Below are 48,099 nucleotides of genomic sequence, written 5' to 3'. Positions count from 1 at the left end.
TTAGTTAGATATTTACTGAATATCCCTACTTAATGTTTTGGCTTTAAATGGGAATGCACACATTGTTAATGAGGACTACAAATCACTATTTGCCAATATGATACGAGATGGACTGCAACCAAATAACGATACCTTTACCGTTGCAGATTTATCTATAATGTTAGAAAAGAATGAACAAATATCAAAATTACCTTCTGACAAAGTTATAGAAATAGCCCATCAAATCCATCAAGAAAGATTACTCGGTTTCTCCGACGACCAAATTACAATGAATATGACTCGCAGTATTCAAGGTGCAAAAATTGAGATAGTAGAGGATTTGTCTAAAACAAAGCAAGAGTTATCAGCTGAAAGAAAAGAGAAAGAACATTTTAAGTCTTCTGCCGATAAAAGAGAACAAGCATTGCGATTGCAAATCGAAAAAGAAGTTCGTAAAGAATTTAGAGCTAATTGTATTAGATTATGGACTAAAAGAATATTCCAATTTATTTTAATATGTGTTGCATTGATAATTGCTGTTTTAATTCTTGGTAGAATTGACTTTATAAAGCAGATTTCCTTTTGGATTTTCACTTTAGTATGTGCTGCCATTCCAATAGGACAAGGAAGCAACAAATATTTCAAGCAAAAGAAAACAAAAGAAAGCCACATAAAAGAGGAAGTAGAGCGACGTCTCAATAGTTATCTTTACTCGTAATTTTTATAAAATTGAATGCGATTTTCTTTTGCTTCTTTTCTTTGGTCGCCTGTTTGTTCAAAGAAAGAGAGAAGAAGCCACGCAAGTTTTCAGTTTGCGTGGCTCTTAGTTTTATTCAAGGTGGTGTTTCTACACTTTCGTTATTCTGCCTATCCATTTATTCGGATGAATGTCAAACATCCTGTTTATTCATCATCAGGCAAAGCGCTATGAATGCTTCCACTCATCACCAACCCACAATCTTCAGAACCTTTTGCCGTGCTTCTTCCTTGTTCTCTGCAACCACATCAAACACTCCTTTAAAGATGTATTGCTTCTGTACTCTGTAAACTTATTTCTTCATAATCTTAAAATTCAACCTTTAATCATCAGTATTCCTTTGGCTCTCCATTGGATAATCTGCGGTGTTTGAGCCAAAAATGATGCGCACCATAGCCATAGGCAAAGAACTTATCAAGCTCCGTTTCTTTTGCTATTTTGTTGATAGCCGACCTTAATTCCTCTTTGTTGTCGGATAGTGTTATCGCATTTCTCGAGCAAAGCTTTCAACAACACGTAACAACCCTAATATGAGCAAGTGGAATGAAAGTCGGTTTCCAATTCTTTTGGTTCACCCGATACGGGCATTCGAGTCTTATATGTGCGGTTTCGAACAGGTCAAGTTGAACGTCAGCTCCTATATATCCTTTGTCCCCGTAGATGCTGCAGTCATGATAAGACAATTTCACATCCTTCATGTAGTCGAGGTCAGGTATGCTTGCCTTGGACAGGTCATATGAGTGGATAACACCTGTTAACTCACAGAGGGCATGCAGTTTATATCCTAAATAATATGTGTTTTGTGACACGCAGTAACCGAAGTCCGGAGCTTGTGCAAAGTCCCCAGTCCGTCCCATCTTGCAACGTGTCCCCCTTGCCACCCGACACACCGCTATTTTATATGGCAACTAGGGATTGGCGTATATGTATGGTAGTGGAACGATGGGGTTTGGGAAGATATTTCTCCATTTCGGCCGAATAAAATCGGCAAAACATTTGGTGCTTATCGAAAAAACAACTACCTTTGCACCGCATTTGAGACAATGCCCCATTAGCAATAAGCAGGGAAAGGCCGATATGGCTCAGTTGGTAGAGCAATTCATTCGTAATGAATAGGTCCCCGGTTCGAGTCCGGGTATCGGCTCAAATGCGGTAATAGCTCAGTTGGTAGAGCACTAGCTTCCCAAGCTGGGGGTCGCGAGTTCGAGCCTCGTTTACCGCTCATGGCGTCTAGCCAACTTATTCAGGATTATTTTGATAGTTATATATAAGGCAGAAGAAACGTTAAGGCGTTTCTTTTTTCCGTTTACAGGTATTTCTTGCGGCCAAATTCTGTGCGCACGAAATATTTTATTGTGCGCAGCAACATTTCCTTTACAACGCTTTCTACTTCTCAAAAAAAGAATTAAATTTGCAGTATAATATAATTCCGCGAGGGGTTATAAAAAGTTTTCTTATTAATTAATTTTTGTAATCACTATGCAAAAAAGATTGTTTTTTCTGTTCGCCATTGTGATGTTCCTCACATCCCCCCTCATGGCTCAGGTTACAACATCGGGTATCAACGGAAAGGTTGTTGCTGGCGGTGAAGAGGTTATTGGGGCCACTGTGGTGGCTGTACACAACCCCTCAGGAACTCGCTACAACGGCATAACCAACGAGAAAGGCCGCTACTCCATTCAGGGTATGCGCGTGGGTGGCCCCTACACCATCACCATCTCGTACGTGGGATACAAAGACGAAGTGGTCGAGAACATTCATTTGGCTCTCGGCGAAGCAAGCGTATTTAACGCCGACTTGAAAGAAGACGCTAAGTTACTGGGCGAAGTAACTGTTACGGGCAAGGCCGGCGTTGGCACAACAGGTGCTTCGACACAATTCTCGAAGACACAAATAGACAACACGCCCACCGTTAACCGCAACATTTACGATGTGGCAACGCTGTCGCCACTGGTGAAAGCCAACAAGAAAGGCGGTATCACCATTGCAGGAGCGAACAACCGCTATAACTCGTTCCAAATAGACGGTATGGTGAGCAACGACGTGTTCGGCTTGTCGAGCGGCGGAACAATTGGCAACCAAACCAACGCCAACCCCATTGCCCTAGACGCCGTTGAGCAGATACAGGTGGTGGCCTCGCCTTTCGACATTCGTCAAAGCGGATTTACAGGCGGTGCAATCAACGCCATTACCAAATCGGGAACCAACGTGTTTAAAGCCACGGCCTACACCTACTACACGGATGAGAACCTCTATGGCCAATGGAACCAAAACACAGGCCTTAAAGAGAAATACCAAAACGAGTCTACCAAGACTTTTGGTGCAACCTTTGGCGGCCCCATCGTGAAAGACAAACTTTTCTTCTTTGCAAGTGCCGAGTATAAGAAAAACACTTATCCTGCAACGTACTACGCTGGTGCCCCAGGCTATTTTATGACCTTGGACATGGCCAAGGCCATAGCCGACAGATACGAAACGATAACGGGAATAAGGGAAGATTATGGCCGCCCCGACATCACTTCGGGCGCATTCTCGCTAATGAGCCGCATCGACTGGAACATCAACAGCAACAACAAGTTCTCGTTGCGCTACCAGTTTAACGACTCGTATAAAGATGAAATCAGCTCGAGCTACAACACTTACAACTTCGTAAACAGCGGTTATAAGCGCATAAACAACATGCACTCTTTCGTGGCCGAACTTAACTCGCACCTTAGCCGTTCGCTTTATAACGAGTTGCGCGTGGGATTGACGATAGTACGCGACCGCCGCGACATACCTTACCGCGCTCCCGGCGTTTATATAAGCAAGGCAGGCGCATACGACCCTGTAACGGGTGTTCAAGCGGCAGGAGACAATAACATCAATATCGGAACAGAATATTCTTCGGGATTGAACGCCCTAGAACAGAATATCTGGGTGTTTGAAGACAACCTTTCTTGGTATCTGGGCAACCACAACATCACCTTTGGTACGCATAACGAGCTGTACGACATGAAGAACTCGTTTATGCAGGCCTTTACAGGACGATATTCGTACGGCAGCAAAGATATAGGCGGCATCACGGCCTTTATGACCGATAAGGCTAGCGAGTTTACTTGGAACTACGCAGATACGAACATTACAGGCACAAGAGAATGGAAAACGCCCTTTAAAAGCGGGCAAGTAGGCTTTTATGTTCAAGACAAATGGGACTTGAACACGCTGCTGCAATTTACTTATGGCGTGCGTCTCGACATCCCATACTACGTCAACAGCCCATCTACAAACAAGGAATTTAATGCCAGCGATTTCTCTACGAAGCACGATGCAGTTGTGGGCCGTAAGCCAAATTCGGTGCTGATGTTCTCGCCTCGTTTCGGTTTCCGTTGGTACACAGACGAGACTCATAAGACGATGTTACGTGGTGGACTAGGTGTGTTTAATGGACGTGCACCCTTCGTTTGGATTGAAAACGCTTGGGCCAACACGGGTATAGAACAGAAAGGCGTGTCTATTCGTGCAAACTCAAAAACGGGTGCTCTTGCTCCTTCATTCGAAACATTTAAGAATGATGCAGAAGGGGCAGCACATGCCCCTGGGCTTAATGCCGTTCCTGTGAAACCTAATATTGCAACGGTGGCTCGCGATTTCAAGTTCCCACAGGTGTTCCGTGCCAACTTGGCTTGGGAACAACAACTGCCTTGGGACATGAAGTTTACCCTGGAAGGACTTTACTCGCGAAACCTCAACAATGTTTGGTTTGAGAACCTGGCACTTGTAAACGAAGGCAAGCGCGTATACGCGGTAGAAGGTGCAGAAAAATCGTCTACTATTTTCTACACTAGCAAGCCAGGCAGTTATAGCAGTATTGTTAACATGAAGAATACGAACAAGGGTTATAGTTATTCGGTAAGTGCCCAGGTTGAGAAATCGTTTAAGTTCGGTCTCGACCTCATGGCGAACTATACGTTTGGTCGTTCGTATTCGGTAAATGATGGAACGTCGTCTATCGCTCTTTCAAACTGGGGCTTTTATTATAGTGTAGACCCTAACGAACCTGTATTGGCAACTTCGATGTTCGACATACCCCATCGCCTTGTTATTACGGCCAATTATAACAGCAAACGCTATGGAAATGGACGTTGGCAAACGCATGTTGGGCTTACTTACAACGGGTCGAGCGGACAACGTTATAGCTTGACCATGAGCGACAGCCAAAACGAATCGTTTAATGGCGACTATCGCAAAGGTAACACCTTGTTGTATATCCCAACAAAAGACGAACTGGCTAACATGAAGTTCGTCGACAAAAAAGATAAGAACAAGAATGTTGTGGCAACAGCAGATGAGCAAAAGGCGCAGTTTGAAAAATGGATTGAAGGCGACAGCTATGCAAGCAAGCATCGCGGACAATATGCTGAGCGCAACTCGCATCTTACACCTTGGGAAAACCGCTTCGACCTGCACATCTCGCAAGACTTCTATTATTTGAAGGAACGTGGCAGCAAGATTGAGTTGGTGTTCGACATTCTTAACGTGGCTAACTTGCTTAACAAGAACTGGGGCACAACTTATGGCTCGGTTTACAACATCAACAAGTTGCAGGTTCAGGGCGTTGAAGATGGTGGCGCACCCGACACGAAGGTGGCATCGTTCCAGTACTTCGACAATACGCCATTTGTTAGCGATGTGGCCAGCCGTTGGCACGCACAGATTGGTTTGCGCGTTACGTTCTAAGCCGGTAGCTTTGATGCAAGCTGTGGCATTAGGCCGATAATGCCCGCTTAACAGGGCATGTATTATATAAAAGAGGACACCACCTATAAGGGAGTGTCCTCTTTTTTTGCTATCTTTGCACGACACAAACAAAGAAAAGGTTATGCACATCGACTTGAATAATTTGGAAGAAACCAAGATAGTTGGTTTTAAGGGTGGACATGGAGAAATGTTCATGCGCGCCTTTGTAGACGACAAGTGCCGCATTATGCGCAACGTATTGAAGCCGGGAGCAGCAAGCGGACTGCACAAGCACGAAGAAAATTGTGAGGTGGTGTTTGCGTTGAGCGGTGAAGGAACGTTTTATTGCGACGGCGAAAAAGAAACGCTCTTGCCCGGACAGGTGCATTATTGCCCTATGGGACATGCCCATTATTTTGAAAACAACGGCACGGAAGACTTTGTTTTCTTCGCCATCGTACCCGAACACCACTAATAACAACTTTGCCGTGACATGCTAATACCCTCGCATGCCTATAATGTAAACCCCGTATTCGCCCAAAAAACAAGAATGTGAACACCTTCTTTCGCCTATCCTTCATCATGCTGATGGTTGTTGGCCTAGTGGCTTGCAACCATAAGAAACAAAACCAACCCGTGGAAACCCCATGGGGAACGACGCTTGGTGCCGATAGTGCGACTACGGCCGGAAGCGGATTTTCGCTCAACGACATCATCCATAACGGCGAACTCATCATGCTCACCCTTACTGGGCCAGAGAATTACTACGACTATCGCGGTCGTGGGATGGGCTTGCAGTACCTGCTTTGCGAGCGTTTTGCTAAGGCATTAGGTGTTTCGCTTAGGGTGGAAGTGTGCAAAGATACGACCGACATGGTGGCGCGATTGAAAAATGGCGATGGCGATTTGGTGGCTTTCTTCTTGCCCAAGAAGGTTGGGGGGGTGGACTTTTGCGGGGCGTCGTCGGAATCGGGCGACGGGCAGTGGGCGGTCCAGGAGGGAAACGAGGCCTTGGCCGACACCCTGAACAGGTGGTTTAAGCCTGCATTGCTAGCAAAGATTAAGGCCGAAGAGCGGTTCGCGCTTTCGTCGCGCAGCATAACGCGCCATGTTTATTCACCCATGCTGGACCGAAAGGCGGGCGTTATATCACAATACGACCATCTTTTCCAAAAGTATGCGCCAACCGCCCGTTGGGATTGGCGGTTGTTAGCAGCACAATGTTATCAGGAATCTACGTTCGACCCGCAGGCTCATTCGTGGGCAGGTGCAAGGGGATTGATGCAGATAATGCCCGGCACGGCTGCTCATTTAGGGCTGCCTACCAGTCAAGTGCACGAACCTGAACCCAATGTCGCGGCAGCTACAAGGCTTATCAGGGAGCTTGATGGGAAGTTCAACGACATTGGCGACCGCATGGAGCGCATACGCTTTGTGTTGGCCAGTTATAATGGTGGTGCTGGTCATGTGCGCGATGCAATGGCTTTGGCGCGCAAGTACGGACAAAACCCACAACGATGGGAAGATGTGGCACCTTTCGTTTTACGCCTAAGCACTCCACAATTCTATAACGACCCAGTTGTTAAAAACGGCTATATGCGTGGCAGCGAAACCGTAGATTATGTGGAACGAATCGGTAAGCGGTGGCAACAATATTCGGGAATGGCTCCTGGCGGAATATCGGGCAGCTATGGCTCGATGGTTCCACAGCGCGCCACGAAGAAGTATCGGTTTCATCTCTAAGCCATCTCTACCGCATCACTACGCCATCTCTACGCCACTTTAAGCCATCTCTACCCCTTTCTCTAACCCACTTTAAGACATCTCTAACCCATTCTCGTACCCGCTTTAAGACATCTCTAACCCATTCTCATACCCGCTTTAACCCATCTCTAAGCCACTTTAAGCCATCTTTAACCCATCTATCCCCCATTAAGTGGTGCCTTCTAAGGTATATTTTTTAATATTTCGGTAACTTTGTTTATAAAACTTCGAACATCGTTTGCCAAATCAAAAAAAAATGTTACCTTTGCACCGCCTTACCACGAAGGCCATTTATATTAAGGAGAGATGGTAGAGTGGTCGATTACAGCGGTCTTGAAAACCGCCGTACCGAGAGGTACCGGGGGTTCGAATCCCTCTCTCTCCGCTAATAGGCTTCAAAAGGACTTCACAAGGGTTGTCAATTTAGCCTTCAAAAATTAGCTAATCGTTGTAAAATCAAGGTTTTACAACGATTTTTCTTTGTATATACCTCCATAGCCTGACGGCATAACCCTATATTTTGACAGTCATCTTTCGGTCAATTTCTGCTACACTTACTGCTACACAAAAATTGCAGTAGCAAAAAATGTAGCAGTGACGGGATTTTGAATACCATATTGACGGCATCAACTCTTTCTTTTTCAATGTATTAAGTATTAACTTTGCAGCCGAGTGCTACACAAAAGAATGATGCATTATGAGAACAAATTTCAAGGTGTCCTTCTACCTACGTTCAAACTATGAGAACAAAGAAGGAAAGTCGCCTGTAATGCTCCGAGTATTCCTTAACGGAGAGATGGCTAATTTCGGATCTACGAAAATATTCGTGGACAAGTCGCTGTGGAATAACACTACCAGCAGGCTCAAAGGTCGGACGGCAGAAGCCTTATCCGCTAATGCCGCATTGGACTCCATTTCCACAATGCTGAATAACATTTACCACAAATTCGAGGATGATGAATCCTTGTCATTGGATAAAATCCGCTCATTCTTTGTCGGGAAAGACAGGGAGTACACGACCTTTCTCCCTATATTCGACAAGTTCAACGAAGATGTCAGACAGCGTGTCGGACATACCATCAGCAAGGACAGCCTGCAAAAGTACAGCGTTTTAAGAAGGCATTTCGCAGAATTCCTTATCTATAAGTATGGGAAGAAAGATATTGGACTGGCAGAGTTCACGCCATCCGTAGTACAGGACTTTGAGCTGTACCTGAGTACGGCGGCTGGGTGTGCCTATAACACATCAGTCAAGAAATTGAAGGCACTGAAAACCGTGACCATCTATGCGCAAAAGCGTGGCTATCTTCTTCACGACCCATTCCTCAATCATCGTTTCCACTTGGAGCCGGTAAACCGTGGTTTTCTCACGGATGAGGAAATTATGAAGATAGCCAACAAGGATTTTGCTATTCAACGCTTGGAGTTAGTAAGGGATGTTTTCATCTTTTCATGTTTCACAGGTCTGGCATATATTGATGTTTCCAATCTCACACCGGACAATATCGTAACACTTGATGATAAGCAGTGGATTATGACCAAGAGACAGAAAACAAGTGTGGAGACAAATGTTTTATTGCTTGACATTCCCAAGAGTATCATTGCCAAGTACAGTCATAAGACCTATCGGGACGGCAAACTATTTCCCATCCTAACGAATCAGAAAACCAACGCATATTTAAAAGAAATTGCCGACCTTTGCGGTGTCAAGAAGAATCTGACCTTCCATCTTGCCCGGCATACATTTGCGACCATGTCGCTCAGCAAGGGCGTTCCTATGGAAAGTGTGTCGAAGATGTTGGGACATACCAACATTAAAACGACACAAATTTATGCCCGTATAACCAATAAGAAGATAGAACACGATATGGAACAGTTGGCGGGCAAGTTAGATAAGTTCAATGTTGCTATGGGCATCAACTCAAAATAATGTACAACCCTAAACCAAGAAGATTATGACAACAACAAAGAAAGAGCTTTCTTACTTCCGTTTGAAGTTGGAAGCGTATCTCGGAGAGCATTATCCAGAGAGAGTGAATGAAAATACGTTTGTAACTGCTCGCGCAGACGAAGCATTGACAGCTTACTGCGATGCTGTAGCACAAGGTTTTTCTCACCCGGAGGCGGAGGTAATGGCAAGCGAAGTTCTGTATCAAGGACTGCATTTCTCCAAGTACGACACGCTTGTGTCTGTCTTAGAGGATGAGTTCGAGAAAGAACTTCCTTCTCCTCTTCCTGAAAGACTAGCACCAATGCTTCTGAAGAATAAGGCTGTGCAAAGCGTTTTCGACAAGTATGAACTGACAGACGACTTTGGGGCGAGTCCTGAGTACGATAAACTCTACACCGAACTGACAGGAACAATCGTTCTGATCATCGAGGTTAATGGTCTGCCAACTGTCGATAGTGAGAACATGACTTGATGTAACACCATCGGGAGCTTTTGTAGTGTCAAGAGCCAAGATAAACGCTCCACTCCACACGCCAAGAGTTTGTACAAACACTTGTCTTTGTGTAGCCAGAGCATCTTGTTATTGCTCTTGAACTATTTAACTCGCTCTAAATTGGACTTTGATTGAAAATCAAGAAGTTGGGCGTTTGCCTATATTATATAGGTAACAATATGGAAACGAGCGGACTTCTGCTCGTTTCTGTATTTTGCAATATGCAAAGAACGCCTCAATTCGGGGACAAAGATACGATATTTTTCTAAATATCCCATGACTATCTAGGAGAAATTTATGGAATTTAGAACTTTTGCGTAAAATTCTCTACCTGATAAGCTGGTTTCTTAGAAAATATTTGGAGAAGGCGAATTAAAGCCACATTTTTATAGCTATAAATCCCACCACTCCTCTCAACGATGTGTACTAAGATGAGGCTTTACTTTTTATTTGGATATATGAGCTACGACAAACAACTGATATATATTGAACAATTAGTCTTACTACAAAATAGGAGATTGATAATTGAAGATGTTGCATTGCACCCGACACACATTCGCAACTCTTACCATTACGGCTGGTGCTGACATCTTCACTACAAGTAAGTTGCTTGGTCACACCAACGTTCACACAACTGAGATCTATGCAGATGTGGTGATGAACACAAAGGTCGATGCAGTCAACCTTGTTAGTGGTTTCTTTGGTTGATGGTTTGTGTTCAAATTAAGTTTGTGTTCAAAAAAGTCTTGAACAGATAACTGAACACTGGTAAATCGGTGTTCAATCAAGTCTTTGATTAAAATGAGAACTAAAACGGTAGTCATATACGCTCGCGTCAGCAGTATCGGTGACAGACAGAGCACAGATCGTCAGGTCAAGGACTTGACGGACTATGCTGTATATCAAAAGATGGAAGTCCGCAAGGTATTCGAGGAACACATCTCTGGTGCGAAAAAGAATGATGAGCGACCTGTATTGTGTGAGGCGATTAAGTATTGCAAGGAAAATCGTATTGATGTCCTTCTCGTCAGCGAATTGTCGAGATTGGGCAGGAATGCGTTTGAGGTTCTTGCCTCTGTCAAGGATTTGCTTGACTGTGGCATCCACCTTTATATCCAAAAGGAGCAGTTCATGCTTCTTGACAAGGAAGCAAACCATCTTTGTTTGCTCCTGTCATGATAGCGACCCTTTCCACCTGTGCTCAGTTGGAACGTGATAATATCTCATTCCGGCTGAACTCTGGTAGAAAGCAGTATGTCGAGAAAGGTGGAAAACTCGGCAGACCTACAGGTTCCACCAAGTCCCAGGATAAAAAGAGGGAAGAATATAGAGAGGTCATCAACCTTCTGAACAAGGGGTATGCCATCCGTGATGTTGCAAAACTCACGGGAAAAGGTATAAGCACTGTCCAGGGAGTTAAGAAGGAATTTGTGGCTTAAAGTTTGGTACCAATACAACACTTTTGTATGGACCTGCGAAACACCGCCTCATGAAAATGAGTTAAGTGTATAGTGATTTGCTATACCTTTTTGTAATAAACCAGGGTGGCGTTTTACCCCTGTGGTTTAACCAGATTCGTGAAACGCTAGTTTAGTTTCTTAACCTGATTGGTGAAGTAACAATGAGGTTTCCAAACTAGGCTATTACCCTATGGCATTATATTAACATAATGATTATATGCTGCTTACACTTGTTTATTATATTTTATAGTAACATATAAGTAACATTTTAAAAGGACAGTATGTGTAATTTGATATGTTGATGAATGCGGTCTGATTATATTTGATATTTGATGAGTGTTTGTTCTCCTTCTTGCAAATTCACAACTGTTAGTCAAAAAACATGACAATTAATAAGATTGGCAATAATTAGAATAAATTGTCAATTGTTTTTATTTGCCGTGATAAAAGATACGGAATGTTAAATATTCGCAAAAAATACGAAAGTAAATTTGGCGGTTTGAAATATTGTTCGTAATTTTGCGACCAGAAAATTAAACAAACGCTTATTATGGCAGAAAAGAAATACTGTATAAAGACGGAAACACTGGCAGGATTTGCCAAGGCTCTCGGACATCCGGCTCGCATTGCTATCATGAAGTTTCTAGCAAAGCAAAACACTTGCTACTTTGGAGACATTCATGAGGAGTTGCCTATTGCTAAGGCTACTGTAAGTCAGCATTTGTCAGCATTGAAGGATGCAGGATTAATACAGGGTGAGATTGAAACGCCTAAAGTGAAGTATTGCATGAACCGTGAGAACTGGGCGTATGCTCAGCAGCTCTTCTCTGAGTTCTTTAACATGGAATTGTGCGAGAAGAAGGAGGATTGCTGCAAGTAAATCACTTTATCCTCAAACACACTCTTTGATCCAATTGTACCCTCGTCATTAGTTTCGAGTTTTTTTAAAAACCTATACGTTCGTTGTTTTGCGAATTGTAAACATTATTAATAATACAACCCAAGCCTTGTTACGGTTCTCATCCCTCGGGGAGAGTTAAGAGGAGGCACAAAAATTATGAAACAGATCAAAATGTTGGTAAGCGCATGCGCTTGCAACCAGAAGTTTGCTTCGCTTGTCAAGGCTGTAGTGAAGAACAGTTCAACCGCATCGTGGCCATTCTCTTCATCGGCGTCGGCATCTATTATTCAATCATCATCAATAATTAAGGACACAATTTAATGAGACATTTTATAATACTAATATTCTTATGGATAATATCTCTGTCACAGACAGCAGCCGCGCTTAACACATTTAAGGCAAAAATCATAGACGGAGACAGCGGCGAACCGCTAATAGGAGCGTCCGCAACTGTGGAGGGGACACAACTGGGAAATGTAGCCGACAAGGACGGTTTCGTGGAAATCACAGGTATCCCCGATGGTCCACAAACCATCAGGTTCAGCTATCTTGGATATGAGACAGAGGAAAAGAGTTATGTGTTTCCTTTGTCTGATGGCGAACCCTATGTAACAATTACACTTGAAGAGGGCGAAGACAACAAGCTGAAAGAGGTTGTTATCTCTGCAACCCGAGGCACCCGCACTTTCAGGAATATTCCGACGCGTGTGGAATTTATCGGTTCAGAGGAACTTGAAGAGAAAAATGTCATGAAGCCCGGTGATATAAGAATGCTGCTCAGCGAAAGCACTGGCATACAGACACAGCAGACTTCGGCCATCTCCGGCAACGCCATGATAAAAATACAGGGTCTTGACGGTAAATACACCCAAATTCTCCGTGACGGTTTTCCCGTTTTTTCCGGAGCTGCTGCCGGTCTCGGAATGTTACAGACTCCGCCCCTTGACCTGAGACAGGTCGAGATTATAAAAGGATCCTCAAGTACCCTCTATGGCGGTGGCGCCATCGCAGGTCTTGTCAATCTTGTAACCAAGACCCCCACAGAAAAGCGTGATTTTCAGATACAGCTTAACGGGACAACCGCAAAAGGGCTGGATGTCAACACTTTCTTCGGACAGCGTTTTGGCAAAGTCGGCACCACAGTCTTCGCATCCTACAATCGGAACTGGGCTTATGATCCCTCGCATGTGGGATTCACTGCCATACCTCAATTTGATAGGTTTACTGTAAATCCCACTCTTTTCCTGTACTTTACAGAGAGCACCAACCTTAATATAGGACTGGAGTCAATGGTCGAGAACCGTCTTGGAGGCGATATGGAATACATACGCCACGGATATTCAGAGGGACATCCATATTTTGAGCGGAACAAATCACAGCGTTATTCCTCGCGAATCTCATTCAAGCACAGATTTGATGATCAGAGCAGCCTTAACGTAAAGAACAGCGCGACACTCTACAAACGAGACATCACCATTCCTACATATAATTTTAATGGAGACCAGTGGTCAACATTCAGTGAAATCTCATACGTTAATTCGGGAGAAATCTCTGAATGGATTGTCGGTGGTAATGTATGGACCGAACGGTTCAACGAAAAGAGAATCACAAACAATCTTGACCGAGACTATTCACTCGACACCTATGGCATATTTGTGAACAACACCACAAACGTATCTGACCGGGTGATTCTTGAAGCCGGACTCCGTGGCGATTATGTCAAAGACTATGGATTTATAGTTCTTCCACGCATATCGGCACTTTTCAAACTGTCAGACAAATTCTCGACCCGTATTGGTGGAGGATTCGGCTATAAGCCACCCACAATATTCTCTGAGGAAAGCGAACGTCTTCAATTCGCAAACATTCTCCCTGTGGACAAAGATGTCAATAGCATAGAGCGAAGCTATGGGGCTCAGGCCGATGTGAATTACCGCACAAGCATCGCGGACGGCAGAGTCATTTTTACAGCTAACCAGCTCTTCTTCTTCACTTATCTGAGACACCCGCTTGAACTGAGACCCCTGCACAACGGGCTTTACCAGTTCTTCAATATCAACGGAAACATGCGCAGCCTTGGCGCAGAGACAAATCTGAAAGTCAAGTATTCAGACTTCAGCCTGTTTCTCGGGTATACATTCAACCATGCCCGTGTAAGAGAGGACGGTCACACCTACGATAAGACGCTGACGCCTAAACACCGTCTCAATTCAGTGCTTATGTATGAGGTTGAGGATTCATGGCGTATAGGCTACGAACTTTACTATACCAGCCGTCAGCGACTCACCGATGGAATGTATGGCAAAGGATATGTGACAATGGGCCTTATGGTACAGAAAATTTGGGAGAAATTCTCAGTGTATGCAAACTTTGAGAACTTCACCGACCGCCGCCAGACAAGATTTGACACCATCTATACCGGCAGCGTCACAAATCCCGTTTTCCGTGATATTTATGCACCTCTCGACGGATTCGTGGCTAATTTTGGTGTGATTATCAAAATTTGATTAGTGATGTGATAACGTGGACACATCATATCGTTAGGACAAGACAGCGATATGCCTAAAGAACATGGCATATCGCTGTCTCGTGTTTATATACAGTATTCTCTTCGTCATTACGGCAGACTGGCAAGACCGCAATTGAAGGTGTATGGAATACCTCTTTTTAAGTTTTGTATACTGTAATCTATTTTGAAAGTTCTACATCTTCTCAACCAAAAACGGATGTAACTTCATCAACTGGTGGCAGCGTGTTCTCTTCCGTTCACGCAAGAACGAGATTGCCGCCCGTCCGATGACGCATCATACAAGTATCGTTACTTTCATGGAACTGAACATGATTTTGTGGACAAGCTATCTCCTGTTGATGTTCTGCTACGACAAGAACTTCCTCGGTGACCATCATCCTGTAACTTCGGTTGTTGCCGCAGCTTGTCTGATAGGTAGTTTCTTCATCTTCCGAAAGCAGTTGCGTTTGAGCACATGGGGAGCCAATATCCGTATGGCTATCGCAACGGTTGTCGTGTTCTGGGTACCTGTGGAAGTGCTTGGTCGCCTTGACTTTTTCAAGGAGATTTGGATTGAGCCGGAGAAGTATACAACCCAGATGATTTGCATCCTCGTGGCATTCGTGGCATTGCTCGTCTATATCATGTTTGCAGCTCACAAGAAGAAAAGCCATGAGTAACAAGAAACTATATTGGTGGAAATCCATCGTGTCGATGGGCGTGATATTGGGAAGCATGCCAATGGTTCACTTGGTGGCACGAGTATTGAAGGACAACTACGACGGCACGCAACTGTTGGGTGCTGGCATGGCTGTGGGATTCGTGGGCTTGGTGATGGTGGTGGTCGGTGTTTTCGTCAAGGGACAGACTCGCCAAACCTTGCTCGGACTTATCGGTGGCATGTTCTACTGGACGGGTTGGGTGGATTTCCTCTTCATGTATTATGCCCATCGTTGGGGAACACATGCCGAGATTGACCCCACAACGGGAGAGGTGTTGAGCCGACCTGAATATCTTCTGCTCCCTGCCACCTTTGGCTTGTGGGCAATGGTGATGTTGCTCTACATCTTCTGTTCCCGAAATGCCTGCAACTTCCTCAACTGGTGGCAGACGCTCTTCTTGGGGAAGAACAAGCGACTCATCGCCGCTCGCCCGATGACACGCCACACCAGCATTGTTACCTTTATGGAAATCAACACAATGCTCTGGACTTGCTATCTCCTGCTGATGAACCTCTACGATCCTCAATTGTTTGGTCGTGAGAGTCCAGTCACCTTCGGTGTAGCCTTCGGTGCCTTGCTTTCCGCCCCATACGTATTTCGCAAGCAACTCCACTTGCAATCGTGGGGAGCAAACATCAGAATGGGTACGGCAACGGTCATCGTGTTCTGGATAGCGGTAGAGGCATTTAATCGCACGGGCATCATCGGGAAGCTCATTGCACATCCGAGCGAATATCCTTGGCATTGGGTGATAATGGTGATAGAACTTTGTTTCTTGGCAGGAAAGATTGTCAAGGATGCGAGGGCGAAGAAAGAAAAGAAATAAGATAGATAATCAGATAAGGAAATCAATGAAGAAAGGAACTTGGAGAAAACAACATAAATGGCTTGGTATCGGCTTGAGCTTCTTCATGCTGATGTTCTGCGTGTCAGGCATCCTGCTCAATCATCGTTCACTCATCAAGGATGTGAACGTGAGCAGGAAGTACCTGCCAAGTCGTTATGAGTTTCAGAAATGGAATGGCGGTTTGCTACGAGGCACGCTTGACATTGGCAAGGATTTAATGGTAGATTCCATGAGGAATGTGGATTCTTGTCGCCAACTGTTGCTTTATGGCAATGGTGGCATCTGGCTTACCGACTCCAAGGCTTCCTACTTCAAGGATTTCAATGAGGGGTTGTCAGAAGGTGCCGACTATAGGCAAATCAAAAATGTCATAAGGCTTGATAATGGAAGGATATTTGCAGTCTCACCTTTCGGGCTTTATCGCTATGGAGTGCATAACAAATGGTATAAGGTGAATATGTCACTGGAGGATGAGGAGAAATTTACGGACATCGCTTCGCATGGCGACACCCTTGTAGTGCTCAGTCGTTCCTTTGTCTATACCTCGCTTCCTCCTTATAAGACTTTTAAGCGCATTCTAACGTAAAAAGCTCCGATTATGAATACAATCATCATGAATCAAGATGTCCACACACCAGCCTTCATCAAGGCAGACGCATCGAATAAAACCGATAATATCAAGCAGCAGCCGATTTCTCCCAAGCAAGTCCGCCGCTTCGGTTGGACACGCTTCATCGAACTCGCTATCCTGCTTTCTATCGTTATCGGTGCCATTTGGCTTATCTCGAAGATGGTAACGCCGCAAGTCGTAACTGTCGTGTCAGTCATTGCAGGTTTTCTGATACTACGCTTTATAGTCAGGGTAATTCTAAAAGTAACATTTGCGCTGCTGAGCATTCTATTTTGGTTGGCTATTCTCTGTGCCATCCTGCTATGCGTGCTTTGAGAAGCACAGCTCTGTAAAACCTTTCATGTTATTTCATCAGGTGGTTATCTCGCATTTTGAGATAGCCACCTTTTCTATTTCCCACTACGAGCGTTGCACTTTTGCTTCTTTTCCAATGCTCCACGATATGCGATGACAAGAAGACGGATGCTGTTCCCTTTTTATCCGCAAAGGTAGTACGGGGCATGTGGCTTTCAAAAGGTCTGTGCCGCTTGGTTTGTCTGGAAAATCTCCACACCTACGGGTAGTATTTTCCGACAAAACCTTGTGTAAGCCTGCCCCGCTACCTCTATTTTGCTACAAAAAGGAATCAGCATACTCCGATCTTTGGACGCATAAAAAAAATGTCGCTATGGATAAGCAAAAAGTAAATACAACATCTTCGATGAACAGAAAAGGATATAGCTCCTCCTCTCATTACCGCATTAACCCTACGGCTGAAAAAAGTGAGCAAGTGTTGGCAATTAAGTTTGTACAATGGGACGTTCCCCCGTTGGAGAGCCTTTGTAATAGCAAAGTATATCTCCTGCGTATGAAACTCTATCGTGGCGAAATGATGAGCCGTGAAGAAAAGAATTGGCTATGTGATACAGTGAACTCAAACACCTATTTCCGTACTGCCGTTCCCCTACAAGGCTATCGCTTTGACTTCTTCGATGTGCTGAAGAAATACCTTGTCAATCAGTACGGACAATGGACAGAGTATTACGCACCCGACAGAACAAGCCTAAGAGCCTACCTATATGAGCGCATCAATCAGATAGTAGAAATCCCAAAATACTAAGCAATATGAAAGGTACAGAACATTTTACACGGACAATAGCCGAGTATCTCAATCAGCGTGCTATGGCAGACCCATTGTTTGCCCCTAACTTGATGAAACCTAACAAGAATATCGAGGAGTGCATCACCTACATTCTTAATGAAGTGCAGAAAAGCGGTTGCAATGGCTTTGATGATGATGAAATCTTCTCTATGGCTGTTCACTACTACGATGAGGACGATATAGAGGTCGGCAAGGCTGTTTCCTGCCAAGTTGCCGTTAATCACGTTGTGGAACTAACGGAAGAAGAAAAAACCGAAGCAAGGCAGGAAGCCATTAAGCAATATCAGCGTGAGGAACTTGCCAAGTTACAGAGCCGTAACGCACGAGTGAAAAAAACCGAGAACATAGCAACCCAAGTACAACCATCACTATTCGATTTTTAAGCCTATGAAACCGAGAAACAAATTTGAAAAGGCAGTTTTGGAACAAAGCAAGCATCTTCGCCCGATAACCACGACACAAAGTAAGTGGGCATTCCGTGAGTGCATAGACCACTTCGCCTACCGCTTGCCAAAAGGTCGCACCACCTGTATGGATTGTGGGCATAGTTGGATAATAAACAAACATAGAGAAACTTGCACTTGCCCTCATTGCAGGGCAAAGTTGCAGGTCAAAGAAACCTACGAACGCAAGTTGCAGCAGAAGCAGTATTTCACCCTACTTACCACTTGTGGAGAGTTTCAAGTATTACGTATGTTCCTACTTGTTGTGGGTATGGAGAAAGGTTACAAAGCACAGACTTCTATAATTGAGATTGGACAATATTGGTGGAATATGCAGGGACGAAAAGCTGTGGTTGCCATACAGAGGGTATTGGGACACTATGTTGATACCTTTTCCTATTATAGTCCTATGGCAATCCGTAACGATAATGAAGCCTATCAGCATATTGCCTACTCACCGATATATCCGAAGTTCAAGGTTACAGACATACTTCGCAGAAATGGTTTTAAGGATAATTTCTATGGCATCGTGCCTACCCAGTTTATTCCTGCATTGCTTACAGACAGCCGTGTGGAAACATTGCTAAAGGCAGGTAGCACAGACCATTTACGTTACTTTCTTGGCAATAAGAGGGCTTTTAAGGAACTATGGCAGTCCTACAAAATTGCAGTTCGTAAGGGCTATGATATTACAGATATTTCCCTTTGGAGTGATTATGTAGATACACTTAGAAGATTAGGTAAGGATATTCATAATCCAAAATATTTATGCCCAAAAGACCTTAAAGGCGAACACGACCGCAGGCACGAGGAACTTCTCAGAGTGCGTGAAAGGGAGGAGATAGAACAGAAGCAGCAGAAGGCAATGGAAGACGAAAAGCGTTTCAGGGAACTCAAATCCAAGTTTTTCGGTATCTGTTTTACGGACGGCACAATCCAAGTCCACGTATTGGAGAGCGTGCAGGAGCATTTGGAAGAAGGTGTATCAATGCACCATTGCGTATTTTCTAATGCATACTACCTTAAGGAAGACTCCCTTATCCTTTCGGCTACCATTGAAGGCAAGCGAATAGAGACCATTGAAGTATCATTAAGAACTTTGGAAGTGGTACAAAGTCGTGGAGTGTGCAACAAGAATACGGAATACCACGAGCAGATAGTAAACCTTGTCAATGCCAATCGAGGTCTTATAAGCCGAAGAATGGAAGCAACGGCATAAAGTATGAACCATTAAATTATCAGAGATATGAAGACAGAGATTGAAAATATTATCTACAATTGGGCGGACGAGATACCGCATATTCTCATTAGGGTTATCAATGCAATAACCCTATCCGACAACAAAGAGGAGTTAAGGTCGGCTATCAACAAAATAGCCGAAGAAACAGAACTTGATAAGTTCTTTGCCTATGGTTATGGTGCGCACCACTTTTGGCTCAAACACCGCAGACTATCCAATGGAGAGCCAAAGGAATACAGATTATTAAAGGTTGAATTTTAAGATTAGGAATGATGAAGAAACAAAGATTTTTAATCTATACGGAATATGTTTTTGACGGTGTATTCGATGTGGTTGCCGAGAGCAAGGAGGAAGCACGGCAGAAAGTCCTGCAAAATTGTGGGCAGGGCATGGGTGGAAGCATCCACAGCACTTTGCCCGATGATGAAATAAACTGGGCTTTCGACAAGCACCCTAACAGACGAATAGACAGAATAACGAAAGTGTAGAAATAGCCTTCCAAATAACACAAAGAGCCACGCAAACCGAAAATTTGTGCGGCTTCTTTTCTTTTTCTTTGAACGAGCAGGCGACCAAAGAAAAGAAGCAAAAGAAAGTCGCAGGAAGTTAAAACTTAATACTAAAAAGTAAATACCTTTGCAGATGTAATAATAATTTGCATCAATGGAGACTATACATAAACAAGAAGAACTTATCTTCAAAGAATATCAAGCACTTTTAGATGATAATAGAGAAATCTCTCCAGATGGGTTGCACTATTTGGGAGCTTTTTACTATACCAACGGTTGCTGGGGCAGAGATTGTGGTGATGAAGAAGATAAATGGTATCAGTATTGTAATCGAAAACGAGGGTTAGTTGTCCTTACCAAAGAGCTTAACGATGAAAAAGCATGGGATATTAGAGAAGAGCATGCTCGCAAGAATGGAGTTGAAGAGTCAACGCCATCCAATCATATATTCTATAGAAACTTACGTAGATGGGTGTATGCTCTATTGAATATGGATAATAGGGGGAATATTCCTAGTTTTCCTGACATTGAAATTGCTCAAGAATGTTTTGAAACTAAACCCTGGGTAAGAGTGAACCTCAAAAAAGTTCCTGGGGGTAGTTCTATTGATAATGGTCTTTTGGCTCAATATGTCGATAAATTTCGCAGTCTATTACAGAAACAATTGGTTATATACAAGGATGCCTCTATTTACTTAGATTGCACCCGCCGCTGTGGGATAGATCTCTTGAGAGAATTATATCCTAACATAAAAGCTTTTGGAGATGGAGATGATGAATGGATATATTTCTCGGAAAAGCATCATTTCATTATAGTAAATTCTTATCACCCATCATATCGTCACTTTAGTGGAGGAGAAGAGGCATACTATAACAGGATGAGAAAAACCATACGCTCTTTTTTTCAAGAGTATCCAAATTTCTTATAGCAGGAACTAACCTCTTATGGGAAATAAAACAGCACAAACTCAACCTTTCGGCGCTTGACCAATCCACTCAAAACTTTACCCTTATATCGGCAGAACGAAACATACTCCCGATAGAAGTTCCTGTCTCCAGCCTCTATCTTTCGTAGCAGCCTACTCTTGGGATACTTGCCATAACCGAGTAGTCGCCCCACGCCCACATTATAGGCAAGTAGGCTGAGCAGCAGCGCATCTTTACCATACCCTTTGAAGTGTTCAAAGCATTTCCAAAGGTCAGCACGGAGCAGGGAGTCCGCCTGCCGTTCCGTCATATCCGCAGTGAAACGTTCGCCTGGCTGTAGCTGATGACCATATCCAACATACGGATAATTCTTCCAGCCGTGCAGTCCCTCAAAGTATTTCACAACAACTACCACACGCTCAAAAGGTGGCTAGTCTGCCAGCCGCACCCTGCGCTGGGCAAGGGTCGGCTGACAGAACAGGCAGAATACACAAAGTAAAATGAAAGAATTTATCGTTCGCATCAATTATGTTATTAGTGGCGTGAAGATGCAGGTTTGTCCTTGCCCTCTTCTCGCTCGTTGTTAAAACTAAAGGTCAGCTGCTGCCCCCTGCCGAAATTATCCTCCACATATACATCTATTGTCTGGCGGTCAGATGAGAGCGAAGTGTAGTATAAGCGGAACACATCCTTTGTGAGCGGATAGCGGTCGTTAGGCTTGAATACCGTACCGTTGTCATTTCTTAGCAAGCCTTTGCCGTCAGACTGAAAATAACGTATCGTATAGCGAGTGTCGGCAAACTCACCGCCTCGTTTCAGCGTACAGCGTATCTCAGCCGTTTGTCCCTTTACGATGTCCTTCTGAACCGGCATTGTCTCCACCGTAAACGGATAAGACTGCTGAACATCCAAATCCCTATCACAAGCAGATAGGCAAAACACGGCAAGGGACAGCACGCCCATTACCCAAATCGTATTCAATATATTCTTCATCTTTTCTTCTACTTAAAAGTTAAACCTTAGTCCTACTGAAACAGCAGGACGAAAACGATGCACGTCCGTTCCAAAGAGGAAACGTCCCTGCGCCTTTACAAGAAAGAGAACCCTGTCCGTTAGAAACACTTCCACCGAGCCATGCACGGCACCGCCATAGACAAAGCGGGAGCGGTCGAGCAGCGTCGCCCCATCGGGCAGCAGTTTCTTGTCCTCATTCAGTTGCTCATAGCCACCCAAGGCGGATATGCCACCATAAAGAAGCACGTCCTTACCCCTGTCGGAGAGAACAGGGTGCATATAGCCCACCTGCAAGAGTGCATCTTTGAGTTTTACGTTATAACTTCTGTACGGCATATTCTGCTGTTCATACTCTACCATAACAAAGGTATAATTCTCATGCCCCAAATATCGGGTGAGTGATGCTACCATACCGAAATTGTCAGCAGCAAGAAACTTTTCTCCCTTGATAAGCGGAATACTCCCTACGACCTCGATTCCTCTTTGCTTGGGTATCAGTCGCTGTGCCTGCGATGGCAGACTGAAAGTCATGGCCACCGCAACGCATACTGTCAGAATGATATTGTTCTTCTTCATCACCATTTCAGTTTGAGGTTATCAATCTTCTTTGCCAACTGCAGGTCTTCTGCCGTTACATGGAAGGTCAGCGTACGACCGCCATTTCTCTCATAGAGTGTCACTTCAAGCTGCTTGTCTTCTGCAAGAGAAAACTGTTCGAGCGCAAACACAGTGTGTTCACTACCCATGCCACGCACCTGCATCACCTGATGATAGGCACGAAGTGGCTGAAGCACCTGCTCTTGTATAGCGGTACGCTTTGCCATCTTCTTATCTACAACCTTAAAGGTGATAAAATCCACTGAGTACGGCATATTCGTGCCGTTTTCCATACGAGTGTGGAAATACAGCAAGCCGTTATGGGCATACAAGCCACGAAGCAGGAACTTCATGCCGAACTGCTGAGCACCGATGTGCTTGATGCTGCGCCTGTCGTTCTGATAGATAGTCTGCATCATCAGTTTTACTAATACGGGCGACTCGTTACCGAGTTCCTTGAAATAGATGTCAGAGCGGTTGCTTGGCAGCCTGCCTTCTGTTGTAGAGAGAAAGTCCTTCATCTCTATGCTTAACTTCTCCGGCTCATCGGCATATTTTACGTTGAAAGCATAGAAAGAGCCGTCCTCACAGATGACACTCATATTGGTTTCCGTCTCAAAGTCCTTCACTGAAGCCTTTACACGTAGCACGTTCTCTGCATCCTCCGCCTTACCTGCAATGATGTTCTGCGAACCTAAGTCTACATAGCGGATGGCAGAAGGGAAGATAAGATGCACGGTCTTGTCAAAGGTGACGTCCAGACCATACGGCAGTACGACACGCCCCGTTGGAATGTCACGGCTCATACCTTGAAAAAGCTCTCCCGAAGTAAGCGGTCGGCTTGGTGTCAGACCATCATTGTTTTCCTGTGCTGTGGCTGTTGCTCCCACCATGGCAAGCATAGCCATTGATAAAATAATTTTCTTCATTGTTCCTTTTGATTTGATGTTATTTTTTACTTATCATTTTCGATTGTTTTATTTGGACTGAACCAAGAAAAGGCGGTAGCCACCCTTGAGCGTTACCTTGATGGTGCGCAGCTTCTTCTGAAGCAGCTGACTTGCACCCTGCATCACCCCACGGGCAGCCTCGGAGATAATCTGGTCCTTGGCAGAGGAAGCAAAGGTAAAGGATGTTCCCATTGAACCACCGATGTTCGCCCCGACTTCCTTAAGAGCATTGATGTCCTCCGAACCTGGTATATACACGCCCTCTTGTCCGTCTGTATCGTATGCCGAGAGCTTGACGGCTATGATATGACCGTCCACCTCAATGCTCTTGATGAGCAGGTGCATACGGTTACCCTCAATCTTAGCAACGGCTATCAGTCGGCTCTGTCGTGGAATACGCAAGCCCTGCACTTTGGCACTTTCAAGCAGACGGAGCACGACATTATCGCCCTCTTTGAGCGTCGTTGTCCTGTCCACCACCACTTTGAGTGTATTGCGCATCGTGGGTGCAGCCGCACTTGCGAGCGAATGGAAGCCCAAGTTGCGTGCTTTCGTGCCATACTCCTTGATGAAGTCAGCATCGCTCATCGGCTGCCCCAGTGAGGACACTACCTGTTTGCGTTCCGCCAAGATTTCCATTGCAGGCAAGTCGGCCGAACCTCCGTTTGTATTATTGCTCATGCGCATCCCTTTGTCCGTAGCCGTTTGTCCCTTACCCTCGGTAAAGTCATTACCCAAAGATGGTGGAACGGCAGAAGCCTTGGGAAGATACTTCGCTGCCATCTGATAGCTCTTTTCCATCAAGGCAAGCTGTCGTTTCTCTTCATTGTCCTCCTTGCTGTCTTTGACAGAGAGTTCCTTTTTAAGGTTGTCTATCTCCGAACGCAAGGCTTCACGCTCCTGCTCGTGCGGGTCGGGAGCGTAAAAAGAGTTCAAGAGGCGATTGTTCTCCTCATAGCGATGCATAGAGTTTTCTATCTTTGCCGTAGAAGCAGCTGTCTCTGCACGCTGCTCCTCTGATGGAGCAGTGTTCTGTGCGAAATAGTCCGATAGTCTGCCCATCTCCTCGCGGGTCTGTTCCTCCTCATGTGCCTTGTCGCCCAATTCATAGGCTTTGAGCTTGTTTTCGGTGAGCTTTTCCGTCGTTGCCTGCGGGATGCTGTCATTGAGCCCCTGCTCCGCTGCGGTCTTATCCTTGCCCGAAGGTGCGAAGATAAACCACATCGAGAGGGAAAACAGCAGTCCCAGTCCTCCGAAGACCAAGCCTTTCTTCATTTGTTCTTTCTGTTTATTATCCATTTTCCTTGATTGTTTGATGATGTTGTAGGTAAAAATTGCCGTGTAACTCTTGTAAGGTGCTGTCCGTCCGTATCGGACTGTCCGTCAGCTTTCCCGTGGGGATGGGTAGTTTCTCCTTCTTTAGAGGAAGGAAAAACTGCGCTATCATCCAAAGCGAACAGAGCAGATAGATGAAGCTCAGTCCATAGACGATTTCCTTTCTCTGCCTTATCGTGAGCCTTTCACACCGATGGCGGAGCCATAGGTGAAAGCGCAGATATTGACGTGAGAGTAAAAAGTTTCTTTTCCTTGCCATAGCCTTATCGTTTATAAGTATGTATGTCCCTGTTCTCCTTGACGAGGAAATTCTCCATCAGGAAGCCTTGCGGGTTGTTGTCCGAACGGACTGAGTTCTGCAGCGTACAGGTTGTAATGAGACTGCGCTCTGTAACATTACTCTGGCGTACGATAAACTCCCTTGCATAGGTCGTTACCGCATAAGGGTAAGTATTAAAGTTGCAGTGGATAGAGTCCACCTCTATGCGCTGATTGACATTACCCGATATGGCACGGTTATAATAGCCCTTCTCTGCCAAGTCCTTGTAATAGTTGAAAGCCGACTTGTCACACAGCACGAAGGCACGTTCCATATTCTTCTCAATGGCATCCTTGTCGGGGGCGATGGTGAAGAACAGCTCGTGGAAGCGGCGTACGTGTTCACGTGCCTCTACGGGGCGGTTTCGACTTGCATCCTGACTGAGGGCAAGCATGAGCGACTTGCCTTGGTCAAGCACATAGATTTTCTCCCGTTGCTCCTTGGCGAAGCTGTACGAGGCATAGACGGCATAACCGCTTACTGCCACGCAGACGATAGCAAAGACAAAGGCATAGAGTCTTATCTGTCTGAATGAGGTCTCGATGTTGTTGAGTGATTTGAATTCCATTTTTTTCTTTCCTTTTATAGCTGTTGATGAATTAAGCATTATTGCTCCATTTCTATTTTCCTTTAAGCAGTGCACCCTTGATACGTCCACCGACATTTCCGATGACCGACCCGGCACCTGCTGCGGCATATCGTCCGCCCGTGTAGGCACTTTGTGCACCGCGCTGTGCAGCTTGATTGACATTGCGACCGTAAGAGCCGATACCGCCTCCTGCTTCGATAATCCAGCCTGCAACGGTGGGAACGCAGAAGTAACCCACGATGCCGATGAGGAAGAAGACGATGTAGTACCACGTCCCCGCGTCTGGAAGGTAGTTGGGATCGCTGAGCGCCTCGATGTCCTTCTGTATCATCAGCACCTGTATCTTCGTTAGCAGTGCCGTAAGGATGGAGCTGACAGGCAGCCACAGGTAGACCGATATATAGCGTGAGAACCATGCCGTGAGCGAACCCGACAGCCCATCCCACACGGCAATGCCGAAGACTATCGGACCGAGAATGGCAAGAACGATGAGTATGAACGTGCGCAGCGTGTCGATGATAAGCCCTGCGGCATGGAACAGCAGCTCCATGAGGTCGTGCACCAGCTTCATCACCCACTGCTTGGTCTGATAGGCAGCACGCTCAGCGTACATACCCGCTATCGTCACGGCATCTTCGGGACCGATGATGCCCATCTCCTCTATCTTCTCATCGAATTTTTCGTTGGAAACAAGATAGGCAGTTTCAGGATTGCGCAGGTAGGCTTCCTCCTGCAACTTATCCCGCTTGGCAGTAAGCTCGGCAAGGTTTCCCTCCTGCTGGTGTACCATCATCTCCGTTCCCTGCACTACAGGCGAGAGGACGGCATTCATCGTACCCAGTACGACTGTCGGGAAGAACATGATGCAAAAGCCCAGCACGAAGGGACGGAGAAGCGGAAAGACATCTATCGCCTCGGCACGGGCAATGGAAGCCCATACCCGAAGAGCAATGTAAAAGAGTGCACCCAAGCCCGCAATACCCTTGGCAATGCCCGTCATCTGGGCACAGAGCGGCATCATCTCATCATAGGTGGAGCGGAGCAGCTCATGTAAACTGGCAAAATCCATAAGCAAAAGTTTTTTATGAAAGTTCTTTTTTATTCTGTGGATTTACCAATACCTGCTTGCCGTATTACCATAGAGCGCCTTGACAGAAGCAAGGTTGTTCTTTTCCCTTGCACGCACGTAGCTTACGGAAATATTTTTCCTTGTGTAGTATGATACGAGCGAGCGGTTTTCCCTAAGCGTGGTATAAATGCGGTCGATGGCCTGCATTCGCTCGTGGTCGTTCATCGAGAAGACATTACTCTTAACAATGGACTTGAGTTCCTTGAGACTCTCCCCGCTCTGCTCCAGAAGCTTGGCATAGCCCGAAGCCATCGCAGCGAGTTCCGAAGGGCGGAAGTTTTTGTCCGAGAGCATTTTCTTATACGAGGTAACGTAAATCTCCGAGATGTCGCCCACCATCAGGATACACTCCTTGACCTTGTAGGCATCCCCGATGAGGTTGTTCACTTTCTTCAGGGCATCGTAATACTTCTTGGTGTCGTTGTAGAGTTTTTCCACTTCCTTGAAACCATCTAAGGTATTTTTTACTGTCTTGGAGGCGGTGGCAATCTCCTTGACCGTATTGGCAATGTTGCCCGCGAAGTTGGTCGGGTCACTCACTACCCACTGTGCGTGGGCCTTTCCGCTGAATAAAAGGACGGTGCCCATCAGCAGCATTAAAATTCTTGTTCTCATTGTTCTTTTTGTTTATGATGTGAATACTATGTTTGTCTGAATGTCCACTAAGGGATGTCTATTCAGCTTGCTGTTATAGGGATAAGTTGGACAAGTTAGTCCAAGTCTTTGGACACGACTGTCTAATTGATTGGACACGTTTGTCCAATTGTTTATCCACGTTTGGAGCATTATTTGTCTACGTTTGGCTAAACCAATACATTCTTTACATGTCTTGTCCGCTCAACGATTTCGTGCAACCCGTTTCTCTTGTGCAAGCTGCCGGATAGCCGTTTCGATGTCCCCACCAAGCTGTGCCGCCCTGTTCATCACCTCCACCTTCTCGGTTTCCTCCGTGGTGTAGGTCAGGTATTCCTCCATGCTCACTTCTGTGGCATAGACTGCACTCTGCATACCGCCCAGCCCTATCCACACTTCCTTGTAGAGTCGGTTCGGGTCGTTGTTCTGGTTGATGGATAGTATCTGGCTCTTTTCCTTTTCCGAAAGACCGAGCATCGCCTGTATGCCGTCGAACTTGGTCATGTACTTGCGCTGGTCGAGCAGTATCTTGCAGTCGGAGTTGTTGATGATACTTTCCTTGACAATGGGCGACTGGATGATATCGTCCACTTCCTGCGTCACGACAATGGCTTCCCCGAAATACTTTCTGACGGTCTTATACAAATACTTGATGTAGTCCGCCATGTTTGCCGAAGCTATGGCTTTCCACGCTTCCTCGATGAGTATCATTTTCCTGATGCCTTTGAGTCTTCGCATCTTGTTGATGAAGGCTTCCATGATGATAATCGTTACCACAGGAAAGAGATCCTTGTTGTCCTTCACTTGGTCAATTTCAAAGACGATGAAGCGTTTAGAGAGCAGGTCGATGTTCTTGTCCGAGTTCAGCAGGAAATCATATCGACCACCACGATAGTATTGCTTCAATGTCGTCAGGAGGTTGTTGATATTGAAGTCTGAGAGCGTTACCTTAATGTCACGCTTTTCCATATCCTTTCGGTACACGTCCCGCAGATACTCATAGAAGGTGTTGAAACAGGGCGTAACGCTATGGTCAGCACATATCAGCTCGATATAGGAGTTTACGGCTGAGCCAAGTTCACCAGCCTCGGTCTTAGTGATATGCTCATCTGCACTCTTCCAAAGTGTAAGCAGCAGCGTGCAGATACTCTCCCTTTTCTCTACATCGAAGAAGTAATCATCCGTATAGAAAGGGTTGAAAGATATAGGGCTTTCATTGGTATAGGTGAAATATACGCCATCCTCACCCTTGGTCTTGCGGTGGATGAGTTCACACAAGCCTTGATATGAGTTACCCGTATCGACCAGGAGGACGTGCGCTCCCTGCTCGTAATACTGGCGTACCATGTGGTTGGTGAAGAAAGACTTACCACTGCCCGATGGTCCCAAGATGAACTTGTTACGGTTGGTGATGACTCCCTTTTTCATCGGCAAATCCGATATATCCAAGTGGACGGGTTTTCCAGAAAGGCGGTCTGCCATCTTGATACCGAAGGGAGAGAGCGAATCCTTATAGTTCGTCTCTGCCGTAAAGAAACAGAGGGCAGGCTCGATGAAAGTATAGAACGACTCTTCTGCAGGGAAGTCTGCCGCATTGCCGGGAATGCCTGCCCAGTAGAGCGTTGCCGCATCAATGGTGTTGTGGCGAGGGTGGCATTCCATAAGAGCAAGTGCAGAGCCCACGTCATTCTTAATCTGGCGAAGTTCTTCCTTATCGCTACTCCATGCCAGTACGTTAAAATGGGCACGGATAGAGGTCAGTCCCTGTGAGTGGGCGATATTGAGATACTCCTGTATCCATTCCTCGTTGATTTGGTTGCTACGGCTGTAGCGTGCTAGCGAGTGCATATTCCTTGCCTGCTTCTCAAAACGTTCCAAGTTGGCGTCGCTATCCTCTATGAAGAGGTACTGGTTATAGATATGGTTGCAGGGTAGCATCAGCCCTACGGGAGAGGCAAAGGAAAGACGGCAGTCGCTTCGGTCGGTGGATAACCGCTCGTATCGGCTGTCCGTGCTGACTGTTGTAGGCAGGTCGTCCGTGTCGGAGAGTGTATGCAGGCATAGACGATTATCACCTACACGCACAAGGTCTGCGCCCAGACGGATGTCCTCCAAAGACGCATGCCCTTCTTCAGATAAAGAGAAATACCTGTCGAGTAGTCCGCCCTTTTCATTTGTGCCGACCAACTCATCTTCGGTCATGCGGACAATCTTTATCTGCTCGGTATCGTTGATGATACGCTCGAACTGGTCTACGGCTTCCATGAACTTCATCACCTCATCTTTGTTGGTGATTTCTTTGGGAATGAGGTGTCCACGGCAGAGTGAAGAGAAATTGCTTTGCTGCGCCATACGCTGCTTGTTGGTCTTGGTAAGGAAGAGATAGACTGAGTGGTGGAGATAGGGACGTTCGTTGAAGTGCCGTTCAGAGGAACGGGCAAGGAAGCTCAGTCCGCCATCGGAGAGCTTTCCTTGATAGTCCTCCTTGATGAACCGGTCCTGCTTGTGTACGATGCTGTAATTGGGTAGCACCTTGATTGCCTTATGCCAGGCAGAGTGCATTGCTTCGTATTCTGTAGAGGTAACGGTGAAGAGTTCGGGCAGTTCCACACGGAAAGCGACCGTGATATCAGCGTCCTTGCTCACCATACAGCCCTGCTCTATGGAGAGCAGCGGAAACTTCGATTCCAGGGTCGTTATCTTGCTTTTATTTCTCATTTCTTCGCTTTCTTTGGTTGAAGGTTACGGATAAGGTAGCAGACCGAACGGCGGTTCACAAGGTAGCGTGGGTGCATACGCACTGCTCCTTTCTTCATCAGTCCGTATTGCCCGTACTTTCTGTTCATGGTGAACGTTTGCCATACCACAAGGCTGGCACCCACTACACCTATGACCAGACAGGTAATTTGGCTGACTCCACAGAGATAGAGAATGACCACAAGAATAAAGACTGCCAGCAGCCCTCCTGCAAAGAGGAAGAGGTACTGCGCCTTCAAGCCTTTGAACTCTACCGTCCGGCCTACACCCTTGTTGATTTCAAATGATGCCATCGCCTTACAGGAAGAAACTTCTCAGGATAGTGGCAGCCACGATGAGAAAGATACACGCACCGAACCAAGAGGCTGCGGTCTTGCTCGTATCGGGATCACCACTTGAGAACTTGTTATACACTTTTATTCCTCCAATCAGACCTACTACGGCTCCGATAGCATAGATAAGCTTTGTGCCTGGATCAAAATAGCTTGTTACCATCTTTGTGGCTTCATTGATACCCGCCATGCCGTTGCCCTGTGCGTATGCTCCTATGGCGGTAGCCGTCAGCAGGAACAGCAGCATCATGATTTTCTTTTTGTCCATTGTTCTGTTTATTTTAAGTTGTTAATGATAAATCTTTGATGGGAGGAGACGGTGGAACTGGCTCTGTCTTATCGTATGGGATTGTTTTACCAGTGAGCCGCTTCGGCCGTTGCTCCTTCCCTGCTTGCAATATGATTATTTTACAGATAGTAGGAAAGCGGCTTTTCTTCCGCAATTTCCTCGTTATTGTTTTCATTGTCTGTCCCAGGGGCAGAAGTCATTTCTGTATCATTCTCCTGCAACTCCGTTTCTTCGACCTTGCGGATGGCAGCGAGTAGCTTTTGATGGTCTTGCTCCTGTCCGAGTGCGACTTCTTTCATGTATTCCATGAGCTCAGTTCCTCGTATCGCTTGCAGCGTTTCGTGAACGTCAGTTTCGTTTTCCTCATCGAGTGCATCGTCATTCCTGTGCCAACCATTGACACGGATAATATCCCTTGCGAGGATACTGGACGGTGATACTTCGGGCAGAGAATCGTCTGCTATCAGGCTTTCACTTCGTCCGCGGATTTCCAATTGCAGTTCCTCACGGGCTATGGTGTCCTCGTCAGGTTCGTCCATCGTATAGTCGACATTCATCTCATTGTCGCCCTCCTCAGCGGTACTTCCTACCTTTTCGGTTGTATCCTGCCCTGTCGGGATATTTTGCCCTGCAAAAGTATCAGGATTTTTGGCTGAATTTTCAGACGGGGAAACAGCGGGAACTTCAGGGATAGACGGAGAAGTGAAAGGCTTACTCCTGCCTACCAGAATATGGCGTGCACTGTCAATTTGCTCTTGGGAAACAGAAGGCTTGGGGCTTTCGCCGGGCTTGCCAGCTTTCTGTTTCGGGGTGTTCTTACCTGATAGGGCTGCTGAGTCTTGAAAAAGCCTCCAAAGATATGCAGTACAGAGGAGCATCCATACTACACCCAAGAAAAGGAGAATATCTAAAAGAACAGTTTCCATATTCACAGGTATAAGGTGTTTTTTAATTTCTGCTTGTCTGCAATCTCATTGATAAGCTCCTGATGGGCTTTGAGGTGATTGGTAAGGATATTCTCTATGTAAGCCGTCAACGTCGTTTCCGCCTTCGTATCGCGGAGAACATTGCGGAGTATGGTTAAGGTCTCTGTGTTGATCGTGAACCCCGATTTGTTTCGGGACCGCCTTGGAATAAAGAACTTGGTTTTGTAATCCTCCCATTGTTCCTCTGTGCTCTGCAGCATAAAATCAGCAATGTAATCAGCCCCTGTCAAATCCTTGCGGTCTTCCATAAGATGCTGAGTTCCGGACGCCGTTTTCTTTACTGGAGTGGGATTGTCCGTGTTGTATTCCTTGGTGTTTCTATCTCTTATGTAAACCTGAAAGAAAATGACACTGCAATATGCAATCAGAAGAATATTGCTGAATACCAAGAATAAAATCAGAAAATCGTTTGTTGTCATAATGTGTTATATTGTTATGGTTGTTTTACGCCGTTGTCTTGCCGTGGCATTGTTGATCAGTTCCTTATGCTCCCTGAGGTGTTCACGCAAAATGTTGTCTATGTATGCAGCCATCGATACCCGTTCACCCAAGTCTTGCAGCACGTTCCTTAGTACCTGCAAGGTCTCCACGTTCATCGTGAAGGCTGTCTTTTCGCGGATACGGACAGCGTGAAAATAGCGTGTCTGGTAATCGTCCAATGAGAGTACCTGAGTCTCATGCGGCACTTTCCTTGCCCTTTCCGCATTCGTTTCTTGGAGAAGTGGAGTTTTCCCTTGAACCGGCATAATCTTCTTCGCCTCTTGTTGCTCGTTTTCTTCATCCTCATCGGGCGGGTCGAAGGCAAGCGTATCCTTGGGCTTTCCTTTCATCATGCCGTCCTCTGACATCTCCTTGAGCTTGGCTTCCAAGATTTTTCTCCGTTCGTCAATCCGTGCCATTGCCCGCCTCCTTCTTTAGTCTGATATGCGTGAGCAGGTTGTCAATCATCTCATCCAACCCCGTGCCTGCACGCAGGGCTTTGCCCGGAGCCAGATAAGTGGAACGGAATGCCCCACGAAAGCCGTATTGTTCCAACTCGTGACTGAAACGATGGGCGGCATAGACATGCTCGTCAAACAGTGTGTAGCCCTCGTTCCTAATGTATTCGCTGTATTTCTCAATCAGCGTACTCTTCACCCTCCTGTCCACCTTGTTCCAAAGGAGCATGACATCCTTGATGCGTGCCCCGGTCATCGAAACTCCCAGGTCCTGCATGGTCTTGGCATAGGCAAGGCAGGAGACCATTGACTGCACATCTGCCTCGATGGGTGAAAGGATATAGTCCATTTCAAGTGAGAGTTCCAGAAGGTCGCTCGTCCCCGCATGCCCGGGAAAGTCGAAGACCACCAGATCAAAGCGTTTCTTTGGGTTTTTGCGGATGTGTTCGGCAGCCTTGGCGATGGCACCCTTCGGGTCGGCCTTAAGCACACGGTAGGAAACGCGTCCCAATGTTGAGAAATAGTTGTTCATCTGCTGGGAAACCAAGGAATCTTCCTCGACAAAGGTCTTTTCCCTTTGGCGGAGCTTGTAAAAGGAGTCTTGCGAAAGGTCGCAATCCACGATGAAGAGTTCGATGCCTTTCTCATAATAGAGGATGCTGCTGACGATTTCTGCCAGCGTGCTTTTTCCGACACCTCCCTTCTGGGAGGAAAAGCCCAGAAAGATGGGCGATGTATTTGTCTGTTCCATTGCGATAGATATTTTTATTTGTTGAACTGTCTTTTGGGCGATATGCCGTTTGAACGTTTGATTGTCCGATAGAACCATCGACAGTTTGTTTTATAGTTTGTCTTGCCGATCTGTCGGTCATTTGATTTATCAATCATTTGTTCTATCAACCATTCGGTTTGTCGAGAGTTCGAGAAATCTACATCTCGAACTATCGAGAAATCGAACAATCTATTTTCCGAACTTTTTATCGTCCTTTTGAACGTTTGTTCGAGCGATTGTCCGCTCGTTCTGTCTGCAAAATAAAAGCTTTTTCGATAGATTTTTCTATGCCTGTGAAGTATAGGGAAATGAAAGGAAAAAGAGTGAATATCATTGATAATGAGATATTTGGAAATCCGCCGTAACTTTGCAGGCGGATAGAGAACATGGAGCTGACCTCCCCGAAGCGGACACCCTGAAAGGTGGATGCTCCAATCGCATCAACTCTTGATATCAGCAAGGTGTGTCTTTGTGACACAAACCGCCGTTTGTACCACAAAGACCCTTGCCCCGAAGGGGAGATGAATTACTCCAAAGTCGTAATTAAGAAAACAGAAGGGATATGAATAAGGACAAGGAACACGGTTCAGAACGAAAAAAGGCAGAGAGGCCTCGTTGGGACAACTGGCATGTACGGTTGCCCAACCCCAAAGACCAGCAACGGGCGATAGATTTGTTTCAGCGTTCGGGTGCAGAAACGAAGTCAGATTTTGTGCGTGCTCGTATTCTTGGAGAGCATTTCAAGGTGATTACGGTGGACAAGTCTGCTGTGGAATATTACCGAAAGCTCTCCGAACTGACGGCACAAATCCATAAGATTGGCGTGCTCTATAACCAAACCGTGCGTGCCATTAACAGTTATCACAGCGTGAAGACTGCACAGATTATGCTTGAGAAATTGGAGAAACTCTCGGCTCAAATCATCGCCTTACAGGAACAGGCTATCCATTTAACCATTGATTACAGAAAGAAATGATAGCGAAGATTTCTGCAACGGAGAACCTTAGAGGAGCACTCGGTTATAACTTCAAAAAGGTGGAGAAAGGAGAAGCGAGCATTCTTCTTGCCGCTGAGCTGTATCAAAACAGCGATGGCAATTACACGATGGAGGATGTACTGGCCGACATGGAGGCATTGATGCCGAAGGTATGCCGAACGAAGAAAACGGTGTTCCATTGTTCCCTTAATCCGCATCCGGACGAGAAGCTCTCAGATGAAACACTCACGCAGATTGCCAAGGAGTATATGGAGGCACTCGGCTACGGCAATCAACCTTATATCGTGTTCAAGCACAGCGACATCGCCCGTGAGCATATACACATCGTATCACTTCGGGTAGACAGTAAAGGAAGGAAGATTGACGACCGCTTCGAGAAGCGAAGGAGCAAGCAGATTACCGATGCCTTGGAAAAGAGGTTTGGTCTCATTCCAAGTTCAAAGATTACTGAGAAGGCTGTAGCAGAAACGCCCAAGGTAAATATTGATAAAGGGAATATCAAGGAGCAGGTGGCAAGCGTTGTTCGCATGGTGCTGAAACATTATCGTTTCTGCTCCTTGGGCGAGTTCAATGCCGTACTGAGTAAATATAATCTTGCCGTAGAAGAAGTAAAAACGGAGTTCCGAGGAAAGAAATATGACGGACTGGTCTATGTTCCGACAGCTGACAAGAGCAATAAAGTAAGCACACCCATCCATGCCTCGGACATTGGCCGTGGTGTGGGCTATACTGCCATACTGAACAGGATACAGAAGTCGAAACAAACCGTCAAACCACTGATACCAACCATAAGGAACAAGGTGTTACAAACAATGCGTACCTCTCCAAAGACAGAGGAAGAACTTCGGCAACGATTGGAGGAACAGAGTTTGCGTGTGTTTATCCGAAAGAACGAAAGCGGGCGCATCTATGGCATCACATTCATTGATGACGAAGTGGGCGTTGCACTCAATGGCTCACGCTTGGGCAAGGGATATGCCGCCAACATATTCAATGGCTATTTCTCCAATCCTACGCACAACCCATTCTTGGACGAAACGCTGTATGGCAGTCCTTCTGTCTGTTTGGAACCATCGCCAACCGTTCAACCCTCGCAACAGGATACAGAGGAAGGTGACAACCTTGTCGATGAACTAATCGAGAACATGGTAGGTGACTCTTTCACATCTACGGGCAATGATGATTGGAAGGAAGCGGCTTGGCAGCGTAAACTGCGCAAACAAAGTAAGGTAAAACTTAGACGAAGAAAACATTAAATAAACAAGCATTTCTATCTCCCCTCCCTTCGGAGGGGTTGGGGGAGGCTAAAAAAACATAGTATTATGGCACAAGAAGATGATTTAAGAGCATTGGGTAAGGTCATGGACTTTATGCGGGGTATATCAGTGATATTTCTCCTTATCAACTGTTATTGGTTCTGCTACGAAGCGTTTCACGAGTGGCACTTCACGCTCGGTATCATCAACAAGATACTAATGAACTTCCAACGTACCACAGGCTTGTTCTCGTCCATCCTCTGGACGAAACTCTTTTGTGTGGTATTCCTTGCCCTTTCTTGCTTGGGGACAAAAGGAGTGAAAGAAGAGAAAATCACATGGACAAGTATTTGGACGGTGCTTTTCTCAGGCTTTGTCTTTTTCTTTCTCAACTGGTGGCTATTGGTATTGCCCATCGGTAAGATCGGGGCAGCTTCGCTCTACATCTTCACGCTTTCCGTTGGCTATATCTGCCTGCTGATGGGTGGCGTATGGATGAGCCGACTATTGAAGAATAATTTAATGGACGATGTTTTCAACACAGAGAACGAGAGTTTCATGCAGGAAACTCGGTTGATGGAGAATGAATACTCGGTCAATCTTCCTACACGCTTCTACTATAAGAAGAAGTGGAATAAGGGCTGGATCAATGTGGTCAATCCCTTTCGTGCCTCAATGGTACTCGGTACGCCAGGCTCGGGTAAATCCTATGCTATTGTAAACAACTACATCAAGCAGCAGATTGAAAAGGGCTTTGCGATGTATATCTACGATTATAAGTTTCCCGACCTTTCAGAGATTGCTTACAATCACCTGCTTAATCACTTGGATGCCTACAAGGTGAAGCCACAGTTCTATGTAATCAACTTTGACGATCCGAGGAAATCGCATCGGTGCAATCCCATCAATCCTGCCTTTATGACGGATATATCGGACGCTTACGAAAGTGCCTACACCATCATGCTCAACTTGAACCGTTCGTGGATACAGAAGCAGGGAGATTTCTTTGTCGAGTCACCGATTATCCTATTGGCAGCTATTATATGGTTTCTGAAAATCTATGAGAACGGAAAGTATTGCACCTTCCCTCATGCCGTCGAATTTCTCAACCGTCCCTACGCACAGATATTCCCGATACTCACTTCCTACGATGAACTTGCCAACTACCTTTCCCCTTTTATGGACGCATGGGAGGGTGGAGCACAGGACCAGTTGCAGGGACAGATAGCCAGTGCCAAAATACCGCTGTCTCGTATGATAAGCCCTGCTCTCTATTGGGTGATGACGGGCGATGATTTCTCACTTGACATCAATAACCCTAATGAGCCAAAAGTCCTTGTCGTTGGTAATAATCCCGACCGCCAGAATATCTATTCGGCTGCAATCGGACTTTACAATAGCCGTATCGTGAAGCTCATCAATAAGAAGAAGCAGCTCAAAAGTTCTGTGATTATCGACGAGTTGCCGACTATCTACTTCCGTGGGCTGGATAATCTCATTGCTACAGCCCGAAGCAATAAGGTGGCGGTATGTTTGGGCTTTCAAGACTTCTCACAGCTTACCCGTGATTATGGGGATAAGGAGAGCAAGGTGATACAGAACACGGTTGGTAATGTGTTCAGTGGTCAAGTCGTGGGAGAAACAGCCAAGACGCTTTCTGAACGCTTTGGCAAGGTCTTGCAGCAACGACAATCGATGACCATCAACCGCAACGATAAATCCACTTCAATCTCCACACAGATGGACAGTCTTATCCCTGCATCGAAAATCAGCAACCTTACGCAAGGAATGTTTGTAGGGGCTGTGTCCGATAACTTCGATGAACGCATCGACCAGAAGATTTTCCACGCAGAGATTGTTGTGGATAGTGCCAAAGTTTCTGCTGAAATGAAAGCATACCAATCAATCCCTGTAATAGCAAACTTCATAAACGAAAATGGCTCCGATAACCTCAAAGAGACTATTGAAGCCAACTATCGCAAGGTAAAGCAAGAGATATTATCGCTTGTTGATTCAGAGATTCAAAGGATAAAGAACACCCCAGCCTTGTCCCATCTCATTCCAGACAAGTAGTGCAAACACGGATTGGGTATTGTGGTTGCGGTGTGACGATTACGGAACTTAGCTATATACCCATAAGTACCCATAAATAAATCTTTATGATAGCCGTCAGCACTAATAAACTACAGCTGTAACAAATCGTTTTTCGGTTCTGTCGTTTTAGGTGGGTACGAAGTGTAAGATTGTGCTGCTCGATATGGTTGGTAGAGCGGAAGATAGTGCGATGTATTTTTCGACTGATAAGATTTCTGTAGTTTTTCAGTTTATCGGTGTAAATCATTTTAGCTTTGGATAGAAAAGGACTTTGAAGCACAACCGACAAAATACGGTTGGTACGTATGCCTTCATTGAGTGAAACCACCTGCTTTGTATCTACCTGACGTATGAACCAACTGTTGTAAACGATTATTTCTTCCCAATTAATATAGTTCATCCGTTAAATACGTACACGCTAAAAGACTTTTTACATTTAGCAATACTACTTATGATATAATTTAAACGGAGGTAAATTATCTATGCTAGATTATTATTAATGATTGAACTACAACGAATTATACAGGATTAAATATCTTATGAGGAAAACCCTACAGACCGTATAAGACCCTTATAGATGCATTTAGCGGATAAAAACTAAAAGATTATCCATTGATACAGAACGATTTTTGTAAATGTGTTGAGTCTTAGCGATAAAACGAGATTTGAGAAGTGCCATTTGTATGTAGCCTGCTGTTTGAGTACTGCAAAGAGCAATATAGTGATGAGTGCTGTCCATATCTGTATCTCTACGGCATTGGATGATGTGCCGACAAAGTTCTTGATATGAAAGTTCCGCTTGATGCTGCGGAAGAAGATTTCAATAACCCACCTTGCCTTAGACAAGGCCGCTATGGTTCCTGCGGAAAGTTTCATGTTGTTGATGAATAGTTCCATCGTGAATCTGGCCAGGCATTGTACACGGCAATCCTCCGTATGGATTTTAGGTATTGTTCGGTAGTTTCTTTTCCTCTCAGCCTCACAATCTCATCAATGAGTACTTCTGGATGAACGTTATCGGGCAATTCTCGCTCTTTCATGCACTCATATAGCAGGTTGTCTTTCACCCTAGCCACGAAGAGCACCTTGATGCTGTCCCAAAAGTTCAGAACGAGCGTGTCAAAGTAACCTCGGTCGCTTACATCCATACTGCCTGACTTCACCTCCGTGTTATCCGCTGTCTTTCCATCTGTAATATGCGCATATTCAGGAAGTAGCGTGCTGAAGTTCTGTAACGTGTGCAGCTTTACTGCCCCCTTGGAATGGGTATAGTGCGCCCAGCCGTACACCTCGGCACATAGCGTGATGATGGTGGGAGCAAAAGCATAAGACGGCATTCTTGAAGCGGAACTTACGCCCGGAAAAGCTTACCTGCTGTCCGAAATAACCCCAAAGGGCGTAATAGCAGTCTCGGGAAAACGCACAGGAGCGTTTCTCGTTCTGATAAGCAAGATTGGACTTAGAGCGCGTACGGGAAGACGCCCTAGGTGGTTCAGATTGCCGTTAGCGGATTGAAGACCATTGCTTATCTCACGAAGAGATACACAGTCGGCAAATTGGCAGAATATCATACTCACAAGGTGACTCCATGTGTTGAAACCCTTGACATGTTTGTCCGTACCATGCTTTTTATCTGTGATTTGATTAATTCTTTCAGTAATTTTTGATTACTTGTGCGAAAAGTCTTATCTTTGCCATGAAGGAAGGTTTGGTTTGGTGAAAACACTGAGGTAAGACTTTTTTGCCTTAATGAAAACTACTTCCTTCACTTTTGTAGAAAATTATTTAGGATACTATTGCATTTGCATTACACAATTTCTATACTCCAAAGTTATCTATTTCGCATACAGAAGCGTATCTTTGATTTGGATCCTTGTGCAGACACTTTTTTATGAGTTCAATAATCCAATCTGGAATCCGATGGCCCTTATTGTCGGTTTTTACAAATGTTGGATTTTCGTGAAGTATCGCTTCACAAAGCATTTTCCAAGTTATCTCATAAAAGGGAGGCGTTTCGTAAATAATGGTATAGATGAGTACACCTAGGCGGTAAACCTCAGCTTTGAAATTAATATCTTCTTTCTGTATAAGTACAAATGGGTTTGTGCTTAACGACTCTGGCTCGATATACTCAAATGTAGCACCCATATAGGGAAACACATGTTTACTGGTAATGTCTCCCAGCATTTCATAATCTATCAGTTTGAGAATACCTGTATCTGATATGATAAACTGTGCGAGGTGAAGATCTCCATGTACTATATTTCTGGAGTGCAAATTTGCGATCACAGCTATAATGCGCTTTATGATGTCTATTTTCTCCGAAAAGTTCATGGTGTGATAACACACTTCCAGATTTCTTCCTTGGATATATTCCGTAACATAATACATGGACTCTATATCAAAGCAGATAAGTTTCAATATGTTTTGAGAATCTTGAAGTCTTTTAATGATGCTTATCTCTTTCTGGAAATGTTTTCGCTGATCAGGGTCGGTTAGTCGCAGTTGCTTAAGAAAGAGGTCTTGCCCCGTGCGGCTCCTAACATGATAGCTAATGCTATAGGTGCTCTGTGTCAATACCTCTACAACTGTGTATAGGCTTTGAGGGAAGTTGTAGGAAATAACAGAAGGGGGAAGCTCGCAGGATTCACGTTGTGGCAATAGAAAACCTTGGGCAATAGATTCTCTAAGAAACACACGATCATGATACGTCTGGATGTGTTCTGAGATTTCCTGTCTGTTCATCGGTTTTCGAAACCTCATAAGAAACACTTTCAGCTTCTTTGTAATGCAGTAAACATCTTTCAAGTGCCTGTCAATCAGAAGAAATGTATATTTTCTGTCGATACAAGTGAGATAGAATGGTAAAACAGCGTTTTCTATAGGAATGACAACATAATTATCGGGGAAAGGACATTGCTCTGCATCTATACTGTGGGGGGAAGAGACATCACCCTGTGTTAGCAAGGTTTTCACTTTCTCTTCAAGACAGAAAAAACAACTAGGCAGCAGCCTGTCAATGTAATTATAGAAAATGTTGTTCATGATGACTAATTCCCTAATTCCAATTGGTTCCTGATGAGCTGATAGTAATAGCCTTGTTTTTCTACTAATGAGGTGTGGGTGCCCTGCTCTATGATGGTTCCATGATCCATGACCAAAATAATATCGGCATCCTTTACTGTACTTAGTCGGTGGGCAACAACAAATACCGTCTTGCCTTTCAGGATGGGCTTCAGTTTTTCCAAGATGTCTTTTTCATTGTTGGCATCAAGCGAATTGGTGGCTTCATCGAAGAAGAAGATGTCGGGATTCTTGTAGATAGCTCGCGCTATGAGAATCCTTTGTATCTGCCCTTGACTGAGGCGCATACCATTATCACCTATTCTTGTCTCGTATTTGTATGGAAGAGGCTCTGCAAACGTTTCGACATTTGAAATGGAAACAGCCTGGTGGAAACGTTCTTCATTGAAGGATTTTTCTAAGATGATGTTTTCTCGCAGTGTGCCAGAGAAAATAAAACCATCTTGTAAAACAGCACCACAGCTGTTTCTCCAAAGACGATTTTTCACATTTTTGATATCGGTATTACTAACAACTATCTTCCCTTGAGTGGGTTCATAGAGTTTCAGTAGCAGTTTAACAAGCGTTGTCTTACCACTACCACTGGATCCTACGATGGCTATCTTTTTACCTAAGGGGAGACAAAGGTTCATGTCGTGGAGAATGTCGTTTCCTGACATCACATATTTAAAATGCAAATGCTCCACAGAGATGACACCATGTTGTGGCTTAAAAGCTTCTTTGCCCCCGTCTTCTTCATTGTCTATTGAGAAAATACTATTCATACGGTCTAAACTAAGCTTAGCATCCTGATAACCGGCAATGAAGGTGAGGAATTGGGCTATGGGAACATTCAGCTCGCCAATGATATACTGTATAGACATCATCATACCAAAGGTGATGTCACCCCGGATAACAAAATAGGCTGAGAGGAAAGTGATAAGGATGTTTTTCAGTTCATTGATGAACACATTCCCCACATCCAGGTATTGGTCTATTTTAAGTGCTTTTACATTTGTATGGTATAAATTCTTTTGTATGTTCTCAATATCGTCGCGGTTTCTTTGTTCCAGATTTTGAAGTTTAATCTCAGTAATTCCTTTCAGTATCTCATAATACTTTCCCTGATTCTTAGCTTTTACGGCAAAGAGTTCATAGTTTAGTGTTTTTCTTTTATTCACAAACAAGTAGGTCCAGATGATATATAGAATGCTGCCTAAAACGAACACTAGGAAAATATAACCGTTATATGTCATTAAAACAATTCCCAAAACCAATAGTGTAATCAGCGAAAACACACAATTCACGAAATAGACCGTCACGAAACGTTCTACTTTGTCATGATCTTGTAATCGTTGGATGAAATCACCCATGGGTTTTGAGTCAAAGAATCTGACTGGTAGCCTCAGCATTTTTGCAACAAGGTCTGTAAGTAGGCTGATACTGAACCTGGAACCAAGCTTCAGGACAAGAACTTTCCTGAAGAAGTCATTGAACATATTTCCCGTGATAAGTGCCATCTGGCCAATAAGTACCATCAAGATAAAGCTGATGTCGCCCCCTTCTATACCCTTATCTACAATCCATTGTGTTAGAATAGGGAAAGCCATTTGTATGCCAGCCCCTATTAATACGCCCAACAAGAGATATAAAAGCATCTTCTTATAGGATAACAGAATAGGGAGGAAAGTTTTTTTTTCTGTTTTTCTTTTCTTGACTGTTGTTGGTTGACAGTTGCCGTCGGGTTCTAACAGAATGACAATACCTTGTGCTCTGCTGTCAACAGTATCTGTTGACCAATGCTGTTCGAACTCACTTAATGAAAACACAACATGTCCCTTTGCAGGATCAGCCATATGAAAAAAAAATTTTCCATGTAGCTGGCTTATCTTGTATAATACTACAAAGTGGTTTCGATTCCAGTATAGGATGCAGGGCAGCGTTACTTCTTGCGTCAACTGTTCTAAAAAGACTTTTCCGCAGGCTACCTCGAAATGATTCTTCCGGGCTATTTCCACTACCGATGCCAATGATATGCCATCCTTAGATATGTAATAAGAATATTCACTCGCATCAAGTGAATGGTACATCTTATAATGCTGGCAAATCATCTTCAGGCATGCCAAGGCGCAGTCAACACTGTCATATTGCCTCACTATACGGAACCTATGAAACATGCTTTAGTGTTTTTTAGACTCGTTTTCGTATATCTTTCGCTCGCACTGTTTCTTTCCCTTGCTAAGATTGAATGTCAAACACAGCATGACCTTTTGTGAGTAGACCTTATCTTTCATGTCAACATACTGTGTGGCTTGATGAATTCTGCTATGACTCTTCAAATTGCCGAAGGGTTGGATGAACACTAGGTATAGGTCAAGATAGTCGTTGAGCGTATAGTTGACCATTCCTATGCTGGAGTCGCGGGATTTACTGTACCCATTGTATTGCAGCTCTTTACTGTTGTATGTGTATTGCACAATAGCTGTTAGACGAGAAGACAGGTGCCAGTTGCTCTGCATCTGGACCATATAGGAAAACATGCTTGTGTCGTAGAAACTGTTGGCAGCAATACGTCGGCTCAACGCATCGGCATAGAAGTTCACGCTCCACCATTTGGTAAGGTTACACGATAGCGTAAAGTCCAGACCAAAGTTTTGCACCTTGTTGATGTTGATAAATTCAAGAGTAGCGTTAGTGCCATCTGTCAGTAGGCTGCTGGCTACCTGATTATTGACTTGTTTGTAATAAGCAGAGGATGCCAGATAGAAATTGCCTTTGGAATAACTGTATTCAAGGGATAGCGTACCGCTTTTCTGTGGCTTCAGATACGGATTGCCTTTAGTGCTGATATTCTGGCTTTCCTTTTTAATGAAAGGAAGCATCTGCCAGATACTGGGATCGTTCAGATAAGATGAATATCCCAAAGCCAAGTTGTTGTTATCCCATGCATACGAGACATTGAATTTTGGGAAGAAATCTGTGTCCTTCACTCGTGTGCCATCTGCAAAGGAACGATGATAATTCTGAAAACTCACCCCTGCATCCACCGTCCAGTTTTCACCAAGGCTTTTCATGAGTTCTGCATAAGCAAACATGTTATTGCAATGGTATCTTTCTGCTATATCCGTGTAACTGTTGTTGAAAAGACCTTTGGTTTTGTTATGTGAATACTTCACGCCGCTATAAAGAGTCGTTGTTTCATCAAATTTTCTGTTGTAATCGAGTTTCGAGCCATAGATCTCCTGGTTCTCATTCTGCCTAATCAAGGAATTGCCTGTGAAATAAGTATTGTTATCGTCTATTGTCTTCTTATTAAACGACACTTCAAACTTCAAGTGATTTTTCTCGTCTTTATAGTTGGCATAACCTTTATAGTGCTGCGTGTTAAACGCTTCTTTTAACACCGAGAACAACGTGTTCTGATTCTCATACGTATTCTGAAACCTTTCCCTATAAAGAGAAAGATAACCGTCAACACCTATCTGAAATCTGCTGCTAGGCTGATAGGTATAGCCGTAGAAAAACTCGTTGTCACACTCTTTGCGTGGAGATGTTGTGTATAGGTCTTCTGATGAAAGCATACCTCCTTTATCGAATATCCTGTCTTCTGTCTTCATCTCCAAGTTGCGATAATACTGCTTATAGAACAGGTAAAACGAGTTCTTTTCTGTTACATATCCTATATTCACCTTCGTATCATTCATTGAGGCGTCAAAAGCTGTTTTGTTGTCTACCATCAAGGAATAGCCCTGTTCGCGCTCTGTTATGATGTTCATAATGGCGGTGTAGTTGAGGTTGGCATACTGGCTTGGTATGTTGTACATAATCTCTACACGCTTCACACTTGCAGGTTTAATTTGGTCAACAAGACTATTGTCTGTCAGCTCAATACCATTTTTGAGAATTAGGATGTTGCTACTTCCTTTTATATGCACTGTACTGTTACAATCAACAAATACTGTTGGGATGTTTTCCAAGAGGCGGGATGTCAGTCTGACATTCTCTTTCATCTGGTCGGTAAAAGAATAGGTGAAGTTCAGTCTGTTCCTCACTTTTGTTTTAATTCCATTTACCACCACTTCATCAAGTGAAGTGGTGTTTGCCGTCAATTCTATCGACACATCTGTCTGCTCCCTATGATAAAAAGAAACCCTCTTTCTATCATAGCATACATGGGTAACTTGAATGATGTAAGTCTTGCCTTCCACCAAATTCTTTGCACTAAGCTCGTAATAGCCCAATGAATCGGTTACAGCACCACAAACAAACGCTGAGTCGGCATTCAGCAATACGACATTGACAAATTCTATTGGTTTCTTCGTCAATGAGTCTGTTATATGGCCGGATACCTTATTCTGATTTTGCGCGATGCAAAAACTCAGATTTATTAGAAGTCCTATTAGTATGAGTATTGACTTTTTCATTTCAGAAGATAAAGGTATTATGGTTGATGTTCGCTTCTTGATGTTTCCCCTGAATATTCTTCACGACTCTCAAAAGATCCAACTGGCAGCATTCGTCAATCAAGGCACAATTCTCGCAATTAAAGTTCTGAGGCCATTCATAGTAACGTAAAATCTTGTCAGGATCCTTCACATCATCAATAATCTCTGCCAATTCATCACTGTACAGGATGCTTAGTTTATTCTTGATTTCGTCATCACTGTTATTTTCCAATTTAAGCCTGACGTAGTCTTTAATACCATAATAATACTTGTAAGCACCGAAGTCCTTGTTTTTCAAGAATTCCTGCAGATACCAATAGGCTTCTTTTATCATTCCTGCTTTGTAGTTGAGCATAAATAGCAGTTGTTCCAATTTCAATTCATGCAAGTCGCGGTTGGTGTGGAAAACCAGCATTTCATTGAAATTAAAACTAAACATTTTCAGCAACTGATAGTCGTTGTTTACTTTCTTGCACATATCCAGCAGCTCTTCTTTTGATATGTGTTCTATGTTGCGAAGAGAGTTCAAGCTATAGTATGTGTCGTTCAGCACCTCATAGTGCTTCCTTTTGGTGGCGAACTGACTCATTCCTGGCACAACTATATAATAGGAGTTCAGTCCCATGAATGAAACGTCTCTTATATAAATTCTAAAACCAAGACCATGGATAAGGCTCTTGATAAAAGAAATATCACCCTCATCGGTTACGTCAAGGATATCGTTCAAACCTTTAAACTCGTATGATGGTTTTTCCTTAAAAAGACACACTCCCCAATTACCGCTCCCGTCAAGGAACAGCTTGTTGCCATTAGAGAAGATAAAAGACTCATCATACTTAGGATTATTGGCATATTGTTCAAAGGTAATGTCATACCATGAAAGGCCTGTGGCTGATTGGTATAGCTCTGTTAGACATCTCTCTAAAGCCACACCAGGATTTAGTGCTGATCCGAGATTAAAATTGTACTTTCCCATTTCTTCATCTATAACCAGAACTCCCAGTACAGGTATGCCCTTCCCTAAAGAACAGTCTTTAATGATTAGTTTATAACGATTTTCTTCCTGTAGTTTCTCGATAATAGAATATACAGGATAATCCTTAAATGCAGAGATAGGAATAGTAGGTGGCGTGAGATTCTGATTATATATCTGTGAACCAGCATAACGCTCAAAAATCTCGCAAAAGCCTTGAATAAGAGCCTCTTCTTTGGTGTTACCACTAGCCATACCATTAGAACCACAAGAAATGAGTATCAGTTCTATTGGCAACATGACCTCTCCTTTATCCTCTTCAGAGTAGAATGGAACACATTTACAATTTTTGAACATCAGATAATCCTTGAAGAAACTGATGGCATCGGATTTCGTGTTAATGAAGGGGAATAAGGACTTGAGAAACACAAACTGATTTTCAACCTCTGTTTCCATCAAAATATCTGATTCTTTAGGGTCATATAGGAAGTCTAGTGCCAATCCTTGCTCTATCAAATGTCTTTTGTAAAAACAATCGTCCATCTTGGACAGATTATGCTTTTCAGCATTCTTGAACCCTCGAAACAACATATTGTTCTGAAGCCTTTCCATAAACTCAGCATATCCACTTGCCAATGCATATTCATATGTGGTCCCCTTTCCATTTGTTCCTATATTTAGAGGTGAGAACTTTCCTGACATATGCACACGCGATGTGAAAAGACAATCGCTGTTGCTGTATGATGCTTCCTGTAGGAAAATACCTACTTCATCCAGACTCTTTCGTATTCTATTAATTGTTGTTGCTGGTGAACAAGCCTTATATGGTTTCATTTTGTCTATTCAAGCTTATTGGAGTGATTGATGCATTATTATATTTAAAGGAAGGCATAAGAGATGATTCGAATGCCTTCCTCGAAATTAGCCTACAGATTTAGAACAGCATTGTTGTAGCGTTCTTCTTCTTGCCGATTACTACAACGGTCTTCAGTTTCGCGTTTACATTAGCTCCACCCATTGTGTTCTGCATTTCATTCTGTGCAATACTCTGCATCTTAACTTTTAACGATGTCGGTTTCATTTTTTAAAGTTTTTAGAATTTTCATAATTCCCTTATTAAAGCATCAGGGTTCTGCTCTCATTCTAATGCATGAGTACACTTATATATAATCGATTAAAATATAAAGGCTTATAGTTATAGTACTCCTCAACATCCGACAAGTGGTTGAACATTGCTTGCGTTGCCGTCTAGAGCATGCGGACAATCCTGAGCGTTCTCCTATTCTTGACGCTGTAAATTTACAATATTATTTTGATTCTTGCAAGAGTTTTGATGTTTTTATCAATAGTGTCCTAAATAATTTTGTGAAAACTCACGCCAATTTGCATCAAATCATTTGATTTGGCTTTTTTGTTCCTTTGCTAAACAGCACATACCCTCTTAATAACTCCATCGTACTGAATTTGCGTGAGAAGTTAGCAAAACTATAAGATGAGAGGCTTAATCCCTCTCCTTTCTGCTTTATGGTTCTGATCAGAATGACAGACTGCGCAGAACTATCATACTTTGTAACTATTCAGCGGTATTGACCAGTCTGTATTCTTTCCTCTAAAATCTTCGTATAAAGGCTATAAAGAT

The 48,099-nt window shown here is 44.3% G+C and carries 42 protein-coding genes, 3 tRNA genes and 5 pseudogenes; 26 read left to right on the top strand and 24 right to left on the bottom strand.

The window, feature by feature from the left end; all coding sequences use genetic code 11:
* The first annotated feature begins 97 nt into the window (after nt 1-97).
* Nucleotides 98-697 (top strand): hypothetical protein, encoded by a 600-nt coding sequence (locus HMPREF2955_RS05555; RefSeq protein ID WP_070721687.1) that lies wholly within the window; start codon nt 98-100, stop codon nt 695-697.
* A gap of 563 nt (nt 698-1,260) precedes the next feature.
* On the opposite strand, the pseudogene HMPREF2955_RS05550 reads toward HMPREF2955_RS05555, so the two are convergent.
* Nucleotides 1,261-1,632 (bottom strand): annotated as a pseudogene (locus tag HMPREF2955_RS05550) (transposase); the annotation flags it as partial.
* A 175-nt stretch (nt 1,633-1,807) separates the two neighbouring features.
* Here HMPREF2955_RS05550 and HMPREF2955_RS05545 point away from each other — a divergent pair.
* From HMPREF2955_RS05545 to HMPREF2955_RS05440, 22 genes and pseudogenes are all read left to right on the top strand, one after another.
* A tRNA-Thr gene (locus HMPREF2955_RS05545) sits at nt 1,808-1,880 on the top strand.
* A 5-nt stretch (nt 1,881-1,885) separates the two neighbouring features.
* Nucleotides 1,886-1,958 (top strand) — tRNA-Gly (locus tag HMPREF2955_RS05540).
* A gap of 257 nt (nt 1,959-2,215) precedes the next feature.
* A complete protein-coding gene (locus tag HMPREF2955_RS05535) occupies nt 2,216-5,455 on the top strand; it encodes a TonB-dependent receptor (protein ID WP_070721685.1) in 3,240 nt (1,079 codons plus the stop codon).
* A gap of 142 nt (nt 5,456-5,597) precedes the next feature.
* Nucleotides 5,598-5,930 (top strand): cupin domain-containing protein, encoded by a 333-nt coding sequence (locus HMPREF2955_RS05530; protein ID WP_009230268.1) that lies wholly within the window; start codon nt 5,598-5,600, stop codon nt 5,928-5,930.
* 107 nt (nt 5,931-6,037) lie between these two features.
* A complete protein-coding gene (locus tag HMPREF2955_RS05525; protein ID WP_070721683.1) occupies nt 6,038-7,198 on the top strand; it encodes an MltF family protein in 1,161 nt (386 codons plus the stop codon).
* A gap of 321 nt (nt 7,199-7,519) precedes the next feature.
* Nucleotides 7,520-7,604, top strand: a tRNA-Ser gene (locus tag HMPREF2955_RS05520).
* A 312-nt stretch (nt 7,605-7,916) separates the two neighbouring features.
* Complete coding sequence (locus HMPREF2955_RS05515) at nt 7,917-9,149, top strand: site-specific integrase (RefSeq protein ID WP_009236088.1); 1,233 nt, start codon at nt 7,917-7,919, stop codon at nt 9,147-9,149.
* 25 nt (nt 9,150-9,174) lie between these two features.
* Nucleotides 9,175-9,642 carry a DUF1896 domain-containing protein gene (locus HMPREF2955_RS05510; RefSeq protein WP_004364822.1) on the top strand — a complete coding sequence of 156 codons (468 nt, stop codon included), beginning with the start codon at nt 9,175-9,177 and terminating at the stop codon, nt 9,640-9,642.
* A gap of 558 nt (nt 9,643-10,200) precedes the next feature.
* Nucleotides 10,201-10,371, top strand: a pseudogene (locus HMPREF2955_RS15060) (tyrosine-type recombinase/integrase); the annotation flags it as partial.
* A 93-nt stretch (nt 10,372-10,464) separates the two neighbouring features.
* Nucleotides 10,465-11,102, top strand: a pseudogene (locus HMPREF2955_RS15055) (recombinase family protein).
* Between the two features lie 571 nt (nt 11,103-11,673).
* On the top strand, nt 11,674-12,003 hold the full coding sequence (locus HMPREF2955_RS05495) for an ArsR/SmtB family transcription factor (RefSeq protein ID WP_004364815.1): 330 nt from the start codon (nt 11,674-11,676) through the stop codon (nt 12,001-12,003).
* A 341-nt stretch (nt 12,004-12,344) separates the two neighbouring features.
* Entirely contained in the window at nt 12,345-14,531 is a 2,187-nt protein-coding gene (locus HMPREF2955_RS05490) for a TonB-dependent receptor (RefSeq protein WP_004364811.1), read from the top strand.
* A gap of 196 nt (nt 14,532-14,727) precedes the next feature.
* Nucleotides 14,728-15,213 (top strand): annotated as a pseudogene (locus tag HMPREF2955_RS05485) (hypothetical protein); the annotation flags it as partial.
* The gene (locus HMPREF2955_RS05480; RefSeq protein ID WP_009236089.1) at nt 15,206-16,081 is read left to right on the top strand and encodes a hypothetical protein; all 876 of its coding nucleotides are present in this window, start codon (nt 15,206-15,208) and stop codon (nt 16,079-16,081) included. The pseudogene HMPREF2955_RS05485 and the gene HMPREF2955_RS05480, both read left to right, overlap by 8 nt.
* Before the next feature lie 25 nt (nt 16,082-16,106).
* The gene (locus tag HMPREF2955_RS05475) at nt 16,107-16,688 is read left to right on the top strand and encodes a hypothetical protein (protein ID WP_004364807.1); all 582 of its coding nucleotides are present in this window, start codon (nt 16,107-16,109) and stop codon (nt 16,686-16,688) included.
* 12 nt (nt 16,689-16,700) lie between these two features.
* A complete protein-coding gene (locus HMPREF2955_RS05470) occupies nt 16,701-17,048 on the top strand; it encodes a hypothetical protein (RefSeq protein ID WP_004364806.1) in 348 nt (115 codons plus the stop codon).
* A 352-nt stretch (nt 17,049-17,400) separates the two neighbouring features.
* Nucleotides 17,401-17,832, top strand: a complete 432-nt coding sequence (locus HMPREF2955_RS05465) for a hypothetical protein (protein ID WP_070721689.1) — start codon at nt 17,401-17,403, stop codon at nt 17,830-17,832.
* A 5-nt stretch (nt 17,833-17,837) separates the two neighbouring features.
* A complete protein-coding gene (locus tag HMPREF2955_RS05460) occupies nt 17,838-18,257 on the top strand; it encodes a PcfK-like family protein (protein WP_070721682.1) in 420 nt (139 codons plus the stop codon).
* Between the two features lie 4 nt (nt 18,258-18,261).
* On the top strand, nt 18,262-19,536 hold the full coding sequence (locus HMPREF2955_RS05455; RefSeq protein WP_070721680.1) for a PcfJ domain-containing protein: 1,275 nt from the start codon (nt 18,262-18,264) through the stop codon (nt 19,534-19,536).
* Between the two features lie 27 nt (nt 19,537-19,563).
* The gene (locus HMPREF2955_RS05450) at nt 19,564-19,818 is read left to right on the top strand and encodes a hypothetical protein (protein WP_070721678.1); all 255 of its coding nucleotides are present in this window, start codon (nt 19,564-19,566) and stop codon (nt 19,816-19,818) included.
* Nucleotides 19,819-19,826: 8 nt separating this feature from the next.
* Nucleotides 19,827-20,045: a hypothetical protein gene (locus HMPREF2955_RS05445; RefSeq protein ID WP_070721676.1), complete on the top strand. Its 219-nt coding sequence runs from the start codon at nt 19,827-19,829 to the stop codon at nt 20,043-20,045.
* A gap of 175 nt (nt 20,046-20,220) precedes the next feature.
* Entirely contained in the window at nt 20,221-20,994 is a 774-nt protein-coding gene (locus HMPREF2955_RS05440; protein ID WP_070721675.1) for a hypothetical protein, read from the top strand.
* A 14-nt stretch (nt 20,995-21,008) separates the two neighbouring features.
* Here the strand turns inward: HMPREF2955_RS05440 and HMPREF2955_RS05435 are convergent, their stop codons facing one another.
* The 16 genes from HMPREF2955_RS05435 to HMPREF2955_RS05360 all read right to left on the bottom strand — a co-directional run bounded on the left by HMPREF2955_RS05435 (nt 21,009) and on the right by HMPREF2955_RS05360 (nt 33,611).
* Nucleotides 21,009-21,407: a glycoside hydrolase family protein gene (locus tag HMPREF2955_RS05435; RefSeq protein ID WP_246830077.1), complete on the bottom strand. Its 399-nt coding sequence runs from the start codon at nt 21,405-21,407 to the stop codon at nt 21,009-21,011.
* Nucleotides 21,408-21,526: 119 nt separating this feature from the next.
* A complete protein-coding gene (locus HMPREF2955_RS05430; protein WP_070721672.1) occupies nt 21,527-21,985 on the bottom strand; it encodes a DUF3872 domain-containing protein in 459 nt (152 codons plus the stop codon).
* A 12-nt stretch (nt 21,986-21,997) separates the two neighbouring features.
* Nucleotides 21,998-22,588 carry a conjugal transfer protein TraO gene (locus tag HMPREF2955_RS05425; protein WP_070721670.1) on the bottom strand — a complete coding sequence of 197 codons (591 nt, stop codon included), beginning with the start codon at nt 22,586-22,588 and terminating at the stop codon, nt 21,998-22,000.
* Nucleotides 22,582-23,532, bottom strand: coding sequence for a conjugative transposon protein TraN (gene traN / locus HMPREF2955_RS05420; protein ID WP_070721669.1), 951 nt, complete (start codon nt 23,530-23,532; stop codon nt 22,582-22,584). Before traN ends, HMPREF2955_RS05425 begins: the two co-directional genes overlap by 7 nt.
* 48 nt (nt 23,533-23,580) lie before the next feature.
* The gene (gene traM / locus HMPREF2955_RS05415; RefSeq protein WP_070721665.1) at nt 23,581-24,852 is read right to left on the bottom strand and encodes a conjugative transposon protein TraM; all 1,272 of its coding nucleotides are present in this window, start codon (nt 24,850-24,852) and stop codon (nt 23,581-23,583) included.
* The gene (locus HMPREF2955_RS05410; RefSeq protein ID WP_070721662.1) at nt 24,845-25,147 is read right to left on the bottom strand and encodes a hypothetical protein; all 303 of its coding nucleotides are present in this window, start codon (nt 25,145-25,147) and stop codon (nt 24,845-24,847) included. The genes traM and HMPREF2955_RS05410 overlap by 8 nt, the downstream gene beginning before the upstream one ends.
* Before the next feature lie 4 nt (nt 25,148-25,151).
* Nucleotides 25,152-25,775 carry a conjugative transposon protein TraK gene (gene traK / locus HMPREF2955_RS05405; RefSeq protein WP_070721660.1) on the bottom strand — a complete coding sequence of 208 codons (624 nt, stop codon included), beginning with the start codon at nt 25,773-25,775 and terminating at the stop codon, nt 25,152-25,154.
* A 52-nt stretch (nt 25,776-25,827) separates the two neighbouring features.
* Complete coding sequence (gene traJ, locus HMPREF2955_RS05400) at nt 25,828-26,865, bottom strand: conjugative transposon protein TraJ (protein ID WP_070721659.1); 1,038 nt, start codon at nt 26,863-26,865, stop codon at nt 25,828-25,830.
* A 42-nt stretch (nt 26,866-26,907) separates the two neighbouring features.
* On the bottom strand, nt 26,908-27,540 hold the full coding sequence (locus tag HMPREF2955_RS05395) for a DUF4141 domain-containing protein (protein ID WP_070721657.1): 633 nt from the start codon (nt 27,538-27,540) through the stop codon (nt 26,908-26,910).
* A gap of 222 nt (nt 27,541-27,762) precedes the next feature.
* A complete protein-coding gene (locus HMPREF2955_RS05390; protein WP_070721654.1) occupies nt 27,763-30,276 on the bottom strand; it encodes a TraG family conjugative transposon ATPase in 2,514 nt (837 codons plus the stop codon).
* Nucleotides 30,273-30,608 carry a DUF4133 domain-containing protein gene (locus tag HMPREF2955_RS05385; protein ID WP_070721652.1) on the bottom strand — a complete coding sequence of 112 codons (336 nt, stop codon included), beginning with the start codon at nt 30,606-30,608 and terminating at the stop codon, nt 30,273-30,275. The genes HMPREF2955_RS05390 and HMPREF2955_RS05385 overlap by 4 nt, the downstream gene beginning before the upstream one ends.
* A 4-nt stretch (nt 30,609-30,612) precedes the next feature.
* The gene (locus tag HMPREF2955_RS05380) at nt 30,613-30,915 is read right to left on the bottom strand and encodes a DUF4134 domain-containing protein (RefSeq protein WP_070721650.1); all 303 of its coding nucleotides are present in this window, start codon (nt 30,913-30,915) and stop codon (nt 30,613-30,615) included.
* A gap of 140 nt (nt 30,916-31,055) precedes the next feature.
* The gene (locus tag HMPREF2955_RS05375) at nt 31,056-31,862 is read right to left on the bottom strand and encodes a hypothetical protein (protein ID WP_070721648.1); all 807 of its coding nucleotides are present in this window, start codon (nt 31,860-31,862) and stop codon (nt 31,056-31,058) included.
* A 2-nt stretch (nt 31,863-31,864) separates the two neighbouring features.
* Nucleotides 31,865-32,341, bottom strand: coding sequence for a DUF3408 domain-containing protein (locus HMPREF2955_RS05370; protein WP_070721647.1), 477 nt, complete (start codon nt 32,339-32,341; stop codon nt 31,865-31,867).
* A gap of 6 nt (nt 32,342-32,347) precedes the next feature.
* Nucleotides 32,348-32,821 (bottom strand): DUF3408 domain-containing protein, encoded by a 474-nt coding sequence (locus HMPREF2955_RS05365; RefSeq protein ID WP_070721645.1) that lies wholly within the window; start codon nt 32,819-32,821, stop codon nt 32,348-32,350.
* Complete coding sequence (locus tag HMPREF2955_RS05360) at nt 32,808-33,611, bottom strand: nucleotide-binding protein (protein WP_070721643.1); 804 nt, start codon at nt 33,609-33,611, stop codon at nt 32,808-32,810. Before HMPREF2955_RS05360 ends, HMPREF2955_RS05365 begins: the two co-directional genes overlap by 14 nt.
* A 583-nt stretch (nt 33,612-34,194) precedes the next feature.
* On the opposite strand from HMPREF2955_RS05360, the gene HMPREF2955_RS05355 reads away from it, so the two are divergent.
* From HMPREF2955_RS05355 to mobC, 3 genes are all read left to right on the top strand, one after another.
* The gene (locus tag HMPREF2955_RS05355; protein ID WP_070721640.1) at nt 34,195-34,608 is read left to right on the top strand and encodes a plasmid mobilization protein; all 414 of its coding nucleotides are present in this window, start codon (nt 34,195-34,197) and stop codon (nt 34,606-34,608) included.
* Nucleotides 34,605-35,885 (top strand): conjugal transfer protein MobB, encoded by a 1,281-nt coding sequence (gene mobB / locus HMPREF2955_RS05350; protein ID WP_070721639.1) that lies wholly within the window; start codon nt 34,605-34,607, stop codon nt 35,883-35,885. The genes HMPREF2955_RS05355 and mobB overlap by 4 nt, the downstream gene beginning before the upstream one ends.
* A gap of 66 nt (nt 35,886-35,951) precedes the next feature.
* A complete protein-coding gene (gene mobC, locus HMPREF2955_RS05345; RefSeq protein ID WP_070721637.1) occupies nt 35,952-37,958 on the top strand; it encodes a conjugal transfer protein MobC in 2,007 nt (668 codons plus the stop codon).
* 52 nt (nt 37,959-38,010) lie between these two features.
* On the opposite strand, the gene HMPREF2955_RS05340 is transcribed toward mobC, so the two are convergent.
* The 7 genes and pseudogenes from HMPREF2955_RS05340 to HMPREF2955_RS16180 form a co-directional block, all read right to left on the bottom strand.
* Nucleotides 38,011-38,379, bottom strand: a complete 369-nt coding sequence (locus HMPREF2955_RS05340) for an IS1 family transposase (RefSeq protein WP_070721635.1) — start codon at nt 38,377-38,379, stop codon at nt 38,011-38,013.
* 197 nt (nt 38,380-38,576) lie between these two features.
* Nucleotides 38,577-39,677, bottom strand: a pseudogene (locus tag HMPREF2955_RS17145) (IS4 family transposase).
* A gap of 120 nt (nt 39,678-39,797) precedes the next feature.
* A complete protein-coding gene (locus HMPREF2955_RS05330; RefSeq protein WP_070721633.1) occupies nt 39,798-41,024 on the bottom strand; it encodes a protein kinase domain-containing protein in 1,227 nt (408 codons plus the stop codon).
* A gap of 5 nt (nt 41,025-41,029) precedes the next feature.
* The gene (locus HMPREF2955_RS05325) at nt 41,030-43,219 is read right to left on the bottom strand and encodes a peptidase domain-containing ABC transporter (protein ID WP_070721631.1); all 2,190 of its coding nucleotides are present in this window, start codon (nt 43,217-43,219) and stop codon (nt 41,030-41,032) included.
* Nucleotides 43,220-43,222: 3 nt separating this feature from the next.
* Nucleotides 43,223-45,466, bottom strand: a complete 2,244-nt coding sequence (locus tag HMPREF2955_RS05320; protein WP_083317636.1) for a TonB-dependent receptor — start codon at nt 45,464-45,466, stop codon at nt 43,223-43,225.
* Between the two features lies 1 nt (nt 45,467).
* Entirely contained in the window at nt 45,468-47,294 is a 1,827-nt protein-coding gene (locus HMPREF2955_RS05315; RefSeq protein WP_083317635.1) for a YcaO-like family protein, read from the bottom strand.
* A gap of 100 nt (nt 47,295-47,394) precedes the next feature.
* On the bottom strand, nt 47,395-47,541 hold the full coding sequence (locus HMPREF2955_RS16180; protein WP_168166868.1) for a hypothetical protein: 147 nt from the start codon (nt 47,539-47,541) through the stop codon (nt 47,395-47,397).
* Nucleotides 47,542-48,099 lie beyond the last annotated feature (558 nt).

Source organism: Prevotella sp. HMSC073D09 (assembly GCF_001814145.1).
In the GTDB taxonomy this organism is placed as follows: Bacteria; Bacteroidota; Bacteroidia; order Bacteroidales; family Bacteroidaceae; genus Prevotella; species Prevotella conceptionensis.
The sequence above is the reverse complement of the archived record's forward strand: the minus strand, read 5'-3'. Positions and strand labels throughout refer to the sequence as shown.

Bases quoted from the DNA above. Each gene is read 5' to 3' on its own strand.
- HMPREF2955_RS05555 (WP_070721687.1), top strand. From the start codon at position 98: ATGATACGAGATGGACTGCAACCAAATAACGATACCTTTACCGTTGCA.
- HMPREF2955_RS05535 (WP_070721685.1), top strand. From the start codon at position 2,216: ATGCAAAAAAGATTGTTTTTTCTGTTCGCCATTGTGATGTTCCTCACA.
- HMPREF2955_RS05530 (WP_009230268.1), top strand. From the start codon at position 5,598: ATGCACATCGACTTGAATAATTTGGAAGAAACCAAGATAGTTGGTTTT.
- HMPREF2955_RS05525 (WP_070721683.1), top strand. From the start codon at position 6,038: ATGCTGATGGTTGTTGGCCTAGTGGCTTGCAACCATAAGAAACAAAAC.
- HMPREF2955_RS05515 (WP_009236088.1), top strand. From the start codon at position 7,917: ATGAGAACAAATTTCAAGGTGTCCTTCTACCTACGTTCAAACTATGAG.
- HMPREF2955_RS05510 (WP_004364822.1), top strand. From the start codon at position 9,175: ATGACAACAACAAAGAAAGAGCTTTCTTACTTCCGTTTGAAGTTGGAA.
- HMPREF2955_RS05495 (WP_004364815.1), top strand. From the start codon at position 11,674: ATGGCAGAAAAGAAATACTGTATAAAGACGGAAACACTGGCAGGATTT.
- HMPREF2955_RS05490 (WP_004364811.1), top strand. From the start codon at position 12,345: ATGAGACATTTTATAATACTAATATTCTTATGGATAATATCTCTGTCA.
- HMPREF2955_RS05480 (WP_009236089.1), top strand. From the start codon at position 15,206: ATGAGTAACAAGAAACTATATTGGTGGAAATCCATCGTGTCGATGGGC.
- HMPREF2955_RS05475 (WP_004364807.1), top strand. From the start codon at position 16,107: ATGAAGAAAGGAACTTGGAGAAAACAACATAAATGGCTTGGTATCGGC.
- HMPREF2955_RS05470 (WP_004364806.1), top strand. From the start codon at position 16,701: ATGAATACAATCATCATGAATCAAGATGTCCACACACCAGCCTTCATC.
- HMPREF2955_RS05465 (WP_070721689.1), top strand. From the start codon at position 17,401: ATGGATAAGCAAAAAGTAAATACAACATCTTCGATGAACAGAAAAGGA.
- HMPREF2955_RS05460 (WP_070721682.1), top strand. From the start codon at position 17,838: ATGAAAGGTACAGAACATTTTACACGGACAATAGCCGAGTATCTCAAT.
- HMPREF2955_RS05455 (WP_070721680.1), top strand. From the start codon at position 18,262: ATGAAACCGAGAAACAAATTTGAAAAGGCAGTTTTGGAACAAAGCAAG.
- HMPREF2955_RS05450 (WP_070721678.1), top strand. From the start codon at position 19,564: ATGAAGACAGAGATTGAAAATATTATCTACAATTGGGCGGACGAGATA.
- HMPREF2955_RS05445 (WP_070721676.1), top strand. From the start codon at position 19,827: ATGATGAAGAAACAAAGATTTTTAATCTATACGGAATATGTTTTTGAC.
- HMPREF2955_RS05440 (WP_070721675.1), top strand. From the start codon at position 20,221: ATGGAGACTATACATAAACAAGAAGAACTTATCTTCAAAGAATATCAA.
- HMPREF2955_RS05430 (WP_070721672.1), bottom strand. From the start codon at position 21,985: ATGAAGAATATATTGAATACGATTTGGGTAATGGGCGTGCTGTCCCTT.
- HMPREF2955_RS05425 (WP_070721670.1), bottom strand. From the start codon at position 22,588: ATGGTGATGAAGAAGAACAATATCATTCTGACAGTATGCGTTGCGGTG.
- traN (WP_070721669.1), bottom strand. From the start codon at position 23,532: ATGAAGAAAATTATTTTATCAATGGCTATGCTTGCCATGGTGGGAGCA.
- traM (WP_070721665.1), bottom strand. From the start codon at position 24,852: ATGGATAATAAACAGAAAGAACAAATGAAGAAAGGCTTGGTCTTCGGA.
- HMPREF2955_RS05410 (WP_070721662.1), bottom strand. From the start codon at position 25,147: ATGGCAAGGAAAAGAAACTTTTTACTCTCACGTCAATATCTGCGCTTT.
- traK (WP_070721660.1), bottom strand. From the start codon at position 25,775: ATGGAATTCAAATCACTCAACAACATCGAGACCTCATTCAGACAGATA.
- traJ (WP_070721659.1), bottom strand. From the start codon at position 26,865: ATGGATTTTGCCAGTTTACATGAGCTGCTCCGCTCCACCTATGATGAG.
- HMPREF2955_RS05395 (WP_070721657.1), bottom strand. From the start codon at position 27,540: ATGAGAACAAGAATTTTAATGCTGCTGATGGGCACCGTCCTTTTATTC.
- HMPREF2955_RS05390 (WP_070721654.1), bottom strand. From the start codon at position 30,276: ATGAGAAATAAAAGCAAGATAACGACCCTGGAATCGAAGTTTCCGCTG.
- HMPREF2955_RS05385 (WP_070721652.1), bottom strand. From the start codon at position 30,608: ATGGCATCATTTGAAATCAACAAGGGTGTAGGCCGGACGGTAGAGTTC.
- HMPREF2955_RS05380 (WP_070721650.1), bottom strand. From the start codon at position 30,915: ATGGACAAAAAGAAAATCATGATGCTGCTGTTCCTGCTGACGGCTACC.
- HMPREF2955_RS05375 (WP_070721648.1), bottom strand. From the start codon at position 31,862: ATGGAAACTGTTCTTTTAGATATTCTCCTTTTCTTGGGTGTAGTATGG.
- HMPREF2955_RS05370 (WP_070721647.1), bottom strand. From the start codon at position 32,341: ATGACAACAAACGATTTTCTGATTTTATTCTTGGTATTCAGCAATATT.
- HMPREF2955_RS05365 (WP_070721645.1), bottom strand. From the start codon at position 32,821: ATGGCACGGATTGACGAACGGAGAAAAATCTTGGAAGCCAAGCTCAAG.
- HMPREF2955_RS05360 (WP_070721643.1), bottom strand. From the start codon at position 33,611: ATGGAACAGACAAATACATCGCCCATCTTTCTGGGCTTTTCCTCCCAG.
- HMPREF2955_RS05355 (WP_070721640.1), top strand. From the start codon at position 34,195: ATGAATAAGGACAAGGAACACGGTTCAGAACGAAAAAAGGCAGAGAGG.
- mobB (WP_070721639.1), top strand. From the start codon at position 34,605: ATGATAGCGAAGATTTCTGCAACGGAGAACCTTAGAGGAGCACTCGGT.
- mobC (WP_070721637.1), top strand. From the start codon at position 35,952: ATGGCACAAGAAGATGATTTAAGAGCATTGGGTAAGGTCATGGACTTT.
- HMPREF2955_RS05340 (WP_070721635.1), bottom strand. From the start codon at position 38,379: ATGAACTATATTAATTGGGAAGAAATAATCGTTTACAACAGTTGGTTC.
- HMPREF2955_RS05330 (WP_070721633.1), bottom strand. From the start codon at position 41,024: ATGAACAACATTTTCTATAATTACATTGACAGGCTGCTGCCTAGTTGT.
- HMPREF2955_RS05325 (WP_070721631.1), bottom strand. From the start codon at position 43,219: ATGTTTCATAGGTTCCGTATAGTGAGGCAATATGACAGTGTTGACTGC.
- HMPREF2955_RS05320 (WP_083317636.1), bottom strand. From the start codon at position 45,466: ATGAAAAAGTCAATACTCATACTAATAGGACTTCTAATAAATCTGAGT.
- HMPREF2955_RS05315 (WP_083317635.1), bottom strand. From the start codon at position 47,294: ATGAAACCATATAAGGCTTGTTCACCAGCAACAACAATTAATAGAATA.
- HMPREF2955_RS16180 (WP_168166868.1), bottom strand. From the start codon at position 47,541: ATGAAACCGACATCGTTAAAAGTTAAGATGCAGAGTATTGCACAGAAT.